The organism is Mycobacterium sp. Panama NTM2, assembly GCF_054355555.1.
Genome location: NZ_CM135953.1, coordinates 4607474 through 4663391 on the forward strand (window position 1 = coordinate 4607474; position 55918 = coordinate 4663391).

56 protein-coding genes and 2 pseudogenes (2 of these 58 cut by a window edge) are annotated in these 55918 nt (G+C 68.7%); 25 read left to right on the forward strand and 33 right to left on the reverse strand.

The annotated features are described in order from the left end of the window. From ACXYX3_RS22075 to ACXYX3_RS22090, 4 genes are all read left to right on the forward strand, one after another. Window positions 1-103, forward strand: partial view of a sulfurtransferase gene (locus ACXYX3_RS22075; protein WP_241203442.1) — the final stretch only. The gene continues 731 nt to the left of window position 1, outside the view; 103 of the gene's 834 nt are visible here — the last part of the coding sequence; its start codon lies beyond the left edge, outside the window; the stop codon is at window positions 101-103. 1 nt (window position 104) lies between these two features. Further along, window positions 105-407: a DUF1416 domain-containing protein gene (locus ACXYX3_RS22080; RefSeq protein ID WP_241203443.1), complete on the forward strand. Its 303-nt coding sequence runs from the start codon at window positions 105-107 to the stop codon at window positions 405-407. A 197-nt stretch (window positions 408-604) separates the two neighbouring features. Next, complete coding sequence (locus ACXYX3_RS22085; RefSeq protein WP_458609014.1) at window positions 605-925, forward strand: DUF732 domain-containing protein; 321 nt, start codon at window positions 605-607, stop codon at window positions 923-925. Window positions 926-1058: 133 nt separating this feature from the next. Further along, a complete protein-coding gene (locus ACXYX3_RS22090; protein ID WP_241203445.1) occupies window positions 1059-1688 on the forward strand; it encodes a heme-binding beta-barrel domain-containing protein in 630 nt (209 codons plus the stop codon). A 531-nt stretch (window positions 1689-2219) separates the two neighbouring features. Here ACXYX3_RS22090 and ACXYX3_RS22095 read toward each other — a convergent pair. Further along, window positions 2220-3098, reverse strand: coding sequence for an aminodeoxychorismate lyase (locus ACXYX3_RS22095; protein ID WP_458609015.1), 879 nt, complete (start codon window positions 3096-3098; stop codon window positions 2220-2222). 51 nt (window positions 3099-3149) lie between these two features. Between ACXYX3_RS22095 and ygfZ the strand changes: the two genes are divergently transcribed. Next, entirely contained in the window at window positions 3150-4235 is a 1086-nt protein-coding gene (ygfZ, locus tag ACXYX3_RS22100) for a CAF17-like 4Fe-4S cluster assembly/insertion protein YgfZ (protein ID WP_458609016.1), read from the forward strand. 141 nt (window positions 4236-4376) lie between these two features. Then, window positions 4377-4556 carry a DUF3073 domain-containing protein gene (locus ACXYX3_RS22105; RefSeq protein ID WP_335332929.1) on the forward strand — a complete coding sequence of 60 codons (180 nt, stop codon included), beginning with the start codon at window positions 4377-4379 and terminating at the stop codon, window positions 4554-4556. 25 nt (window positions 4557-4581) lie between these two features. Here ACXYX3_RS22105 and purM read toward each other — a convergent pair whose 3' ends face one another. Further along, window positions 4582-5655 carry a phosphoribosylformylglycinamidine cyclo-ligase gene (purM, locus tag ACXYX3_RS22110; protein ID WP_458609017.1) on the reverse strand — a complete coding sequence of 358 codons (1074 nt, stop codon included), beginning with the start codon at window positions 5653-5655 and terminating at the stop codon, window positions 4582-4584. Window positions 5656-5697: 42 nt separating this feature from the next. Next, window positions 5698-6315 (reverse strand): DUF2461 domain-containing protein, encoded by a 618-nt coding sequence (locus tag ACXYX3_RS22115; protein WP_458609018.1) that lies wholly within the window; start codon window positions 6313-6315, stop codon window positions 5698-5700. Window positions 6316-6350: 35 nt separating this feature from the next. Here ACXYX3_RS22115 and ACXYX3_RS22120 point away from each other — a divergent pair, with 35 nt between their 5' ends. Both ACXYX3_RS22120 and ACXYX3_RS22125 read left to right on the forward strand, forming a co-directional pair. After that, window positions 6351-6800: a cupin domain-containing protein gene (locus ACXYX3_RS22120; protein ID WP_458609019.1), complete on the forward strand. Its 450-nt coding sequence runs from the start codon at window positions 6351-6353 to the stop codon at window positions 6798-6800. Between the two features lie 76 nt (window positions 6801-6876). After that, the gene (locus ACXYX3_RS22125) at window positions 6877-7845 is read left to right on the forward strand and encodes an NAD(P)H-binding protein (protein WP_458609021.1); all 969 of its coding nucleotides are present in this window, start codon (window positions 6877-6879) and stop codon (window positions 7843-7845) included. 17 nt (window positions 7846-7862) lie between these two features. Here ACXYX3_RS22125 and purF read toward each other — a convergent pair whose 3' ends face one another. Together purF and ACXYX3_RS22135 are read right to left on the reverse strand one after the other, a co-directional pair. After that, window positions 7863-9416 (reverse strand): amidophosphoribosyltransferase, encoded by a 1554-nt coding sequence (purF, locus tag ACXYX3_RS22130; protein ID WP_458609023.1) that lies wholly within the window; start codon window positions 9414-9416, stop codon window positions 7863-7865. 122 nt (window positions 9417-9538) lie between these two features. Next, entirely contained in the window at window positions 9539-9931 is a 393-nt protein-coding gene (locus ACXYX3_RS22135) for a sterol carrier family protein (RefSeq protein ID WP_458609024.1), read from the reverse strand. Window positions 9932-9947: 16 nt separating this feature from the next. On the opposite strand from ACXYX3_RS22135, the gene ACXYX3_RS22140 reads away from it, so the two are divergent. Further along, a complete protein-coding gene (locus tag ACXYX3_RS22140; RefSeq protein ID WP_458609025.1) occupies window positions 9948-11144 on the forward strand; it encodes an MCE family protein in 1197 nt (398 codons plus the stop codon). Here ACXYX3_RS22140 and ACXYX3_RS22145 read toward each other — a convergent pair. Genes ACXYX3_RS22145 through ACXYX3_RS22170 form a run of 6 tightly spaced genes read right to left on the reverse strand, consistent with a single transcriptional unit; the run spans window position 11134 to window position 18618 of the window. Continuing rightward, window positions 11134-11757: an Rv0804 family intramembrane glutamic endopeptidase gene (locus ACXYX3_RS22145; protein ID WP_458609026.1), complete on the reverse strand. Its 624-nt coding sequence runs from the start codon at window positions 11755-11757 to the stop codon at window positions 11134-11136. The two genes, ACXYX3_RS22140 and ACXYX3_RS22145, sit on opposite strands and share 11 nt — an antisense overlap. Next, on the reverse strand, window positions 11757-13472 hold the full coding sequence (locus ACXYX3_RS22150) for an alpha/beta hydrolase (RefSeq protein WP_458609027.1): 1716 nt from the start codon (window positions 13470-13472) through the stop codon (window positions 11757-11759). Before ACXYX3_RS22150 ends, ACXYX3_RS22145 begins: the two co-directional genes overlap by 1 nt. Next, window positions 13469-15775: a phosphoribosylformylglycinamidine synthase subunit PurL gene (purL, locus tag ACXYX3_RS22155; RefSeq protein ID WP_458609028.1), complete on the reverse strand. Its 2307-nt coding sequence runs from the start codon at window positions 15773-15775 to the stop codon at window positions 13469-13471. Before purL ends, ACXYX3_RS22150 begins: the two co-directional genes overlap by 4 nt. 10 nt (window positions 15776-15785) lie before the next feature. Continuing rightward, complete coding sequence (locus tag ACXYX3_RS22160) at window positions 15786-16982, reverse strand: cation:proton antiporter (protein WP_241203458.1); 1197 nt, start codon at window positions 16980-16982, stop codon at window positions 15786-15788. Between the two features lie 19 nt (window positions 16983-17001). Beyond that, window positions 17002-17349, reverse strand: coding sequence for a VOC family protein (locus ACXYX3_RS22165; RefSeq protein ID WP_458609029.1), 348 nt, complete (start codon window positions 17347-17349; stop codon window positions 17002-17004). A 15-nt stretch (window positions 17350-17364) separates the two neighbouring features. After that, the gene (locus ACXYX3_RS22170; protein ID WP_458609030.1) at window positions 17365-18618 is read right to left on the reverse strand and encodes a M18 family aminopeptidase; all 1254 of its coding nucleotides are present in this window, start codon (window positions 18616-18618) and stop codon (window positions 17365-17367) included. Window positions 18619-18670: 52 nt separating this feature from the next. On the opposite strand from ACXYX3_RS22170, the gene ACXYX3_RS22175 reads away from it, so the two are divergent. Both ACXYX3_RS22175 and ACXYX3_RS22180 read left to right on the forward strand, forming a co-directional pair. Next, a complete protein-coding gene (locus ACXYX3_RS22175) occupies window positions 18671-19666 on the forward strand; it encodes a Dyp-type peroxidase (RefSeq protein ID WP_458609032.1) in 996 nt (331 codons plus the stop codon). Continuing rightward, window positions 19663-20460 carry a family 1 encapsulin nanocompartment shell protein gene (locus tag ACXYX3_RS22180; protein ID WP_241203462.1) on the forward strand — a complete coding sequence of 266 codons (798 nt, stop codon included), beginning with the start codon at window positions 19663-19665 and terminating at the stop codon, window positions 20458-20460. Before ACXYX3_RS22175 ends, ACXYX3_RS22180 begins: the two co-directional genes overlap by 4 nt. A 107-nt stretch (window positions 20461-20567) precedes the next feature. Here the strand turns inward: ACXYX3_RS22180 and ACXYX3_RS22185 are convergent, their stop codons facing one another. Genes ACXYX3_RS22185 through ACXYX3_RS22200 form a run of 4 tightly spaced genes read right to left on the reverse strand, consistent with a single transcriptional unit; the run spans window position 20568 to window position 23051 of the window. Next, on the reverse strand, window positions 20568-21446 hold the full coding sequence (locus ACXYX3_RS22185) for an ATP-grasp fold amidoligase family protein (protein WP_458609033.1): 879 nt from the start codon (window positions 21444-21446) through the stop codon (window positions 20568-20570). Window positions 21447-21451: 5 nt separating this feature from the next. Beyond that, a complete protein-coding gene (gene purQ / locus ACXYX3_RS22190) occupies window positions 21452-22123 on the reverse strand; it encodes a phosphoribosylformylglycinamidine synthase subunit PurQ (RefSeq protein ID WP_458609034.1) in 672 nt (223 codons plus the stop codon). After that, window positions 22120-22362, reverse strand: coding sequence for a phosphoribosylformylglycinamidine synthase subunit PurS (gene purS / locus ACXYX3_RS22195; RefSeq protein ID WP_241203468.1), 243 nt, complete (start codon window positions 22360-22362; stop codon window positions 22120-22122). Before purS ends, purQ begins: the two co-directional genes overlap by 4 nt. 35 nt (window positions 22363-22397) lie before the next feature. Further along, window positions 22398-23051, reverse strand: coding sequence for an ATPase (locus ACXYX3_RS22200; protein ID WP_458609035.1), 654 nt, complete (start codon window positions 23049-23051; stop codon window positions 22398-22400). Between the two features lie 41 nt (window positions 23052-23092). On the opposite strand from ACXYX3_RS22200, the gene ACXYX3_RS22205 reads away from it, so the two are divergent. Further along, window positions 23093-23764 carry an MBL fold metallo-hydrolase gene (locus ACXYX3_RS22205; protein WP_458609036.1) on the forward strand — a complete coding sequence of 224 codons (672 nt, stop codon included), beginning with the start codon at window positions 23093-23095 and terminating at the stop codon, window positions 23762-23764. Window positions 23765-23939: 175 nt separating this feature from the next. Further along, window positions 23940-24854, forward strand: a pseudogene (locus ACXYX3_RS22210) (YbfB/YjiJ family MFS transporter); the annotation flags it as partial. 42 nt (window positions 24855-24896) lie between these two features. Here ACXYX3_RS22210 and ACXYX3_RS22215 read toward each other — a convergent pair. Further along, complete coding sequence (locus ACXYX3_RS22215) at window positions 24897-25829, reverse strand: LysR family transcriptional regulator (protein WP_458609037.1); 933 nt, start codon at window positions 25827-25829, stop codon at window positions 24897-24899. A 93-nt stretch (window positions 25830-25922) separates the two neighbouring features. Here ACXYX3_RS22215 and ACXYX3_RS22220 point away from each other — a divergent pair, with 93 nt between their 5' ends. Next, on the forward strand, window positions 25923-26630 hold the full coding sequence (locus ACXYX3_RS22220) for an SDR family NAD(P)-dependent oxidoreductase (protein ID WP_458609038.1): 708 nt from the start codon (window positions 25923-25925) through the stop codon (window positions 26628-26630). Then, entirely contained in the window at window positions 26617-26985 is a 369-nt protein-coding gene (locus tag ACXYX3_RS22225) for a YybH family protein (RefSeq protein ID WP_458609039.1), read from the forward strand. The genes ACXYX3_RS22220 and ACXYX3_RS22225 overlap by 14 nt, the downstream gene beginning before the upstream one ends. A gap of 72 nt (window positions 26986-27057) precedes the next feature. Here ACXYX3_RS22225 and ACXYX3_RS22230 read toward each other — a convergent pair whose 3' ends face one another. The 5 genes from ACXYX3_RS22230 to ACXYX3_RS22250 all read right to left on the reverse strand — a co-directional run bounded on the left by ACXYX3_RS22230 (window position 27058) and on the right by ACXYX3_RS22250 (window position 33007). Then, a complete protein-coding gene (locus tag ACXYX3_RS22230; RefSeq protein WP_458609041.1) occupies window positions 27058-28698 on the reverse strand; it encodes an FAD-binding dehydrogenase in 1641 nt (546 codons plus the stop codon). Between the two features lie 26 nt (window positions 28699-28724). After that, window positions 28725-29429 carry a DUF2334 domain-containing protein gene (locus ACXYX3_RS22235; protein ID WP_241203475.1) on the reverse strand — a complete coding sequence of 235 codons (705 nt, stop codon included), beginning with the start codon at window positions 29427-29429 and terminating at the stop codon, window positions 28725-28727. A gap of 82 nt (window positions 29430-29511) precedes the next feature. After that, entirely contained in the window at window positions 29512-29997 is a 486-nt protein-coding gene (locus ACXYX3_RS22240) for a glutathione peroxidase (protein ID WP_458609043.1), read from the reverse strand. Then, complete coding sequence (locus ACXYX3_RS22245; RefSeq protein ID WP_458612183.1) at window positions 29994-32117, reverse strand: S9 family peptidase; 2124 nt, start codon at window positions 32115-32117, stop codon at window positions 29994-29996. Before ACXYX3_RS22245 ends, ACXYX3_RS22240 begins: the two co-directional genes overlap by 4 nt. Beyond that, a complete protein-coding gene (locus tag ACXYX3_RS22250) occupies window positions 32114-33007 on the reverse strand; it encodes a phosphoribosylaminoimidazolesuccinocarboxamide synthase (RefSeq protein ID WP_458609044.1) in 894 nt (297 codons plus the stop codon). The genes ACXYX3_RS22245 and ACXYX3_RS22250 overlap by 4 nt, the downstream gene beginning before the upstream one ends. Before the next feature lie 52 nt (window positions 33008-33059). Here ACXYX3_RS22250 and ACXYX3_RS22255 point away from each other — a divergent pair, with 52 nt between their 5' ends. Continuing rightward, complete coding sequence (locus ACXYX3_RS22255; protein WP_458609045.1) at window positions 33060-33692, forward strand: hypothetical protein; 633 nt, start codon at window positions 33060-33062, stop codon at window positions 33690-33692. Here the strand turns inward: ACXYX3_RS22255 and ACXYX3_RS22260 are convergent. Genes ACXYX3_RS22260 through purB form a run of 3 tightly spaced genes read right to left on the reverse strand, consistent with a single transcriptional unit; the run spans window position 33689 to window position 36860 of the window. Continuing rightward, the gene (locus ACXYX3_RS22260) at window positions 33689-34255 is read right to left on the reverse strand and encodes a DUF1707 SHOCT-like domain-containing protein (RefSeq protein ID WP_458609046.1); all 567 of its coding nucleotides are present in this window, start codon (window positions 34253-34255) and stop codon (window positions 33689-33691) included. The genes ACXYX3_RS22255 and ACXYX3_RS22260 overlap by 4 nt on opposite strands. Next, window positions 34252-35490, reverse strand: a complete 1239-nt coding sequence (locus tag ACXYX3_RS22265) for a cytochrome P450 (RefSeq protein WP_241203481.1) — start codon at window positions 35488-35490, stop codon at window positions 34252-34254. The genes ACXYX3_RS22260 and ACXYX3_RS22265 overlap by 4 nt, the downstream gene beginning before the upstream one ends. Beyond that, a complete protein-coding gene (gene purB / locus ACXYX3_RS22270; protein WP_458612184.1) occupies window positions 35487-36860 on the reverse strand; it encodes an adenylosuccinate lyase in 1374 nt (457 codons plus the stop codon). Before purB ends, ACXYX3_RS22265 begins: the two co-directional genes overlap by 4 nt. Window positions 36861-36949: 89 nt before the next feature. On the opposite strand from purB, the gene relZ reads away from it, so the two are divergent. Then, window positions 36950-38656, forward strand: coding sequence for a bifunctional ribonuclease/(p)ppGpp synthase (relZ, locus tag ACXYX3_RS22275; RefSeq protein WP_458609047.1), 1707 nt, complete (start codon window positions 36950-36952; stop codon window positions 38654-38656). Window position 38657: 1 nt separating this feature from the next. Here relZ and ACXYX3_RS22280 read toward each other — a convergent pair whose 3' ends face one another. The 4 genes from ACXYX3_RS22280 to ACXYX3_RS22295 all read right to left on the reverse strand — a co-directional run bounded on the left by ACXYX3_RS22280 (window position 38658) and on the right by ACXYX3_RS22295 (window position 42351). Further along, window positions 38658-39791: an aromatic ring-hydroxylating oxygenase subunit alpha gene (locus ACXYX3_RS22280; RefSeq protein WP_458609048.1), complete on the reverse strand. Its 1134-nt coding sequence runs from the start codon at window positions 39789-39791 to the stop codon at window positions 38658-38660. A 36-nt stretch (window positions 39792-39827) separates the two neighbouring features. Then, window positions 39828-41000 (reverse strand): NAD(P)/FAD-dependent oxidoreductase, encoded by a 1173-nt coding sequence (locus tag ACXYX3_RS22285; RefSeq protein WP_458609049.1) that lies wholly within the window; start codon window positions 40998-41000, stop codon window positions 39828-39830. A 2-nt stretch (window positions 41001-41002) separates the two neighbouring features. Continuing rightward, the gene (locus tag ACXYX3_RS22290; RefSeq protein WP_458609050.1) at window positions 41003-41356 is read right to left on the reverse strand and encodes a bifunctional 3-phenylpropionate/cinnamic acid dioxygenase ferredoxin subunit; all 354 of its coding nucleotides are present in this window, start codon (window positions 41354-41356) and stop codon (window positions 41003-41005) included. A gap of 215 nt (window positions 41357-41571) precedes the next feature. After that, complete coding sequence (locus tag ACXYX3_RS22295) at window positions 41572-42351, reverse strand: IclR family transcriptional regulator (RefSeq protein WP_458609051.1); 780 nt, start codon at window positions 42349-42351, stop codon at window positions 41572-41574. 194 nt (window positions 42352-42545) lie between these two features. Between ACXYX3_RS22295 and ACXYX3_RS22300 the strand changes: the two genes are divergently transcribed. Next, on the forward strand, window positions 42546-44999 hold the full coding sequence (locus ACXYX3_RS22300; protein WP_458609052.1) for a GcvT family protein: 2454 nt from the start codon (window positions 42546-42548) through the stop codon (window positions 44997-44999). Window positions 45000-45037: 38 nt separating this feature from the next. Here the strand turns inward: ACXYX3_RS22300 and ACXYX3_RS22305 are convergent, their stop codons facing one another. Together ACXYX3_RS22305 and ACXYX3_RS22310 are read right to left on the reverse strand one after the other, a co-directional pair. Then, the gene (locus ACXYX3_RS22305; RefSeq protein ID WP_458612185.1) at window positions 45038-45667 is read right to left on the reverse strand and encodes a GntR family transcriptional regulator; all 630 of its coding nucleotides are present in this window, start codon (window positions 45665-45667) and stop codon (window positions 45038-45040) included. Between the two features lie 99 nt (window positions 45668-45766). Next, a complete protein-coding gene (locus ACXYX3_RS22310) occupies window positions 45767-46438 on the reverse strand; it encodes a GntR family transcriptional regulator (RefSeq protein WP_458609053.1) in 672 nt (223 codons plus the stop codon). 214 nt (window positions 46439-46652) lie between these two features. Between ACXYX3_RS22310 and ACXYX3_RS22315 the strand changes: the two genes are divergently transcribed. The 6 genes and pseudogenes from ACXYX3_RS22315 to ACXYX3_RS22340 all read left to right on the forward strand — a co-directional run bounded on the left by ACXYX3_RS22315 (window position 46653) and on the right by ACXYX3_RS22340 (window position 52192). Next, window positions 46653-47891, forward strand: a complete 1239-nt coding sequence (locus tag ACXYX3_RS22315) for a sarcosine oxidase subunit beta family protein (RefSeq protein ID WP_458609054.1) — start codon at window positions 46653-46655, stop codon at window positions 47889-47891. Between the two features lie 17 nt (window positions 47892-47908). After that, on the forward strand, window positions 47909-48187 hold the full coding sequence (locus tag ACXYX3_RS22320) for a sarcosine oxidase subunit delta (RefSeq protein ID WP_458609055.1): 279 nt from the start codon (window positions 47909-47911) through the stop codon (window positions 48185-48187). Beyond that, window positions 48184-51036, forward strand: coding sequence for a 2Fe-2S iron-sulfur cluster-binding protein (locus tag ACXYX3_RS22325; RefSeq protein WP_458609056.1), 2853 nt, complete (start codon window positions 48184-48186; stop codon window positions 51034-51036). The genes ACXYX3_RS22320 and ACXYX3_RS22325 overlap by 4 nt, the downstream gene beginning before the upstream one ends. Continuing rightward, complete coding sequence (locus ACXYX3_RS22330; RefSeq protein ID WP_458609057.1) at window positions 51029-51622, forward strand: sarcosine oxidase subunit gamma; 594 nt, start codon at window positions 51029-51031, stop codon at window positions 51620-51622. The genes ACXYX3_RS22325 and ACXYX3_RS22330 overlap by 8 nt, the downstream gene beginning before the upstream one ends. Before the next feature lie 80 nt (window positions 51623-51702). Next, window positions 51703-51946 (forward strand): annotated as a pseudogene (locus tag ACXYX3_RS22335) (L-serine ammonia-lyase, iron-sulfur-dependent, subunit alpha); the annotation flags it as partial. Window positions 51947-51955: 9 nt separating this feature from the next. Then, a complete protein-coding gene (locus ACXYX3_RS22340; protein ID WP_241203502.1) occupies window positions 51956-52192 on the forward strand; it encodes a hypothetical protein in 237 nt (78 codons plus the stop codon). 1 nt (window position 52193) lies between these two features. Here the strand turns inward: ACXYX3_RS22340 and ACXYX3_RS22345 are convergent, their stop codons facing one another. Together ACXYX3_RS22345 and ACXYX3_RS22350 are read right to left on the reverse strand one after the other, a co-directional pair. Next, a complete protein-coding gene (locus ACXYX3_RS22345) occupies window positions 52194-53627 on the reverse strand; it encodes an APC family permease (RefSeq protein WP_458609058.1) in 1434 nt (477 codons plus the stop codon). A gap of 64 nt (window positions 53628-53691) precedes the next feature. Further along, window positions 53692-54300 carry a TetR/AcrR family transcriptional regulator gene (locus ACXYX3_RS22350; protein ID WP_458612186.1) on the reverse strand — a complete coding sequence of 203 codons (609 nt, stop codon included), beginning with the start codon at window positions 54298-54300 and terminating at the stop codon, window positions 53692-53694. 59 nt (window positions 54301-54359) lie between these two features. On the opposite strand from ACXYX3_RS22350, the gene ACXYX3_RS22355 reads away from it, so the two are divergent. Next, window positions 54360-55208 (forward strand): alpha/beta hydrolase, encoded by an 849-nt coding sequence (locus tag ACXYX3_RS22355; RefSeq protein ID WP_241203504.1) that lies wholly within the window; start codon window positions 54360-54362, stop codon window positions 55206-55208. Here the strand turns inward: ACXYX3_RS22355 and purD are convergent. Beyond that, window positions 55205-55918 carry the 3' portion of a phosphoribosylamine--glycine ligase gene (purD, locus tag ACXYX3_RS22360; protein ID WP_458609059.1) on the reverse strand. It continues 555 nt past the right edge of the window, so only the last 714 of its 1269 coding nucleotides appear in the window; its start codon lies beyond the right edge, outside the window — the gene reads right to left on this strand; the stop codon is at window positions 55205-55207. The genes ACXYX3_RS22355 and purD overlap by 4 nt on opposite strands.

Sequence of the window (55918 nt, forward strand, 5' to 3'; positions counted from 1 at the left end):
CGTGCTGCAGGAGCTGTTGGGACACAAGAACGTCAAGAACTACGACGGCAGTTGGACGGAATACGGCTCCCTGGTGGGCGCCCCGATCGAGTTGGGAAGTTGATATGTGCTCTGCACCGAAGCAAGGACTGACGTTGCCCGCGAGCGTCGACCTGGAGAAGGAAACGGTCATCACCGGCCGTGTCGTGGACGGCTCGGGTCAGGCGGTCGGCGGGGCGTTCGTGCGCCTGCTCGACAGCTCCGACGAGTTCACTGCCGAGGTCGTCGCGTCGGCCACCGGTGATTTCCGGTTCTTCGCTGCGCCGGGCACGTGGACGCTGCGCGCACTGTCGAAGGCCGGCAACGGCGACGCCACCGTGGCGCCGTCGGGGGCGGGAATCCATGAGGTCGACGTCAAGGTCGCGTAGGACATCGCGTAGGACATCGTGTAGGACATAGCTCGTAGCGCACGCGACGTCGAGGAGTCACGCCGTCACGTCCGGCGTGGCTCCTCGCCCGATCGCTTTGACATTGCTGTGAAATCGCTGCGCGTTGAGCTGCTGTCGGCGACGATAGGTGCACTGCCCGCGCGCCCGCGTGGACCACACCTTTCGAGGACCCGACCATGAAGATCACCATCGCCTTTGCTGCGGCTGCTGCGTTCGCCACGGTCGGGGTCGTCAGCGCGCCCGCTGCCCTCGCGGATCCCGAGGGTGATTTCCTCACGGTGATCGGCAAGGGTGGCATCACCTGGCCTTCGGACAAGACCCAGCAAGTGCTCGACACCGGCCGTGCGGTCTGCCAGGACTGGGAGAACGGCGCCACCTTCGAGCAGGAGGTCGCCGACCTGACCAGCGTCACCGACTGGTCGGACTACCAGGCCGGCTACTTCGTCGGCGCGGCCACCGGGGCCTTCTGCCCGGAGTGGGAGAGCAAGGTCAGCTGACTCCTGCGCCCCGATGGGCAGAAGCTAGACTCTCCTGCGTGGTGCTGTTCTACGAACTCCTGCTCGTCGCGGCCGTCGTGGTGATCACGTGGTTCGCGTTGTACGCGCTGTACCGGCTGATCACCGACGAGTCGTGACTTCTGGCGACGAGGCGGTCGCCGCTGCTGCCGAGCGCGCCCGGCGGACCGCCGCGCGCAACATTCCGGCCTTCGGGGATCTGCCCGTGCCCGCCGATACCGCCAACTTGCGCGAGGGCGCCGATCTCGACGATCGGCTGCTGGCGCTGCTGCCACTGGTCGGGGTCTGGCGCGGGGAGGGCGAGGGTCGCGGCTCGCACGGCGATTATCGCTTCGGCCAGCAGATCGTGGTTTCTCATGACGGGGCCGACTACCTCAATTGGGAGGCGCGCTCCTGGCGGCTGACCGACGAGGGCGACTACGACGGACCGACGTTGCGCGAGACGGGATTCTGGCGCTTCGTCAACGACCCCGGTGATCCCGGTGAGTCGCAGGCCATCGAGTTGCTGTTGGCGCATTCGGCCGGCTACGTGGAGTTGTTCTACGGTCGGCCACTCAATCAGTCCTCATGGGAATTGGTCACCGACGCGCTGGCGCGGAGCAAGTCGGGAATTCTGGTCGGCGGAGCGAAGCGTCTCTACGGGATCGTCGACGGCGGCGATCTCGCCTACGTGGAAGAGCGGGTCGACGCGGACGGCGGTCTGGTTCCGCACCTGTCCGCCCGCCTGGCTCGGTTCGTCGGTTAGTGCGGCGCGCAACGGCCGCGGTGGTGTGCGCGGCGAGTATGACCATGGCGTGCTCCGCGGCGTGCTCCTCTCCCGCCCAGCAGGAACCCCCGCCGTCGACCACGGCGTCTCCGAGCGTCGGGCACGGGTCGCTCGCGTACTGCCTGAGCCAGCACGGCATGCCGAAGGCGCCGGGGCCGGTGACAGGTCCTCCTGCCGGCGTCGATCCCGCGAAGTGGGAAGCAGCGATGCGGGACTGTTCGTCACTGGCGCCCGGGCCGGGCGCGCCGGCCCAGCCCTAGAACGGCCCGGCCCCAGAAACGGAGCAGCCCCCGAGCCGTCATCCTCGGTCGGACTCAACCAAGGGGCTCGGGGGCCGGGTGGCTGCGGGGAATTCGCCAGCGCGCGCAGTAGGCGTCAAGCGCTCCCCGGCGCTGCTAGCTCGCAGCCACCTCACATGTCCATAAGTCACTCAATTTGTCGGACCACCTCCTTCCCTGTGTACAGGCGAAGGTACTCGCGCTCTGGCTGCGCGACAAGGGAATTAATCTCTCAGCGATCACTGAGGATCGCCGCGTCGATCAGCGCGGCGATGTCGGCGGCCATCGGTGCCGGCGCCAGCGCAGTGCCGTCGAGGGTGTGCACGCGCGCGGCCAGCGTGATGCTCGACACCAGCCACACCCCCTGCGCGGTCATCAGGTCTGCGGGCCGCAGGGCCTGGTAGTCGCAGTCGAAGCCGGCGGTTCGCGCCGCCTCGAACAGCGCCCGCTGCGTCGTGCCGCGCAAGATCGGATACCAGGGCGGCGGCGTCAGCAGGCAGGGGCGCCCGTCGTCGGACGTCGTCGCGATGACGACCGTGGAGCGGGGACCTTCGAGGACGTATCCGTCGGTGCTGACGAACACGACGTCACCGGCGCCGTGCCGCTCGGCGTGCCGCAGCGCGGCCATGTTGACGGCGTAGGACAGCGTCTTGGCTCCCGCAACCAGCCACGGCAGGTTCTCGTCGGCGTTCGAGGCCAGTCCGCGGTCGAGCGTCAGCGCGGTGACGCCGGCGCGGCGCGCCTCGGCGACGCGAGGTGCCAGCGGGCCGATCGTGGCGTAAGACGTACCGCGGGGGTCGCTTTCGCGACCTCGGCTGTACACCAGGCGCAGCACGCCCTCGTCACCGCCGCCGGCGAGCCATCGGGTGACGGCCAATTCGATCGCCGATCGCCACGCCGGAAGGTCGGGTGCGGCCAGGTCCATCAGCTGCGCCGAATGCGCCAGCCGCGTCAGATGCGCCTCCAGTAGGCAAGGCCTGCTCGCGCGGATCAGCAGGGTCTCGAAGATCCCGTCGCCGCGCACGGCGGCGAGGTCGTCGGCGTGCAGCAGCGGCGCTGACGGATCGCAGACCACACCGTCGAGGGAGACCACCACACTGAGTCCGGCCATGGGGCATCAGCGTAGCGGCGCCGGAAAGCCGCAGGCTCGTAGAGTTGTGGCATGTCTGTGCACACCTCCGCTGTCCCAGCGCCCGAGAACGGGCCCGACGCCGGCGCGGTCTGGCATTACGGCGATCCGCTGGGCGAGCAGCGCGCGGCGGCGCGCGCGGCGATCGTGGTGGACCGGTCGCACCGCGCCGTGCTGCAGCTCACCGGAGCGGAGCGCAGGAGCTGGTTGCACACGATTTCCAGCCAGCACGTCAGTGATCTGCCCGACGGTGCGGTGACGGAGAATCTCAGCCTCGACGGCCAAGGGCGGGTCGAGGATCACTGGGTGCAGACACAGCTCGACGGCGTCACGATCCTCGACACCGAACCGTGGCGGGGCGAGCCGCTGCAGGCCTTCCTCCGCAGGATGGTGTTCTGGGCTGACGTCGTGGTGGACTCGTCGGACCTGGCGGTGTTGTCGCTGCTGGGTCCTGAGGTGTCCGGAGCGGCAGTGCTGGCGGCCCTGAGTGTGCCGGCGCTGCCGGTCCCGGGCACGGCCATCCCCCTGCCGGAGGGCGGGTTCCTACGCGTGTTGGCGGGCACCGCCGACGAGTTCGACCTCGTCGTACCGCGCGACCAGGCGGATTCCTATCTGAAGCGGTTGGAGGCCGCCGGGGTGCGGCGTGCAGGGGTCTGGGCGTACGAAGCGCACCGGGTGGCGGCGCTGCGGTCTCGTCTGGGCGTCGACACCGACGACCGGACGATCCCGCACGAGGTGGGCTGGATCGGCTCGGCGGTGCACCTGGACAAGGGCTGCTACCGGGGCCAGGAGACCGTCGCGCGGGTGCACAATCTCGGCAAGCCGCCGCGCATGCTGGTGCTCCTGCACCTCGACGGTGCCACCGATCGCCCGGCCACCGGCGACCCGGTGCTGGCAGGCGGGCGCGCCGTGGGCCGGGTGGGCACCGTCGTGGAGCACGTGGACGAGGGTCCGATCGCGCTGGCACTGCTCAAGCGGGGCCTGCCGGCGGACACCGAACTGGTGACCGGCGGCGAGGTGGCGGTGTCGGCGGCCATCGATCCTGACTCGCTACCGGCCGCCGATGTGGCAGGAGCAGGCCGATTGGCGGTCGACAGGCTGCGCGGCGCCGCGCGGTGACATACCCGCGACCCGAGCAAAACGGGGCCTGCCAGCGCCGCGGCGTTCGGCACGGTAAAGTGTCGGCAGGACAATAGACACACTCAGATCGGAGCCGCCTAGCAATTAGGCCGCTCCGTTATTGCGCGAGGGGGTTCCCCCATGGGCCGCGGCCGGGCAAAGGCAAAGCAGACCAAGGTTGCTCGTGAGCTCAAGTACAGCTCACCGCAGACCGATTTCGAGCGGCTTCAGCGCGAGCTGGCCGGTGGAGACGACGACCGCCTCGGCGGCGACGTGCCATCGGATGATCGCTGGGTAGACGAGGACGACTGGCGGCCGTAGCCGCCGGTACGTCCGGCTCCCCCGGTCAGAATCGGGGGTGTTGGCCCACGAGCACAGCTCGTGACGCGTCCTTGCTGCCCTTCTCGATGGTTCCGAGGGTCCAGCAGCTCAGGTGACGAGCAGTCAGGACGGCCAGCGCGCGATCGGTGTCCTCCGGCGCGACGACGGCCACCATCCCGACGCCCATGTTGAACGTCTTCTCCATCTCGACGCGTTCGATGCGGCCGCGCTGGGCGATCATGCCGAACACCGGCGCCGGGGTCCATGTGCCCCGATCCAGGTGGGCGACCAGGCCCGGCGGGATGACCCGTTCCAGGTTGCCGGCCAATCCGCCGCCGGTGACGTGGCAGAACGTGCGCACCTGCGTTTCGGCAGCCAGCGCCAGGCAGTCCTTGGCGTAGATGCGGGTGGGCTCGAGCAGCTCTTCGCCCAGGGTGCGGCCGAACTCTTCGACGTGGCCGGCCAGGTTCATGTGATCGATCTCCAGCAGCACGTGCCGGGCCAGGCTGTAGCCGTTGGAGTGCAGGCCGGTCGAGGCCATGGCGATCACGACGTCACCGGGGCGGACCCGGTCGGGGCCGAGCACGTCGTCGGCCTCGACGACACCGATACCCGTCGCGGAGATGTCGTAGTGGTCGGGTGCCATCAGCCCGGGGTGTTCGGCGGTCTCCCCGCCGAGGAGGGCGCACCCGGCTGCCACGCAGCCTTCTGCGATGCCGGCCACGAGTTCGGCGACGCGTTCGGGCACAGTGCGTCCGACGGCGATGTAGTCCTGCAGGAACAGCGGTTCGGCCCCGCACACCACCAGGTCGTCGACCACCATGGCGACCAGGTCGATGCCCACGGTGTCGTGTTTGTCCATCGCCTGGGCGACGGCGAGCTTCGTGCCCACCCCGTCGGTCGAGGACGCCAGCAGGGGTTCGCGGTAGCCGCCGCGGAGGGCGAACAGGCCCGCGAACCCACCGAGGCCGCCTCGGACCTCAGGTCGGGTCGCCTTTTTGGCGAGGGGTTTGAACAGTTCGACGGCGCGGTCGCCTGCTTCGATGTCGACCCCTGCCGACGCGTAGGAAATGCCGTGTTGTTCGGCGCGATCGGTCATCGGCCATAAGGCTACCGCTCGGCCACGACGGCCGGTACGGCGCTAGCCGACGTGGCGGTCGAGCCACTGCTCCAGCGGCACCGCCGCGCGCAGCGTCGTGACCACGCGGTCCTTGGCCTTCGAGGTGCCCAGCCAGGCGCCGACGGGCCAACTCTTGATCATGGCGATGCCTTTGTGCCGCAGCAGCTCGATGCGCGGGTGGTCCGCGGGATAGCCTCGCGGCGCCGTCTTGAGCACGTCGTGCGCCGTGATCTGGTAGCCGGCGCGGCGCAGGTGCGCGACGATGTCGGCCAGGTCGGCGCCGGAATCCTCGTCGGCCACGGCCGACCGGAAGCGCTGCAGGGCCGCCGAGTCGGGCATGTACAGCCCGCTGCCCGCAGACAGCCCCTCGGCGGAGAAGGACACGTAACCAGCGCCGATGCGGGCCGCGCAGGTGGTCTTGTACGGGCTCTTGTCGGTGCTGAACCGCACGTCGCGGTAGGGCCGGAACATCGTGCCGTGCCCGAATTCGTCGGTGAGCTCAGCCAGCAACTCCTCCGTCGGCGCCTTCACGTACCGCTCGTAGGTCTCCCGGTGGTCCTGCCAGTAGACCTTGGAGTTGTCCGCCTCGAGGCCCTCGTAGAACTCGACCCCCTCGATCGGCCATCCGCGAAACGCCATGGCGTCATTGTGACGCTGTGCGATGCTGCTTGCCCATGGGATGGATGCGGCACTGGGGCGCGACGATTGCGGCGCTGGCGGCACTGCTCGCCGCGCCGGGCGGGGCGGCGGCCACGCCGGGCACCGGGGTCGAGGCGGTCACCTTGTCGGACTCGACGGCCGGCGGCAGCCACTACGTCGCCAAGCTGCTGACCATCGCTCCGGGCGGCGCCACCGGCTGGCACTTCCATCCCGGCGACGTGTTCGGTGTGGTGCGGTCCGGCACGCTGACGCACTACCGCGCGGACTGCACGGTCGACGGGGTGTATCCGGCGGGATCGACGATCACCGAGGCGAGCGGGCCCGGCTACGTCCACGAGGGACGCAACGAGGGCACGGAACCGCTGGTGATGTGGGTGCTCTACGCGAATCCTGCCGATCCGCCCGATCGCCCGCTGGTGGTCGACGCCGCTGATCCGGGCTGCCGAATGCCCGGGGCTGCTTAAGCCGCCCGTTTGCGGGCAATCTAGCCCGGTATCGGCACCGAAGACCTCTCGAGTGTCGGCGACGAACGGAGTGCAGGTGTCGACTGAGCAGATCAAGTGCCTGGTGACGGGTGCGACCGGGTACATCGGCGGGCAGTTGGTGCCCGAGCTGCTCGGACGGGGACATGCGGTGCGGGCGATGGCACGCAAGCCGGCGAAGCTGGATTCCGCGCCGTGGCGCGACCAGATCGAGGTGGCCGCGGGTGATCTGACCAAGCCGGACTCGCTGGAGGCGGCGTTCGAGGGTGTGGACGTCGTCTACTACCTGGTGCATTCGATGGGCACGTCGAAGGATTTCGTCTCCGAGGAGGCTCGCTCCGCGCGCAATGTGGTGACCGCCGCCGAGAAGGCAGGGGTACGCCGCATCGTCTACTTGAGCGGTCTGCATCCCGAGGGCGTCGACCTGTCGCGCCACCTGGGGTCGCGCGTGGAGGTCGGCGAGATCCTGCTGGCCTCGTCGATCGAGACGGTGGTGCTGCAGGCAGGCATCGTGATCGGGTCGGGTTCCGCGTCCTTCGAGATGGTGCGTCATCTCACCGACCGGCTGCCCGTGATGACGACACCGAAGTGGGTGCACAACAAGATCCAGCCGATCTCGATCGACGACGCGCTGTACTACCTCGCGGAAGCGGCCAGTGCCGACGTTCCTGAGTCACGCACGTGGGATGTGGGCGGGCCCGACGTCATGGAGTACGGCGACGCGATGCAGACCTACGCCGACGTCGCGGGGCTGCGCCGCCGCGTGATGGTGGTCCTGCCGTTCCTGACGCCGACGATCGCCAGCCACTGGGTGGGTCTGGTGACGCCGATCAAGGCCGGGCTCGCGCGTCCGCTGGTGGAGTCGCTGGAATGCGACGCGATCTGCCACGAGCACGACATCGACGCGGTGATCCCCCCGCCGGCGGCAGGACTGACCTCGTACCGCGACTCCGTGGTGGCCGCCCTGAAGGAGGATCACACGGGACGCAGGCACCTGCTGCGGTTCAGCAAAGTCGCGCCGCAATAACTCTCGCGGCGTCGGCTCTACGGGCGGCGCAGCGCCGAGGCGTTGTCGTTCTCCGACGTCAGCGGAATGCCGGTACGTGCGGCGGTGGCCAGCATGTGCTCGATGACGTTCTTGCCCAACGCGGTCTCACCCGGCAGTTCGATCGGGTAGTTGCCGTCGAAGCAGGCCGAGCACAGGCGCGAGGCGGGTTGCTCGGTGGCCGAGATCATGCCCTGCTGCGAGATGTAGGCCAGCGTGTCGGCGCCGATGGCGTGGCGGACCGCGTCGAGCATCTCCTCGCCGGCGCCGTCGGCGTTGGCCGCATTGGCGATCAGCTCCGCCGGCGTGGCGAAGTCGATGCCGTAGAAGCACGGCCATTTCACCGGCGGGGAGGCGATGCGTACGTGAACCTCGACGGCACCGGCTTCGCGCAGCATCCGGATCAGGGCCCGCTGGGTGTTGCCCCGCACGATCGAGTCGTCGACGACGATCAGCCGCTTGCCACGGATGACGTCTTTGAGCGGGTTGAGCTTGAGCCGGATACCGAGCTGGCGGATGGTCTGCGACGGCTGGATGAAGGTACGGCCGACGTAGGCGTTCTTCATCAGGCCCTGGCCGTAGGGGATGCCGGATTCCTGCGCGTAGCCGACGGCGGCCGGGGTCCCGGACTCGGGCACACCGATCACGAGGTCGGCGTCCACGGCGCTCTCCCGGGCGAGCCGGCGGCCGATGTCGACGCGGGTGGCGTGCACCGAGCGGCCGACGAGCGTGCTGTCGGGCCGGGCCAGGTAGACGTACTCGAACACGCAGCCTTTGGGCGTCGGATTGGCGAATCGCGTGGACCGCACGCCATCGGCGTCGATGGCCAGCAGCTCACCGGGTTCGATGTCGCGGACGAACGAGGCGCCGACGATGTCGAGCGCGGCGGTTTCCGACGCGACCACCCAGCCGCGGTCGAGCCGGCCGAGCGAGAGCGGCCGCACGCCGTAGGGATCGCGGGCAGCGTAGAGGGTGTTCTCGTCCATGAAGGTCAGGCAGAAGGCGCCACGAACCGTCGGCAGCAGTTCCAGTGCGGCCTGCTCGAGCGAGGAATCCGCCGCGCCGTGTGCCAGCAGGGCGCCCAGGATGTCGGAGTCGGTGGTCGCCGCAGCCGCCCCGCGGTTGCTCATCAGGCCTTCGTCGCGTGCGCGGGCGCGTGCGCGGGCGGCCAGCTCGGCGGTGTTGACCAGGTTGCCGTTGTGTCCCAGGGCCACGCCGGTGCCTGCGGCGGTGTTACGGAACACCGGCTGGGCGTTCTCCCACGTGGTGGAGCCGGTGGTGGAGTACCGGCAATGTCCGACGGCGACGTGACCGGGCATCGCGGCGAGTGTCTGCTCGTCGAAGACCTGGCTGACCAGCCCGAGATCCTTGAAGACCAACACCTGGGAGCCGTCGGCCACAGCGATGCCCGCTGCTTCCTGGCCCCTGTGTTGCAGGGCATACAGGCCGTAGTACGTGAGTTTGGCCACTTCCTCGCCGGGTGCCCAGACTCCGAAGACTCCGCACTCTTCTCGAGGCTCGTTCTCATGCTGGGCGGGCTGCTCGGCGGTCACGATCGGCGCTGCTCCCTAGGGGCGGTGGGTGACGGTGGCCAGTCTACGGTCAACCGCTGTCAAACGCGGAATCTCGCCGCGCCGTAGTCGACAACCGCTGTGGCCGCGCGGCGATTCCCCGGTCACTGCGGCAACGCGAGCAACGGCAGCGCCGCGGCGATCTCCCGAGCCCGTGACCCGGACAGTTGAAGTGCGCCGGTGACGGCCGCGTCGTCGAGCGTGCGCAGACCGGTGGCCAGCAACAGCCAGGTGCGCGGGTCGGTTTCGACGATGTTGGGCGGGGTGCCGCGGGTGTGACGCGGGCCGGCGACGCACTGGACGGCGACGAACGGCGGCACCCTCACCTCGACAGAGGCACCGGGGGCGACCGACGCCAGCGTCCTGGCCGTCGCCCGCACCGCGTCGGCCACCTTAGGGCGCGGCGGGGTTTCGGCGTGCTCATCGCGCAGCCAGTCCGCCACCGCGGCGACGGCGGCGCGGGTCTTTTCCGGATCGAGCGCACGGCGAACGGCCATGATCTAGGTTCTCAAAGTGTCTTCAGCCCCGGACGCACCGCCCTACCGGCGGCTGGGCGCGCTGATGCTCGCGGTGCTCGCCGTTTTCGGCGCGGTCCTCTTCCTGCAGTTCCGGGGGGACTTCACCGCGTACTCGACGGTGACGCTGCTCTCGAACCGGGCCGGGCTCGTCGTCGAGCGCGGTGCCAAGGTCACGTTCAACGGCGTCGAGATCGGCCGGGTGGCGCAGATCGCGTCCGATACCGATGGAGGCGCCCGCCTGACATTGGACATCGATCCCGACGTGATGGGTGTCATCCCGGCCAACGCAAGCGCCGAGATCCGGGCGACGACGGTGTTCGGCAACAAGTACATCTCGTTGATGTCACCGGCACAGCCCGAGGCGCAACGGCTTTCCGACGGCAGCGTGCTGCGCGCCGACGCGGTGACGACGGAATTCAACACGCTGTTCGAGACGGTCACTGCGATCGCCGAGCAGGTCGACCCGGTCAAGCTCAATCAGACGCTGAGCGCGACCGCCGAGGCGTTGACCGGGCTGGGCGACCGGTTCGGTGCGTCGCTGGAGAACGGCAACCGCATCCTGGCCGAATTCGACGACCTGATGCCGCAGTGGCGGGCTGACGTGCGCTCTTTCAGGGAGCTGGCCGACATATACGCGGCTGCCGCACCGGATCTCCTGGACGGACTCGCCTCCGCGGTCACCACCGCGCGCACGCTGTCCGCCGGCACGGGCGACGTCGACGCCGCGTTGATGGCAGCGGTCGGCTTCGCCGATCCCGCGACGTCGGTGCTGGATCGTGGTGGCCCGTACCTGATTCGGGGTGCGGCCGATCTGCTGCCCACCTCACGGTTGCTCGACGACTACCGCGGCATGATGTTCTGCACGGTTCGCAACTACGCCGAGGTGGCCCCGGAGATCACCCGCGTGCTCGGCGGTGACAACGGATATTCGCTGCGCGCGGCGGGCACCATCACCGGCGCAGGGAATCCGTTCGTCTATCCGGACAACCTGCCGCGCGTCAATGCGCGGGGAGGTCCCGAGGGCAGGCCGGGATGCTGGCAGAAGATCACCCGGGACCTGTGGCCGAACCCCTATCTGGTGATGGACACCGGGTTCAATCTCGCGCCCTACAACCATCTCGAGCTCGGGCAGCCGTTGCTGACCGACTACGTATGGGGCAGACAAGTCGGCGAGTACACGATCAATCCGTGATCCGTCGCGACAACACCACGGCCGCAACGGCTCCGGCCTCGTTGACCGCGAGATGGGCCAGCATCGGCGCCGCCAGGCTTCCGGATCTGTCCCGAAGCCAGGAGAAGATCCAGCCGGCCGCCCCGGTGATCAGCACCGTCGCCGGCACCGAATCCTGCGCCGCGCGGGCATCGGGGACATGGGAAAGGCCGAACACCGCCGCGGTGAACCAGCGTCCGCGGGCGACACCGAATGCGCGCACGGCCGCGTGGCCCAGCGCGCCGCGAAAGGCCGCCTCCTCGGACCATACGGTGCCGAGCGGGATGTGCAGCAGGAGCCACCTCGCGGGCGACGAAGGGGGTGTACGGGTCGCAATCCCCGCGCGCACCGAGCCGAGCGTCGTCGACAGTGCCACTGCCGCAACGACAGTGGTGGCGGCGGCACTCCCCCACCGAAGACCCTGTGTCAGCGCGGGCGGGCGCAGACCGAGCGGGGCACCGGTCGACGCCGCGGCGGCGGCGCCCAGCAACAGATGCGGTGCGGGATACCAGCGTCGCGGAATCCGTGGGGCCACGACGCTCCAGCCGAGAAGCAGTGCGGCAAGCGACAATGCTTGGCCGCGTTCGCGGTTCACTATCCGTCCTCGGGCCCGGTGCGCTGCAGAGCCATCCTGATCCGTTCGGTGTCGGCAGGCGTCCACCCCGGCGGCGGTGCCACCGCGACCCACCCGTCGAGGATGTAGTCGCCGTAGTTGTGACCGTGCCCGCCGGGCACCGACGACGCGTTGGTCATGTCGGCGGCAACCTGCCAGAACGTGATGATGGGGTACCACCGCATGGAGGCCGTCCGGTCGCGCCCCGGCGGCTCGGCCAGCCAGTCGGGTCTGCTGAACAGGAGATCTTGCGACCACCAGACGATCGGGTCCGAAGGGTGTTGCAGGAACAGCACTCTGGTGCCCTCCCACGGTTCTGCGGCGTCGCGGGCGATCTGGGCCGCATCGCTGCCCATCGAGAACCGAACGGTGCGGCCGTTGTCATAGCGAGGGTGAACCTCCGGCGTTCCGGGGTCTCGCCGGACGGTGATCTCGTGCCAGAGCGAGCTGGCGTTGGGCGGCCCCACCCACAGCACCGACGAGAATCCCATCCGGGAGATGTCGGGCAGCCAGTCGAAGGCACCCTGGCCCGCCATCGAGCCCAGGCTCTCGCCGTAGAGGAGCAGTCGCGGGCGTCGCTGCGGCGGCAAGCTCGCCCAGCGGTCGTGGATGGCGTCGATCATCATGCGGCCGAACTCCACCGATTTGCGCTGATCGCCGATGAACGAAATCCAGCTCGGCAGATAGGAGTACTGCGATCCGACGATCGCGGTGTCACCGTTGTACATCATCTCCAGTGAGCGCGCGGCGACCGGATTGATCCACCCGGTACCGGTGGTGGGGGCGATCACCAGAACCTGGCGCTCGAAGGCGCCGCTGCGTTCCAGCTCGCTGAGCAGCACCGCCATCCTGGCCTCGTCGGTGTCGGCGGTCTCCAGCCCGACGTAGACGCGGACCGGCTCTTTGGCGGGTCTGCCGTTGATCGCGGTGAGTTCGGCCGCACTCGGCCCGGTGGCCACGAAGCTGCGCCCCTGGTACCCGAGCGTGTCCCACGGCGCGAATGACTCCGGGCTGCCCGATCGCTGCGGCACCCGCGGTTGGCTGATGCCAGCCATCGTGGTGTCATTCTGGGGCTGGAAGACCCGGTTGGCGCCGGCCAGGAACCCCCGCAGCAGCACACCGTTGACCAGCGTAAGCACCAGCACGACCACGATCGCGGTGCCGACGAAGAGCGCGAGTTCGTCGGAGATGCGCCATCGCCGGATCAGGTAGCGAGCCAACGTTCGGATCAGGTCGATGAGCACACGGGTGACCGCGACGCACACGCCGCCGATGACCGCGGCGAGCACCAGGGTCCGCAGATAACTCGCGGTGCTCGGTCCGGGCAGGCCCATCAACGCCGACACCTGGCGCTGCCAGCCGGCGGCCGGAATCACCATCAGCACGCAGGCCAGCAGTGACAGCACCACGGTTCCGGTCTTCAGCGCCGAGGACACCGCAAGCGACGGCGGCCACCAGGATCGGCCGGCGAGCACGAACCGGCGCGCCATGCGCGCGAGGAACACTCCGATGCCGTAACCGATAGCGGCATTGATCCCGCCGATCAGTCCCTGGAACAGCCAGTCCCTCGGCAGCAGTGACGGTGTCAGGGACAGACAGAAGAACAGCGCGGCGAACGCGATGCCGGTGAAGTCCAGCCGCAGCAGGCCCCACGCCCAGACATAGAGGGGATGTGGGGTGGACTCCGACGAGGTCACCCGAACAACCCGGGCAACACACCTTCCGACGTCTGGCGCAACTCCTGCAGGCTCACTGTGAACAGCCCCTGTACCTCGACAGAGGGCTCGCCACCCTCGGGCCCCTGGTCGACCACACCGACCCGGGTGGCCGGCAACCCGCGGGCCTCACACATCGCGGTGAATCGGCTCTCTTCGGTGCGTGGGACCGCCACCAGCACCCGGCCCGCCGACTCCGAGAACAGGAACACGAACGGGTCCGACCCGTCGGGAACGATGAGGCGGCAACCGGTTTCGCCGGTCAGGGCACCTTCGACGGCAGCCTGGATCAGCCCGCCCTCGGACAGATCGTGCGCCGCGGAGACGAGACCGTCGCGGGAGGCTGCGGTCAGCACCTCGGCCAGCAGACGTTCCCGCTCGAGGTCGACCCGGGGCGGCACGCCGCCGAGATGATCGGCGGTCACCTGCGCCCAGATGGAGCCGTCGAGTTCGTCGTGGGTGTCGCCGAGCAGGATCAGCGTCTCTCCCGGTTCGGTGCCGAACCCGGTGGGGATGCGCCGCTTCACATCGTCGATGACGCCCAGGATGCCGACGACCGGGGTCGGCAGGATCGGCGTGGTGCCGGTCTGGTTGTAGAAGCTGACGTTGCCGCCGGTGACCGGAATGCCCAGTACCGCAGCACCATCGGCGAGACCGCGGACGGCTTGCGAGAACTGCCACATCACGCCCGGGTCCTCGGGCGAGCCGAAGTTGAGGCAGTTGGTCACGGCGACGGGGGTGGCGCCGGTGACCGCGACGTTGCGATAGGCCTCGGCCAGCGCGAGCTGGGCACCGGTGTACGGGTCCAGCGCGGTGTAGCGGCCGGACGCATCGGTGGAGATCGCGATTCCGCGGCCGGTTTCCTCGTCGACGCGGAGCACTCCGCCGTCGGCGTTCTCGGCGAGTACGGTGTTGCCCCGCACGTAGCGGTCGTACTGCTCGGTGATGAATGCGCGACTGCACAGGTGCGGGCTGCCGACCATCGCGAGCAGTGTCGCGCGGAGCTCGTCGCCGGTGGACGGTCGGGGAAGCGCCGCCGAGGTGTCGGCGTTGAGCGCGTCCTGGGTGTCGGGGCGCTCCACCGGCCGCTCGTAGACGGGCCCCTCGTGGGCGACCGTTCGCGGCGGCACATCGACGACTGTCTCGCCGTGCCAAGTGATTTCGAGACGGTCGCCGTCGGTCACCTCGCCGATCACCGTGGCGAGCACGTCCCACTTGCGGCACACCGCGAGGAACGCGTCGACGTTCTCGGGGGCGACGACGGCGCACATGCGCTCCTGCGACTCGCTGGACAGGATCTCCGCCGGAGTCATGTTGGCCGCACGCAACGGCACCCGGTCCAGCTCGACGCGCATGCCGCCGTCGCCGGCCGACGCCAATTCCGATGTCGCACAGGACAATCCGGCACCGCCGAGATCCTGGATGCCCACCACGAGGTCCGCCGCGTACAGCTCGAGGCAGCACTCGATCAGCACCTTCTCGGTGAACGGGTCTCCGACCTGCACGCTGGGCAGCTTCTTGCGGCCCGCGCCTGACTCGTCGCCTCCGAACGTCTCCGACGCCAGCACCGACACGCCGCCGATGCCGTCGAGGCCGGTGCGCGCACCGAACAGGATGATCTTGTTCCCCGCGCCGGAGGCGAAGGCGAGCTTGAGATCCTCGGTGCGCAGCACGCCCACACACAATGCGTTGACCAACGGGTTGCCCGCGTAGCTGGCGTCGAAGACCGTCTCACCGCCGATGTTGGGCAGCCCGAGCGAGTTGCCGTAGCCGCCGACACCGCGCACCACGCCGTCGAGCACGCGCCGGGTGTCGGGGGCGTCGGCCGCACCGAAGCGCAGCTGGTCCATCACCGCGACCGGGCGGGCCCCCATCGCCATGATGTCGCGGACGATGCCGCCGACGCCGGTGGCTGCGCCCTGGTAGGGCTCGATGTAGGAGGGGTGGTTGTGAGACTCGACCTTGAACGTCGCCGCCCAGCCGTCGCCGATGTCGACCACGCCGGCGTTCTCCCCGATGCCCGCGAGCATCGCTTCGCGCATCTTCGCGGTGGTCGTCTCACCGAAGTACCGCAGATGCACCTTCGAGGACTTGTAGGAGCAGTGCTCACTCCACATGACCGAGTACATCGCGAGTTCCGCGTCGGTCGGTCGACGGCCGAGGATCTCGCGGATGCGCGCGTACTCGTCGTCCTTGAGGCCGAGCTCGCGGAACGGCTGCGGCTGATCGGGGGTGGAAGCGGCGTGGTCGACCGTGTCGACTTCGTGGGTGAGCCCGGACGTCACGCCGGACAGTCTAGTTCGCAGCGCGCGACCAGCGTGCCGCGGCAGACGGCGCGATCAGCCCGTGGATCACGACGCTGCCGAGCACCACGACCACCATGACCGCCAGCGCGTCGTGTTCCTCGGCCCCGTCGAGCACGTTGTAGGCCAGCAGCCCGAACACGATGGTCGACGTTCCGCGTGGACCCAACCAGGCCAGCATCATGCGTTCCCGCCACGAGAACGGCGATCTCAGCATCGCCACCGCGACCGGGAGCACGCGGACGAGGGTCAGCGCCAGCAGGCAGAAAACCACGGTCTGCCAGGACACTCCGCGCTCGACAGCGAGGACGGCGACCGCGCCGACGACGAACCACATGATCGCCGACAGCAGGAAGCCGATGTCGTCGACGAACTCCAGTTCCTCGTGCCAGGCCGGGGAGTGCCGCAGGTAGTGGAACGTGATTCCGCAGACGAACGCCGAGACGAATCCGTTGCCGTCGAACGCGAGGCTCAGACCGTAGGCCAGCATCGGGGCAGTGACCAAGATCATCCGCACGCTCTGACCCGTCATCCAGCCGCGCCGGGTGGCGCCGTTGATCGCGAGCGCGAGCAGCGCGCCCACCGCGCCGCCGAGGACGATCGCCGTCAGGGCCTCGGGCACCGCCGCGCCCAGCGCGCGCAGCGGCGTCTCGGTGCGGACGTCACTCCCCGCCAGCGTCAGCGCGAACAGGAACACGGGGGCGACGATGCCGTCGTTGTAGCCGGCTTCGACGTTGAGAACGTTGCGCACCCGTTCGGGCACCCGGGCGTCCCGCAGGATGGTCGCCGCGGGTGCGAAATCGGTCGGTACCACCGCGCACGCGATGACCAAGAGCACCGCGAAGGACAGCTCGGGCAGCATCCACGCGCCGAGCAGCACTGCCAGCCCAAGGCTCAACGGCATGGCGAGGAACAGCATGCGCAGCGCCGCGCGGGGCTCCCGGCCGAACAGTCCACCGCGGACGTCGGTGGCGTCGACGAACAGCAGGACCGCGAGGATGATCTCGGCGCCGTGCTGGGCGACGTCGGCGTTGAGCGCGACGGCCAGGGCGTCGGAGGTGGTGAAGCCGGCGGCCACGCCGGCGCATATCAGCACCATCGGTGCTGTCAGCCGGGCCCGTTCGAGCCGTCCCGCCCCGAGCGCCCACGCGGCGAACACCGCCGAAAAGGCGATCAACGAGATCAGCACACGGCGATCTTGCCAGCGGCTACCCGCCGACGATGCAGAACGCGTTGCCTTCCGGGTCGGCGAGCACCACCCAGTGGAATTTCTCTCCGATGCTGTGCCGCCCCGTTTCTCGCGCGCCCAACTCGACCAGGCGGGTCACTTCGGCCTCCTTGTCGCCCGCGTGGAGGTCGAGATGCACCTTGTTCTTGCCGGGCGTCGGATCGGGCACCCGCTGGAAGCCCAGCGCCGGGCCCGTCTCCCGGGCGACCATGACGAATTCGCCTGGCGCCTCGGGATTGACGCGTCCGCCGAGCGCCTCGGCCCACCAATCGGCGAGCGCATCGGGATCCGAACAATCGAAGGTGATCATCGCGACGTCGAGTGACATGGGGCCGACCTTAGGTCAGGCCGGTGACAAGAACGCCGCGAGCGCCGCCGAGTACGCCGCGACGTCTACGGCGCCCATCACCTCGCGCGCCGAATGCATCGCCAACTGGGCGGCGCCGACGTCGACGGTCGGAATGCCGGTGCGCGCGGCGGTCATCGGACCGATCGTCGAGCCGCACGGCAGATCGGCCCGGTGCTCGTAGCGCTGCAGCGGAACACCGGCCTGATCGCACGCGAGCGCGAACGCCGCCGCGGTCCGGCCGTCGGTGGCGTAGCGCAGGTTGGGCTGCACCTTCAGCACGGGGCCGGCGTTGACCTCGATCAGGTGTCCGGGCTCGTGCCGTTCGGGATAGTTGGGGTGCGTGGCGTGCGCCATGTCGCCGGAGGCCACCATCGACGTCGAGCAGCGGCGCAGGAAGTCTTCCCGACCGCCGCCCGAGGCCAGGGTGATGCGCTCGAGCACCGTCAACAGCAGATCGGACTGGGCGCCGTGGTCGGATTGCGAGCCCACCTCTTCGTGGTCGAACAGCACCAGGACCGGGGTCACCGTCGACGCCGGTGCCGCCAGTAACGCCTCCAGCCCGGCGTAGCAGGTCGCCTGGTTGTCCAGGCGCGGAGCGCTGACGAGTTCGCCGTCGACACCGGTGAGCCGCGAGGGCGTCAGGTCGTGGGTCATCAGGTCGAATCCGAGTACCCCGTCCGGGTCGACATCGGCGCGCTCGGCGACGTAGTCGAGGAACGAGCGCGGGCCGCCGATTCCCCACACGGCATTGACGTGTCGCTGCGGGTTGAGCTCGACGCCTTTGCGGTCCTCCGACAGATGGATGGCCAGCTGCGGGACGCGCAGGATCGGGTCGTCGATGCGGACCAGGACGTCCTCCGCGGTGGCGCCATCACGCACGGAGAGCCGGCCGCTGAGGCCCAGGTCGCGGTCGAGCCAGGAGTTCAGCCACGCCCCGCCGTAGGGCTGCAGCGCCACCACCTGCCAGCCCGCGACGGTCCGGTCCGGGTGCTGCTTGACCCGCAGATTCGGGCTGTCGGTGTGGGCGCCGACGATCCGGAAGGGCAGGTGAGATTCGCCGGTCGAGCGCCACGCGATCAGGGAGCCGGCGCGGATGACGAAGTGATCGCCGGTGCCCGTCCATGCGTCGCCCTCGGACAGCTCGGTGAACCCGGCGTCGCGCAGCCGCTCCGCGGCGGTGCGGCAGGCGTGGAACGGCGAAGGGGAGTCATCGATGAACTCACACAGACCCTGCGCATCAGCCGCCATGGTTCATCATCTTCGTCGATCGCCGGAATTGATCATGATTTAGGGTCAGACGGTGCCCGAGTTACTGCCGCAGCCGGTGCTCGCGCCGCTGACCCCGGCGGCGATCTTTCTCGTCGCGACCATCGACGACGGTGGAGAGCAGGCGGTTCACGACGCGCTGGGCGACATCGCCGGGTTGGTGCGCGCGATCGGGTTTCGCGACCCGAGCAAGCACCTGTCTGTGGTGACGTCGATCGGTTCTGCAGCGTGGGATCGGCTGTTCTCCGGTCCCAGGCCGGTCGAGCTGCACCCGTTCGTCGCACTCGACGGAGGTCGGCACAGGGCCCCGGCCACGCCGGGTGATCTGCTCTTCCACATCCGCGCGGAGACGATGGACGTCTGCTTCGAACTGGCGATGAAGATCGTCGGTGCGATGGGACCGATCACGGTCGTCGACGAGACCCACGGCTTCCGCTTCTTCGACAACCGCGACCTCCTCGGCTTCGTCGACGGCACCGAGAATCCCGACGGCCCGCTCGCCGACAGCGCCACCCGGATCGGTGACGAGGACCCCGAATTCGCGGGCGGCTGCTATGTGCACGTGCAGAAGTACCTGCACGACATGGCCGCCTGGAATGCGCTGTCCACCGAGGATCAGGAGCGGGTGATCGGGCGCACCAAACTCGACGACATCGAACTCGACGATGCGGTCAAGCCGGCCAACTCTCATGTGGCACTCAACGTGATCGAAGACGACGCCGGCACCGAACTCAAGATCGTGCGCCACAACATGCCATTCGGGCAGATCAGGCGCGGCGAGTTCGGCACCTACTTCATCGGGTATTCGCGTTCGGCCGCGGTCACCGAACGCATGCTGACCAACATGTTCATCGGTTCGCCGCCCGGCACCACCGATCACATCCTGGAATTCTCGACGGCGATCACAGGGTCGATGTTCTTCACCCCGGTCCAGGATTTTCTCGATGATCCACCCCCGCTTCCCGTTTCCATTCCGGAGCGCGCCACTGGCTCTCTGGCCATCGGCAGTCTGAAGGGACAACCGCAATGAACAACCTGTACCGGGAGCTGGCTCCGGTCACCGATGCCGCGTGGGGCGAGATCGAGAGCGAGGCGACGCGAACGTTCAAGCGCCACATCGCGGGACGCCGGGTGGTCGATGTCAGCGAGCCCGGGGGCGCGGTGACGGCAGCGGTCAGCACGGGGCACCTGGTCGACGTATCGGCGCCCGGCGACGGTGTGATCGCGCACCTGCGCGAGGCGCGTCCGCTGGTTCGCCTGCGAGTTCCGTTCAGCGTCAAGCGGATCGACATCGACGATGTCGAGCGTGGCTCGCAGGACTCGGATTGGGACCCGGTCAAGGAGGCGGCCCGTAAGTTGGCGTTCGCCGAGGACCGGGCGATCTTCGAGGGGTACGCGGCCGCGTCCATCGACGGTATCCGCACCTGCAGTTCCAACGCCGCGCTCGCGCTGCCCGAGGATCCGCGGGCCATTCCCGACGTCATCGCCCAGGCGTTGAGTGCGCTGCGGTTGGCCGGGGTCGACGGACCGTATGCGGTGCTGCTCTCGGCCGAGGTGTACACCCGCGTCGCCGAGACGACGGCGCACGGCTATCCGATCCTCGAGCACATCAACCGCTTGGTCGACGGTGACATCATCTGGGCGCCCGCCATTGACGGCGCATTTGTGTTGTCTACGCGCGGAGGAGATTTCGATCTGCAGCTGGGCACCGACGTCGCGATCGGCTACCTGGCTCACGATGCCGAGACCGTGCAGCTGTATCTGGAGGAGACGCTGACGTTCCTCTGCTACACGGCGGAGGCCTCGGTCGCCCTGACCCCTTGACCCGTCCGGCGAGCCGGGGGCACCTCCCGTCCGGCGAGCGCGCGTGTCTGCACGCAACACGCCGGGAGGATGTGGCATCTCGCGCACGTTCGTGGGCGGCGAAGGCGCTAGTACCGACGCGGAACCGTCCACGGGCGCCCGAACTCGAGGTTGAACGACTCAGGCTCGAAGGGACTGTCTCCGCCCGCAGGAAAGCTCGTCAGCTCCCCAAAGACAACTCGCCCGTCGACGTCGTACACATCGACTCTGACGAAATCCGTTTCCGCACCGAGCTTCTCCGCGACTTCGATCATCTCGGTCAACCGATCCGGCTTCGCTGGCTCGCGATCCGCGCACGGCGCGCTCCCCCGCAGCGCCAGGTGTTCCCAACCCGCCGTGAAGAAATCCTGTGTGCGCGAACCGAACCGGCCCTGGTCCACCTGTATGAACCAGCACGTGCCATGGAACACGAAGAACTTGTAGTCGTCCGGGACGGAATCACTACCGAGCTTCTCCTCGACGATCACCCGTCGGGGAACCCGCCCGTACACCCACTCCCGGTTCGGCCCCTGACCGTAGAGCTGAGCCAACCAGCCCGTCACGATACGGATCACATCGGACCGCGGCGCAGAGTCGGGCCGCACATGCGAATAGACCCAGCTGCCAGGCTCGACCGGCAGACGAGCCTCACGCGGCGCGCGATCGGAGACGACGATCGCCGCCCCGCTGCCGTGCGTCGGCTTGACGACGTACGCGGCCGGCAAATCGACCTCGGCCAGCCCTGCGGGATCGTCGAGGATCGCGTACACCCGCGGGAGGTAGCGGTCCCCCACCACGTCGGCGACATAGCCACGCACTGCGGCTTTGTCGGCGAATGTCACGACCAGCGGCCGGTGGTCCCGCAGCATCTTGTACCGGACCTTGTCGCGGAACGTGTGTGGGTTCCGCGTCCGCCATAAACGCAGCGCGCGCACGAGAACGCTGCGTTCGCGCCAGCGGACGGGCACCGCCGTCAGGACACCAGGATGGCGTCCAGCGCCGAGTAGAAGATCCCGAGTCCGTCGTCGGACGGACCGGTCAGCGCCTCGGTCGCGTGCTCGGGGTGCGGCATCAGGCCGACGACGCGCCCGTTTGCCGAGCTGATGCCCGCGATGTCGCGCATCGAGCCGTTGATGTTCTCCCGATACCGGAAGACCACCCGACCCTCTCCTTCGAGTTCATCGAGCACCTGCTCGCTCGCGACGTAGCGCCCCTCGCCCGACTTCAACGGCACCAGGATGTCGGCGCCCTGTTCGTAGCGGGTCGACCACGCCGACGAGTTGGACGCGACCTCGAGCCACACGTCGCGGCAGACGAAGTGCAGCCCGACGTTCCGGGTCAGCGCGCCCGGCAGCAGCCCCGCTTCGCACAGCACCTGGAACCCGTTGCAGATGCCCAGCACCGGCATCCCTCGCTCGGCCGCGGCCACCACCTCACCCATTACGGGCGCGAAGCGCGCGATCGCGCCGCACCGCAGGTAGTCGCCGTAGGAGAAACCACCGGGCACGATGACGGCGTCGACGCCTTTGAGGTCGGCGTCGGCGTGCCAGAGATTGACGGCTTCGCCGCCGGCCAGGCGCACCGCCCGCGCAGCGTCGATGTCGTCGAGCGTCCCGGGGAATGTGATCACGCCCACACGCGTCATGAGCCATCCTCCCGGGTGACGGTCCAGTCCTCGATCACGGTGTTGGCGAGCAGAGATTCAGCGATCGCGGCGAGCTTCTCGTCGTCGATCGCATCGTCGACCTCGAGCTCGAACCGCTTGCCCTGCCGCACATCTGAGATGCCGTCGAAGCCGAGCCGACCCAGCGCACCGACGATCGCCTGCCCCTGCGGGTCGAGGATCTCGGTCTTCGGCATGACGTGAACCACCACTTTTGCCACGCGGACACTCTACCTGCGGCGACGGCAGCCCCGCCTCACCGGCACGAGCCCAGGTAGGCGGCACACAACGGCGCCGCCAGCGCATCGAAGATCCGCGCGTCGGGCACCGCGCGCCACTCGACCCGCGTGGGCAGCGTGGTCCACAGGGCAGCCTCGACGATGGTGCTGCTGGCCGGGTCCGCCAGCAGATAGGTCCGCATCACCCGGCTGCCCGCTTCGCTGATCACGGCCGCGATCCGATCGGCCTCGTTGGTGGTCAGTGATGGCGACACACCGTCCCCGCAGGACGCCAGGGCGATGCGCGCCTTCTCCAGGACCTCGAGCGCGGTCTGTCCGCCGGTGACGACGTCCCCGCGCCAATGGATGACCTGCACCTGCAGGTTCCATTGGCCGTCCGGGTTGGGCACCGTGGCGCGCGCGGCGACCGCATAGCGGCGCGGATCCGTTGACGACTCGGGGGTGACGCACCATGACTCGAACTCGAAACGGGGTGCCGGTGCCGTGACCGCGAGGCCGGCCAACGACGGCCACCGATAGATCGACGCCAGCGGCAGCGAACTCGACTCGACCCACGCGGCATCGGGGATCGCGTCGCAGGTGGGCGGACAGAATCCGGGCACCGCATTCGCCTCACCGGAGGCCAGGAAGACCCCCGAGAACGCCAACGCCAGTGTGAGCATCCACCGCATCCGCACTACCCCCGCTCCCCTGTGCGGGCCAGACTATAGGCATGCAGCTCACACACTTCGGCCATTCCTGCCTGTTGGCGAGCTTTTCTGCCAGTGCTCGACCCGGTGATCAACCCGGCGGTGAGACCACGATCCTGTTCGATCCGGGCAATTTCTCCCACGGCTTCGAGGGCATCACAGGTCTGTCGGCGATCCTGATCACCCATCAGCATCCCGATCACGCCGATCCCGAGCGGTTGCCGGCGCTGGTCGACGCGAACCCGCAGGCTTTGCTCTACGCCGATCCGCAGACCGCGGCCCAGCTCGGCGAGCCGTGGCGGGCTGTACACGTGGGGGATTCGCTGTCGATCGGGCACCTGACGGTGCGCGGGGTAGGCGGTCAACACGCTGTCATCCATCCGGAAATCCCTGTGATCGACAACATTTCGTATCTGATCGGCGATGGCGGCCATGCCGCGCGGCTGATGCATCCCGGTGATGCGCTGTTCGTTCCGGACGAGCCGGTCGACGTGCTCGCCACCCCGGCAGCCGCGCCGTGGATGAAGATCTCCGAGGCCGTCGACTACCTGCGTGCGGTGAACCCGACGCGCGCGGTGCCGATCCATCAGGCGGTCGTCGATCCGGTTGCGCGGCCCATCTACTACGGCCGACTCGACGAGATGACGAGCGCCGACTTCCAGGTTCTCGAGCCGGAGAACGGCACCGAGTTCTAGGTGTAGGAGTTAATGCCTGTCAGCTGAGAGGAATTCGATCCTGGCAGGCACACCGCGCAACGCTCAGGCTCGAGTCATGCGACGACACCTGCGCAGCGGCGTGCTGCCCACCGCCGGCGCACTGGCCGCTGCCATGGGCCTGGGCCGGTTCGTCTACACCCCGATCCTGCCGCTGATGACGGGTCAGGCCGGCCTGACCGCGCAGGCCGCCGGACACCTGGCGACGGCCAATTACGTCGGCTACCTGGCCGGCGCGATGGCCACGACGTTCTCGGCCCGGTTGGCCCACTCCGCGTTGGCGTGCCGCACGTCGCTGATCGCCATCGTGGTCAGCCTGGCCGCGATGCCGACGACGACGCACGCGGCAGTGTGGCTGACTGCCCGCACCGTCGCCGGGTTCGCGAGCGCGGTGGTCTTCGTGGTGGCCGTCAACACGCTGCTGGAGCGCCTGCCGGAGAAGGCGGGATGGGGTTTCGGCGGGGTCGGTGCCGGTATCGCGACGTCCGCCGCGCTTGTCCTCGCGCTGCCCGCCGACGACTGGCGCACCGCCTGGTGGGCGGCGGCGACCTTGGCCACCGTCTTGGGCGCGACGGGCTGGTCATTGCATCCGCGGCGGACGCCGACGACGACGCACGCGGAGACACATCGGGCCGGTGGGCCGCGTTTCCTGCTGTTGTTCACCGCGTACACCTTGGAAGGCGTCGGCTACATCATCGCCGGAACGTTCCTCGTCGCCGCGGTGACCGAGCACTCCCCCGGCGCCTTGGGCGCCGGGGTCTGGCTGGTCGTCGGCGTGGCTGTGGTGCCGTCCGCGGCGCTGTGGGCGCGGCTGGGAGCCCGACACGGCCAGCCGGCGACGCTCACCGTCGCACTCGCGCTGCAGGCCGCCGGGATCGCGTTGGCCTGTCAGGGCAGCAGCGCCGCCAGCCTCGTGGGTGCCCTGTTGTTCGGTGGCACGTTCATCGGGGTCAGTACCTTGGCGGTCGCCGAGGGCCGATTGCTCGGCGTCCGTTCGGCGGTGGCACTGCTGACCGTCGGCTACTCCGTCGGACAGATCGCCGGACCGTTGCTGGTGGCCCCGCTGACCACCGGTGGGTACCGGCCTGCGCTCGTGATGTCCGCTTTCACCGTCTCAGCGGCTGCGTTGGCCGCCGCCGCGGTGTGGATCATCAGCAGGAACCCACGTTCCCGGGTCGTCGACCGTCAGATCACGGGTGTCGCTGCTGAATTCGTCGACGATGGCGCGCACCGCCGGTCGATCGTCGTCCGCACGCCAGACCAGTGACCACGTCCACAGCGGCGTCGGTTCGATCACTTCCCGCCGCACCAGATCTCGCGGTTCGGGATCACGCTGGCCTCTCGGGTTGATCAGCACGGGACGCCTCAGCCGTCGCACGTGTTCGACGAACGCAGGGCCGGTGACTCCGCCGTCGTCGGTGCGGACGACGCTCGCGCCGGTACTCGCGGCGAGCTCCTCGGCGTACCGGTTCCACGACGACCAACTCGCGGCGTCCGTGTCGACCAGGACGACGACGTCGGCGGCCGTCACCGCCGACTCGTCGCCGCCCGGCCCCAGGGCGTGCAGGCGATCGATGCCGATGAGTCGCGCCTGAAGGGCCAGTGCGTCGAGGTCGCGTGCCTGCACCCAGCAGATCGCCAGGTCGAGCGCTCCGCTGGCCACGCGCTCGGCTTGGGTGTGCGAGGGCATCACCCAGGTGTCGACGCGGAGTTGCGCGACGCCCGCGGCGCGTTCGGCCCAGTCGGTCGGACACCAGTTGACGCAACCGATCCGAATCGGCTCTGATGCCGCCAAACCCGTTGCGCGCCTGCGTAATGCATCCGCCTGATCGATCAGCGCCTTGGCCTCGGACACCAGTGCGGCACCGGCCGGGGTCAGAGCGACGGATCGGCGGTCACGGTCGAAGAGCTGGACCTTGAGGTCCCGTTCGAGCGCCTTGATCTGTTGCGACAGCGAGGGTCCTGCGATCCGCAGCCGTTCCGCAGCGCGGCCGAAATTCAGCTCGTCGGCCACGGCGACGAAGTAGCGCAACTGACGCAGCTCCACGTTCCGCAGCGTGATAGGCAGGACCTCTCAACAGCGAGGAATCCGGTCCCGCCGAGCGGACATGCGACGCCAGGCACTCACGTTGAGCAGGACATGAACAGCACATCTGAAGTAGCAATCATCACCGGGGCATCGCAGGGCATCGGGGCGGCGCTCGTCGCAGGCTACCGTCGCCTGGGCTATGGCGTCGTCGCCACCTCGCGCAGCATCGCCCCCAGTGACGACCCGATGATCGTCACCGTCGCCGGCGACATCGCCCAACCGGGCGTCGGTGCCGCCTTAATCGCCGCCGCACACGAACGCTTCGGCCGCGTGGACACCGTCGTCAACAACGCCGGCATCTTCATCGCCAAACCGTTCACCGAGTACACCGACGAAGACTACGAAGCTGTGACCGGGGTGAACACCCGCGGCTTCTTCGAGGTCACCCGTGCCGCCATCCCGGCGATGCTCGAGCGCGGCGGACACATCGTGAACATCTCCACCAGCCTGGTCGGTCAGGCCGACAAGAAGGTGCCGTCGGCGTTGGCCTCGCTGACCAAGGGCGGACTCGATGCCGCCACCCGCTCTCTCGCCATCGAGTTTGCCGACAGGGGAATTCGAGTCAACGCCGTCGCGCTGGGCACCATCGACACCCCGATGCACGACCCGGCCACGCACCCGTTCTTGGCCGCGTTGCACCCGGTGGGTCGCCTCGGCACCCTCGACGACGTCGTCGATGCCGTGCTGTATTTGGAGAAGGCAGGCTTCGTCACCGGGGAGATCCTGCACGTCGACGGAGGTCAAAGTGCCGGACACTAGCCGCGAGATCCTGGTATCCGTACTCGACCAGTGGAAGGCCGGCATCGACGCGCATGACCCCGAGCGGGTGGCCGCTGTGTTCGCCGACGACGCCGTCTTCCAAGGACTGGCGCCCTACACGGTGGGACGCGACGGGGTGCGCCGCTACTACGGCGGCCAGCCCCACGGTATGACGGTCGACTACCGCATCGACGAGATCCGCCGGCCCGCCGAGCACGTGGTCGTCGGGTACGGCGCCGCCGATTTCCACCGGGCCGACCGCACGGTGGTCTCGCTGCGCCTCGGCGTGGTGCTCGCCCGAGCCCACGACGGCTGGTCGATCCAGCAATACCAGGTCAGCGCGCCACCGGTCTGACCGCGAGAAGTCGCGAACTCGAGTGACACGCCAGAGAAAGCACTCGAGTTCGCGACTGCTCGCGCAGAAAAACTAGCCCACGTCGCGGGCTGCGGCCCGGCCCGCCGCGCGACCGGAGAACACGCACCCGCCGAGGAACGTTCCCTCCAACGAGCGGTACCCGTGCACGCCACCGCCGCCGAAACCCGCGGCTTCGCCGGCGGCATACAGCCCGGCCACCGGCGTGCCGTCGGCGCCCAGCGCTCGGGAGTCGAGGTCGGTCTGCAAGCCGCCCAACGATTTTCGCGTCAGGATGTGTAGCTTCACGGCGATCAGCGGGCCGGCCTTGGGGTCGGTGAGCCGGTGTGGTGCGACGACGCGGCTCACGCGGTCGGCGAGATAGCCACGCGCGCCGCGGATCGCGGTGATCTGGCTGTCCTTGGTGAACCGGTTGGCCACCTCCCGGTCGCGCGCGGTCACCTCCGCTTCGACCGTCGCGTAGTCCAATGGCTGCACATCGGGTACAGCGTTCATCTTCGCGACGAGCTCACGCAGTGAGTCGGCGGTGACGAAGTCGACGCCCTTGTCGACGAAGGCGTGCACCGGTGCGGGTCCCTTGCGGCCACGTTCGAGGACCAGGCGCACACTGCGGCCCGTCAGGTCCGGGTTCTGTTCCTGCCCGGACAGGCCGAACTCCTTGTCGACGATCCGCTTGTTCAGCACGAACCACGTGTAGTCCTGGCCGGTCCGGCAGATGTACTCCAGCGTGCCGAGGGTGTCGAAGCCCGGGTAGAGCGGAACGGGCAGCCGCCGCCCGCTGGCGTCGAGCCACAGCGACGACGGGCCGGGCAGGATGCGGATGCCGTGCCGCGGCCAGATCGAGTCGTAATTCGTGATGCCCTCGGTGTAGTGCCACATCCGGTCGCTGTTGATCATGTGCGCCCCGGCTGCCGCGGCGATCCCGAGCATCCGCCCGTCGACGTGCTCGGGCACGCCGCTGAGGAGCTGCTCGGGCACCCGGCCCATCCGCTGCGGCCAGTTCGCCCGCACGAGGTCGTGGTTGCCGCCGATGCCGCCGCTGGCGACGATGACCGCTTGTGCGCGAAAATCGAACTCGCCGATGGAGTTTCGAGACGACGGTGCGCCGCGTGCCGCGGACGACGGCTCCAGCACCGCCCCGCGCACCCCGACGACGGCGCCGTTCTCGACGACCACCTCGTCGACGCGGTGGCGGTGCGCGAAGCGCACCAGCGGGCCGGTCAGTCGGCGCGCGAAGATCTCGACCAGGCCGGGCCCGGTGCCCCAGGTGATGTGGAACCGCGGCACGGAGTTGCCGTGCCCGCGGGCGCCGTAGCCGCCGCGCTCGGCCCAGCCGACGAGCGGAAAGACCTTGAGCCCGCGGTCACCGAGCCAGCTGCGCTTCTCGCCGGCCGCGAAGTCGACGTACGCATGCGCCCACTGCCGGGGCCAGTGGTCCTCGGGGCGGTCGAACCCGGCGGTGCCGAGCCAGTCCTGCAGGGCCAGCTCGTGACTGTCCCGGATGCCGAGACGCCGCTGCTCGGGGCTGTCGACGAAGAACAGCCCGCCGAAAGACCAGAAGGCCTGCCCTCCGACGTTGGCGGCGTTCTCCTGGTCGACGATGAGCACGCGTCGGCCCCGCTCGACCAGCTCACATGCGGCCACCAGGCCGGCCAGGCCGGCACCGACCACGATGACGTCAGCATCATCTGCCATGCGGCCAATGTAGCGAGCGGAACCCCTCAGGCGGCGTCGGACAACGCAGCCGGGTGCCGCCAGGCGTAGACGGTGGGCTCACACCCGTGCATCAGCGCCAGGTCGGCGGCGTCCAGCATCGCCTGTCGCGGGCCGGGCCGGCGCAGGTGCCGCGCCGCGACGGCCACCCGCACGATGCCGTCGCGGCGTGCGGTGCGCTCCGCGGCGAGCACGACGGTTCGGCACCACCACGGTTCGCTCAGGAATCCCTCACCGATGCCGAGGACGCGCCCCCGCACCGTCGTACCGCGGACCAGGTCGGTGATCCCGCCCAGTCCGGCCATCACGCGAAAGCCGTTGCGCGGCAGTGCCGTGACCGCGCCGTCGGAGACGTTCCAGCCGGGTGCGGCGAACAGCCGGGTGCGCAGACCGAGGTGTTCGAGGATCCGGTCGGCGGCCATCAGGCGCAGGTTGGCCTCGTGTGCGGGCAGCGTCGCGAACTCTCCGCGACGCGTCTTGGTGGCAGCCTCGTCGAAACCGTGCAGCACGATCGCATCGCCGGCGTCGCGCCGCTGCGCGAGCCACGAGACGGTGCCGGGGTCGCGGTCGAGCCGGTATCCGCCCTTGAGCCGGGGCGCCACCAGGAACGATGCCGGCACGCCGCGCCGCGCCAGCTGCCCGTGGAACGCCGCCACGTCGTCGATCGTGCGGTCGCTGACTCCGGAGATCGAGACGATCAGTTGTCCTGCCACTTCCGCAGTGTCGCAACGCCAGGTGTCGCGATGGACAACGCCGCCACTCGTGTGGCTGAACTGTGTGCGCTGCCCCGCGAAGCTACTCCAGCACGTCTTCGATCGCGGCGATCACCTCGGGCGCATCGGGTACCGTGCGCGGCCGGAACCGGGCGACCACCTCGCCGCCGGGCGCGAGCAGGAACTTCTCGAAGTTCCACTGCACGTCACCGGCCTCGCCGCTGCCGTCCGCGGTCTGGGTCAGCGTCGCGTACAGCGGGTGCCGGTCGGGCCCGTTGACATCGGTCTTGGCCAGCAGCGGAAACGTCACCCCATAGGTGGTCGAGCAGAAGGTCTGGATCTCCTCGGCGGTGCCGGGTTCCTGCCCCATGAACTGGTTGCAGGGCACCCCGATCACCGTCAGCCCGCGATCCCGGTAGTCCTTCGCGAGCTGCTCCAAGGCGCTGTACTGCGGCGTGAGCCCGCATTTGGACGCCACATTCACCACGAGCGCCGCGCCGTCGGCCAACTCCCCCAGTGTGGTGGCCTGTCCGTCCAGGGTGGTCAGGGGCATGTCGGTGAGCGTCATGAGGCAGACGCTACGTCTGCGCCGGCCAGCCCCGCCACATCGAGCAGCCAGGCGTACTGGAACGCCGTCTCTTTCCAGCGTTCGTAGCGTCCGCTGATGCCGCCGTGGCCGGCGTTCATCTCGGTCTTCAAGAGCACTCGGACACCGTCGCGCTCGGGTTCGTGCTGAGCGTGCCGCAGCGCGGCCACCCATTTGGCGGGTTCGACGTAGTAGACGCGGGTGTCGTTGAGCGAGGTCATCGCCAGGATCGCGGGATAGCGCTTGGCCTCGACGTTCTCGTACGGCGAATACGACTTCATGTAGTGGTACACATCGGCGTCGTCGAGCGGGTTGCCCCACTCGTCCCACTCGGTGACCGTCAGCGGCAGTGACGGGTCGAGGATCGTGGTGAGGGGATCGACGAAGGGCACGGCGGCCAGGATGCCGGCGAACAGCTCGGGCGCCATGTTGGCGACCGCACCCATCAGCAGGCCCCCCGCGCTACCGCCGTAGGCCACCATCGTGTCGGCGGTCGTGACGCCGGTGTCGACGAGATGCCTTCCTGCGGCGATGAAGTCGGTGAACGTGTTGCGCTTCTCGAGCAGCTTGCCGTGCTCGTACCAGAGCCGGCCGAGCTCTCCGCCGCCGCGCACGTGCGCCACCGCGTACACCATGCCGCGATCGAGCAGGGAGAGCCGCGCGATCGAGAAGCGCGGGTCTTCGCAGGACTCGTAGGCGCCGTAGCCGTAGAGCAACAGCGGTGCAGGCGCGGTGACGCCGACCCGGTGGATGATCGACAACGGCACGCGCGCACCGTCTTCGGCGATCGCCCAGTCCCGGCGTTCGACGTAGTCCTCGGCCCGGTAGTCGCCGAGCACCGGCTGTTCGCGCAACAGCACGCGCTCGCCGGTGGCCAGGTCGAGGTCGTAGACCCGCACGGGTGTGACGAACGAGGTCGCGCCGATGCGCAGCCGCGGTGCGGCCCAGTTCGGGTTGGCGGACAACCCGACCGACATCAGCTCCGAGTCGAAGGTGACATCGCGGGCCTCGCCGTAACCGGTTCCACGCAGGGGCCACAGCTGAATTCGCGGCAACGCCTCGCTGCGGTAGCTCACGACGAGCAGCTCGGCGAACGCGTCGACAGCATCCAACCGCACGTCGTCGCGGTGCTCGATCAGGGTGCGGGTCGCCGATGGATCGGCCACCGGCGCTTCGACGAGCGTGAAGTTCTCGGCACCGTCGTTGTGCATGATGAGGAAGCGGTCCTCGTCGGCGACGACGGCGTGTTCGACGGAGTACTCCACTCCGTCGCGGCGCGGCCACACCACGGTGAATTGCGCGTCCGCATCGGCGGCGTCGGCGTAACGCATCTCCGAGGTGATCGCGCTGCCGGCCGCGATCAGCACGTACTTGTTGCTCCGCGTGCGCCCGCAGGCGACCCAGAATCTCTCGTCGGGCTCGTGGTAGACCTTCTTGGCCGGCAGGCCGGCGCCCAGCCGGTGCCGCCACACGGTGTCGGGTCGCCAGGCGTCGTCGACGGTGGTGTAGTAGATGGTCTTGTTGTCGGCGGCCCAGGTGGCGCCGGCGCCGATCCCGGCGATCTCGTCGTCATACCGTTCGCCGGTCCGTAAATCCTTGAACCGCAACGTGTACCGCTCGTCCCCGACGACGTCGACGGAGTAGGCGAGCACGGTGCCGTCCACGCTGACGCTGGCAGCGCCGAGGGAGAAGAAGTCGTGCCCCTCGGCTTCGACGTTCTCGTCGAGCAGGACCTGCTCACCGGGGATGTCGGTGTCTTCGGTCAGCTGCGGCGGTGTCCAGTCGTCAGGGTCGGCGACGGGGCACCGGCAATGCACGCCGTACTGCTTTCCGGCGAAGCTGCGTCCGTAGTACCACCAGTCCCCGCGCCGTGTCGGCACCGACAGATCGGTTTCTTTGGTACGGGCCTTGATCTCGTCGAAGATCGACTGCCGCAGCGGAGCGAGGTCGGCGGTGATGTGCTCGGTGAAGGCGTTCTCGGCCTCGAGGTGGTCGATCACCTCGGCGCTGTCCTTCTCCCGCAACCACTCATAGGGGTCGACGAACACGTCACCGTGGTGAGCACGCCGATGCTCGACACGTTTGGCCACCGGCGGCTTCACCGCTGTCCTCCGATCCACTCCGCGAACTTCAGACCCGAAATACGTTCGTAGGCTTCGATGTAGCGCGCACGCGTCGCCTCGACGATGTCGGCGGGCAACGGTGGCGGCGGTTGATCGCCGTGACGGTCCCAGCCCGAGTCGGGGCCGGTCAACCAGTTGCGGACGAACTGCTTGTCGAAGCTGTTCTGCACGGAGCCCTCGGTGTGGTCGTCGGCATTCCAGTACCGCGACGAGTCGGGGGTGAACACCTCGTCGGCGAGCGTCAGTTGCCCGTCGGCGTCGACACCGAATTCGAACTTGGTGTCGGCGACGATGATGCCCCGGCTCAGCGCGTGGTCGGCGCCGCGGCGGTAGGTCTGCAACGTCAGGTCGCGTAACTCCTCGGCTCGGGCGGAGCCGATCAGGCCGACGACGTCGTCGTAACTGATGTTGACGTCGTGATCCCCCAGCTCCGCCTTGGTCGCCGGGGTGAACAGCGGCTCGGCGAAGCGGCTCGCCTCCACCAGACCCTCGGGCAGCTCGATTCCGCAGACGCTGCCGCTGTTCTGGTAGTCGATCAGGCCCGAGCCGGTCAGGTATCCGCGAGCCACGGCTTCGACGGGCAGCATGTCGAGTCGGTGCACCACCAGCGCGCGGCCGAGCACCTCGTCGGGGATGCGGGGATCGTCGGGTGGGCCGGCGAGGTGGTTGGGCACCGGCAGGAGATCGAAGAAGAACACGCTCATCGCGGTGAGGATGCGGCCCTTGTCCGGAATCTCACTGTCGAGGATGTAGTCGTAGGCCGAGATCCGGTCGGTGGCGACGAAGAGCAGGTGTCCCTCATCCACCCGATAGAGCTCACGAACCTTGCCGCTGGCCAGGTGCTGGTAGTCGGACAGAGCGGGACGCATCGGGCCAGCCTATCGGTCCGTCAGGAGCGCCCCGTGTGCTGTGATCGATCGCATGAGATCGCGATGGGTTCCCTATGCCACGACGCCCGCGCGGCTGCTGCGTCAGCTGTTCAGCGACGTCGTCGTCATCGGCTGGACCGCCGTCTGGGTCATCATCGGTCTGGCGGTGCACGCGGCCGTCGCGGTGATCGCCGACTTCGGCTACCAGGTCGAGAGCGGCGCCAACGGTGTGGCCGGCAACCTCGACTCGGCCGGCAACAGCGCCGACAACGTGCCGCTGATCGGGGACGCGCTGGCCAAGCCGCTCAGCGCAGCCGGCGATGCGGCCCGCGAGATCGCCGGGGCCGGTCAGTCCCTGGGCGGGACGGCCAGCTGGTTGGCGTGGTTGTTGGCGCTGGCAGTGGCCGCGCCCCCGATCCTCGCGCTGATGATGCCGTGGCTGTTCCTGCGCGTGCGGTTCGCGCGGCGCAAATGGACGGCGGTGACGCTGGCGTCCACCCTCGCCGGAGAGGAGCTGTTGGCGCTGCGGGCGCTGGCCAACCGTCCGCTACCCAAGCTCGCCGCGGTCACCGCCGACCCCGTCGGGGCGTGGCGCAGCCAGGATCGGATGGCGATTCGCGGGCTGGCCGCTCTCGAGTTGCGGGCGACCGGGATCAGAGCGACGAATCTGCGCCGGCCGAGTTAGCGCAGGAAGCGCCGCAGCGTCGCCCCGAACGGGTGCCGCACGGTGAGAGACCCGAACCGCACCCGTCCGGTCACGACGACGTGCAACCGCTGCGACGGCGCACCGGTCCCCACCCGGACCGACGTCGAGCCGCCGACGGTGCTGACCCGGTTGCAGTCCGCGGTCGCGCCGTCGGGCAGCACCAGTTCGACGGAGCCGAAGTAGTCGTCGACCTCGACGTGCACCACCGGCCCCGGGAGCACCGCCGACGTGAAATCCAGGGTGGTCGAACACATCCTGGTGACCAGTCGCATGCGCGGGGGCACCGTCCACGGCCCCTTGCGGGTGATGCTGGACAGCCAGCTGCGTACCTCGTGGGCGGGCGGCGTCGCGGGCTCGCGGCCGAACGGCAGGTCAGCGATCACCACGTCGAGGTCGCGACGGGTGCGCGCCGCGAACACCGCATCGAGGCGCTCGCTGTACTCGTCGAGGCTCAGCATGCCGTGACCGACGGCCCGCTCGAGCAGTCCACGTACCGCGGCGCGGTCGGCATCGGAGACCCGGAGGTCGGGGTACTCGCTCATGACAGCTCCACCATCAGGTGCCGCAGTCCGGTGTGCCGGTTGCTTCTCGTCCATTCCACCGGCGCGGCCAGCCGCATCGCCGAGAACCGGCTGAGCAGTTCGGAGAAGATCACCCGCAATTCCAGCCGAGCCAGGTTGGCGCCCAGGCAGTAGTGCACACCGTGCCCGAAACCCAGATGCGGGTTGGGCTTTCGGGCGACGTCGAACCGGTCGGGATCGACGAACACCGCCGCGTCGCGGTTGGCCGAACCCTCCCACACCAGGACCTTCTGCCCGGCGTCGATGCGCCGGCCGGCCAGGGTGGTCGGCCGGGTGGCGGTGCGCCGCTTCGACGGGGACGGCGAGGTCCACCGGACCATCTCCTCGATCGCGGTCGGCAGAAGCGACGGCTCGGCCCGCAGCGCGGTGTGGGCGTCGGGATTGTCGATCAGAGCCAGCAGTCCGCCGGCGATGGCGTTGCGGGTGGTCTCCGCCCCTGCACTGAAGAGCAGGCTGAAGAACAGATAGCTCTCCAGCTCGGACAGCTCCGGATCGTCGGAGTTGACCACCACCGAGAGCATGTCGTCGCTCGGCGCGGCTTTCTTGGCGGCGATCAATTCCTGGCCGTAGGCGAACATCCGGGAGCCGGCCTCCTCGACGGAGAGCCGGGAGATGGTGGCCCGGCGGGCGTCGCCGAAATCGAAGCTCGGTTCGATGGCTTCGAACAGCCAATGCCGCTCGGACTCGGGCACTCCCAGCAGGATGCAGATCATCTGCATCGGGATCTCGGCGGCAATCTCGGTGACGACGTCCACCGGCTCGCCCGGCCGCACGGCATCGAGAAGGCGGCGGGCCCGCATCCGCAGGTCGTCTTCGACACGCGAGATCATCCGGGGCGTCAGACCGGAGCTGACGAGACGGCGCACCGCCGCGTGGCGCGGGTCGTCCATCATGTTGAGCAGCTGACCGGCGATCGGCAGATCCTGCAGCAGCGTGCCACCGAACGGGCGACCGCCGCCGGTCACCGAGGAGTAGGTGTCCGGATCACGAAGCACGGCAAGGGTTTCGGCGTGGGTCGCCACCGACCAGAAGCCCTCCCCGTCGGGCGTGTTCTCGGTCGGTTCGTGCCAGTACACCGGGGCGTGCTCACGGTGGCGCGCGAACAGGTGGTGGGGAAAGCCCGCGGCGAAGTTGTCGAGATCGGTGAAGTCGATCCCGGTCCACCCAGAAGTCGAAGCGTCCGCGGTCGCCGTCACAGAATCGCGCCCGAGGTGTAATCGGCCGCGCCCGGGTACCGCGCGACCAGATCGTCGACGGCCGCGATCACGCGGTCCACCTGGTCCGCGGCTGCACCGGTGAAGGCGGCCTTGTCGGCCAGCACGCCGTCGAGCGCCGCACGGTCCAGGGGAAGGCGCGGATCGGCGGCCAGCCGATCCAGCAGATCGGGTTCGGCGCCGCGCTCGCGCATCGCCAGCGCCACCGCGACCGCGTGCTCCTTGATCACCTCGTGCGCGGTCTCGCGGCCCACCCCGGCGCGGACCGCGGCGATCAGGATGCGCGTCGTCGCCAGGAACGGCAGATAGCGGTCGAGCTCCCGCTGGATCACCGCGGGGTAGGCACCGAACTCGTCGAGCACGGTCAGGAACGTCTCGGTCTGCCCGTCGATGGCGAAGAACGCATCCGGCAGTGCGACCCGACGCACCACCGAGCAGAACACGTCGCCCTCATTCCACTGCGCACCCGCCAATTCCGCTGCCATGGAGGCGTATCCGCGCAACACCACCTGCAACCCGTTGACCCGCTCGCAGCTGCGCGTGTTCATCTTGTGTGGCATCGCCGATGACCCCACCTGGCCGGGGGCGAACCCCTCGGTGACCAGTTCGTGGCCGGCCATCAACCGGATGGTGTGCGCGAACGACGACGGTCCCGCGCCGAGTTGGACGAGCGCGGACACCACGTCGTGGTCCAGCGATCGCGGATACACCTGCCCGACACTGGTCAAGATGTCGGTGAAGCCGAGGAACTGGGCGACGCGGGTCTCCAGGTCGGCCAGCCGCGCGGTGTCGCCGTCGAACAGGTCGAGCATGTCCTGGGCGGTGCCCATCGGCCCCTTGATGCCGCGCAACGGGTAGCGGGCGATGAGTTCCTCGATGCGGCGCAGCGCGACCAGGGTCTCCTCTGCCGCTGAGGCGAATCGCTTGCCCAGCGTGGTGGCCTGGGCCGCGACGTTGTGGCTGCGGCCCGCCATCACGAGGTCGCGATAGAGTGCGGCCCGCTCGGCCAACCGAGCGGCGACGGCGATGCCGCGCGCATGCACGAGTTGCAACGAGCGCCGGATCTGCATCTGCTCGACGTTCTCGGTGAGGTCGCGGCTGGTCATGCCCTTGTGCACGTGCTCGTGGCCGGCGAGGGCGTTGAACTCCTCGATCCGGGCCTTGACGTCGTGGCGCAGCACGCGTTCCCGCGCCGCGATGGAGTCGAGGTCGACGTTCTCGAGCACCTTCTCGTAATCGTCGACGACGCCGGCGGGTACCTCCACGCCGAGTTCGCTCTGCGCCCGCAGCACCGCCAGCCACAGCCGGCGTTCGGCCACGATCTTGGCTTCCGGCGACCAGATCGCCACCATCTCCTCGCTGGCGTAGCGATGGGCCAGGACATCGGGAATGGACGCGCGGTTGCTCACGGCCCAACAGCCTATCGGGCACAGTAGGGGCCATGTATTTCGTCGGTCTGGACCTGGCATGGGGCCAGCGCAAACCCACCGGTGTCGCCGTCGTCGACGACGGCGGCCGGCTGGTGGCGGCGTCGGCGGCCACCGATGACGCCAGCATCCGTTCGATGGTGGCGCCCTACGTCGACGGCGACTGTGTGGTGGGTATCGACGCACCGATCGTCGTGCGCAACCCGACTGGTCAGCGGCCGGCCGAGCGGGCGCTCAACGCCGATTTCGCGAAATTCCAGGCCGGCGCGCATCCGTCGAACACGGGCAAGCCGGAGTTCGCCGACGGCACCCGGGCCGGGCGGCTGGCCGACGCCCTCGGCCTGGACATCGATCCGCAGTCCGACGGGCCGCGCCGCGCGCTCGAGGTGTATCCCCATGCGGCCACGGTGGCGTTGTTCCGGCTGGGTCGCACGCTGAAGTACAAGGCCAAGCCGGGCCGCTCGGTGGCGCAGCTGCAAGCCGAACTGCTGCGGTTGATGGATCTGGTCGAAGGGCTTGCGACCGCGGAGCCCTCGCTGCGGGTGGCCGACTCACCCGACTGGGTGCGGCTGCGCGCGATGGCCGAAAGTGCCGAGCGGAAAAGCGAATTGCGCCGAGTGGAAGATCCGGTCGACGCGGTGGTCTGCGCCTTCGTGGCGATGTTCGCTGCCCGCCGACCGGACGCGGTGACCTGTTACGGCGACGCCGAGACCGGGTGCATCGTGACACCGACGTTGCCGTCGGACCTGGTGCCCGCCCCGCCGGAGCCGACACCTGGTGTGGTGCACGAGGCGATCGCGACCTACACCCGGCGGCGCACCGCGCTGATGGCGTCCACCGAGCGCTACCTGACGATGGTCACGGCGCTGCTGGACGACGCCGGGATCGATTATCTGAGCGTGACCGCCCGGACCAAGTCGGTGGCATCTTTTGCCGCCAAGGCCGACCGGCACGTCGACGGCCACCGGTTGTATGCCGATCCTCTCTCGGAGATCACCGATCAGATCGGCTTGCGGGTGATCACGTATCTGCGCGACGACGTCGCCGCGGTCGCCCGGCTGCTCGGGCAGGAGATGCAGCTGCTCGACGATCGGGACATGGGGGTGGAAACCGCGAGCGAGGGCCGCTGGGGCTACGCCAGCAGGCATCTCCTGCTGGCGGCCGAGGGCGAGCAACAGCCGGCGTCGGTGCAGGTGCGCACGATCCTGCAGCACGCGTGGGCGGAGTTCGAGCACGACGTCCGCTACAAGGGTTCGATCCCCGAGGAGGACGCCCCCGATTTGGACCGGCGGTTCACCCTCGCCGCGGGTCTGCTCGAGCTCGCGGACCGGGAGTTCTCCGCGATCCGGGAGCGGTTGCGCTCGACCACCCCGGCCGAACGGCCGCGCGCCGCCGGTGAGGCGGGTATTCCGACGCCGGTCTTGGCCACCTACCTGGCCAACCGGTTCCCCGACGCAGGGTGGTCGCGCACCGACCACTACGGGTGGATGGCCGGTCTGCTGCTCGATCTCGACATCGACTCGATCGACGAGGTGGACTCGGTGTTGGCCGGCGTCGACACCGATGCGGTGAACGCCGCCATGGACTACCGCTTCCCGCCGGGGGCAGTGCGACGCCTCGACGATGCGCTGTTGAAGCTCTACGGCCGCCGCTACATCGATCTTCCCGGCAATGCACACCGAATCCGGCTGCTGGAGAACAGGTCCGAACGGCTCAGCTGACTCACACGGCGAGCATGCCGCGTAGCCAGTCGTGGAAGGCGCCGATGTGGTGCTCGCTGGGAACGAGCACACCGCCATTGCGGTAGACCCGCGAACTCATTGCGGGCTGGCACCTTTCGGCAGCCTCGAAGTCTTGGCTGTTCACCCGGTGGAAAAGTTCCACCGAGTGGCTGACGTCGCGGCCGGACTCGACCACCTCCGGTACGTAAAGCCAGTCACACTCCACCACGGTGTGGTCGGCGGCGAGCGGGAACATCCGGTGCACGATCACGTGGTCGGGCACCAGGTTGACGAACACCTGCGGGCGCACCGTGATCGCGTAGTAGCGGCGGTCCTGTTCGGCGGTGACGCCCGGGAGGTGATCGAGACCCTCGGAGCCGTCGATCGTGAAACCTCGTACGCTATGGCCGAATTCGGCACCGTGCCCCACGTAGTACTGCGCTGCGTACCCGTCGGCGAACTCGGGCAGCACCTCGGTCAACTCCGGATGGATGGTGGCGCAGTGGTAGCACTCCATGAAGTTCTCGACGATGAGCTTCCAGTTCGCCTTGACGTCGTAGACGATGCGGCGGCCCACGCTGAGCTCTTCGATGCCGTAGCGCTCGATCGACTCGAGATCACCCAGCCGATCGACGATCTCCTGCATGACCGTGCCCTCGAACGACGGCGGCTCGTCGGCCAGGCACACCCACACGTATCCCAGCCACTCTCGCACCGCGACCGTGCGCAGCCCGTACTCGACCCTGTCGATGTCCGGCATCTTCGTCAGGTTCGGAGCGGCGATGAGCTTGCCGTCGAGATCGTAGGTCCATGCGTGATAAGGACATTGGAACGCGCGGCGCACTTCACCGCTGCCCTCGGTGCACAGCTGCGCCCCGCGGTGGCGACAGATGTTGAAGAACGCGTTGACCGCGCCGGTGCGCGACCTGGTCACGAGGACGCTCTCGCCGCCCACCTGCACGGTCTTGAAGGTACCCGGCTTGTCGAGATCGGCGGAGCGCACCGCGCAGAACCACATCGTCTCGAAGATTTTCTGCTGCTCGAGGGCGAACACCTCGGGGTCTGTGTAGTAGTGGCCCGCCAGCGTGGAGATGAGACTCTCGGGCAGATGAGGGGCCGCTTCGAACGTGGTCATGAGACTCCTGGGAAAGGGCTGGGGTGGGGAAGAGAGTCAGACGGCAACCGGAGCTGCCGCGAGCTGGCGGCGCCACCGGGTGAACAGCTTGGGCTGGTCGACGCCGAGAACGGCGACGAGCCGACCGTCACGTCGGTAGGTGGCGAGGAAGCTGCCGCTCTCGCAGCTGCCTTCCTCGATCGTGATCTCGTCGTCGGGAAGCGCGTTGCCGGCGAACTGGATCCGCGAGCCGTACTGGTCGGACCAGAAGTACGGCGCCTTCGGCGCAGGACCGCAATACAGCCCACCCGAGAGGAGGGTGGCGACGGCGATCGCGGGCCGTTCGACGGCGCCGGTCCAGTGCTCCACGCGGCGCGTGACGCCGGTCGACGCGTCGTGCCAGGCCGCGCAGTCACCCACTGCGACCACAGTGGGAATGTTCGTCTGGCCGCTCGGACCGCAGATGACTCCGTTGCCGAGTTCCAGGCCGCTGCCCTGCAACCACTCGATGTTCGGCACTCCGCCGATGCCGACGACCACGACGTCGGCGGGCAAGTGGCGGCCGTCGGTCAGATCGACCCCGGTGACCCGGTCGGTCGAACCGCACGCCACGCCCGCCACCCCGACTCCACAGATCAGCGTCGTGCCGTGCGACGTGTGGGCCTGTGCGACGACTGCGCCCAGTCGCGCGCCGAGCTGCACCTGAAGCGGTGTCGGTGCAGCCTCGACGATCGTCACGTGCATACCGAGGGCACGCGCAGTGGAGGCGACCTCGGCGCCGATGAAGCCTGCGCCGATCACGACCATCTGTCCGCCCGGGCACAGCTCTGCGCGCAGCGCGATCGCGTCGTCGATGGTGCGGATGACGTGGACTCCCGCCATCGTCTCGCAGCCGGGCCAGTGCCTGGCCCGAGATCCGGTGGCGATCACGAAGCCGTCAGCGTGCACGCGCCGACCGTCGGCGAGTTCTACGGTGTTGGAAGTGGTGTCGAGTGCGGTGGCCGCCGAGCCGAGCAGCCATTCTGCTGCGAGGTCATCGGAGTCCTCGAGGCACAGATCGTGCTCGGTCATGACGCCGGCGAGGAAGGCCTTGGACAGCGGGGGGCGGTCATAGGGCCGCCGGCTCTCGTCGCCGATGACGGTGATGCGACCCGAAAAACCCTGTGCGCGAAGCGCCCTGACGGCCGACAAGCCGGCGAGCGATGCCCCGATGACGGCGATGTGTTCCATGGCTACCTCTGGGCGAGACGCGCGCGGGTGCCGGGAGGGAGGTTGGGTGTGTCGGTGCTCAGATCGACGCGGATCATGCCGTCGTCGACGACGACGGTGTGGGTACGGACGGGCAATTTGGCAGGAGGTGCGTCGACAGCGCCGGTGCGCAGGTCGAAGCGTGAGGCGTGCAGCGGGCATTCGACTTCGCAGCCTTCGAGCCAGCCATCGGCCAGCGACGCGTCCTGGTGTGAGCACGTGTCGTCGATGGCGAACACCTCGCCACCGTCGGTGTGGAAGACGGCGATCGGCGGATCGACGGCGACGCGGATCGATTCACCCGGGGGCAGGTCGGCAAGCGGGCAGACGTCGATCATGTGTTGCCTTCCTGTTACCAACAGATGACGCGCATTAAGGAACGCAATTCGTAATACGCAACAGTGTGTGAGCCGTCACAAACGTTGTCAACCGGAGGAGCGGCGTGGCTCGCTGTGACTTTCCTGACTCTTCGCGGGGTGCCGAAAGCACTGGTCACTGCATGATTTGCTCGGCGAGACCCTCCGTGCCGAGAAGGAGGTCCGTTCCAGTGCTGTCAGCCCTGGTGACCCATGCGTTCGGAGACGGCGTCCGCCGCAGCGACGACAGCGGGGACGATCTCGCGGGCGCGGTCGGCATCGAGGCGGTAGACGGGTCCCGACACACTCAGCGCCGCGATGACGATGCCGGCGTGATCCCTGATCGGCGCCGCCACCGCGGTCAGTCCGGGCTCCATCTCCTCGGTGGAGATCACGTGACCGTCGGCGGCGATCGCCATCAGTTGACGGTCGAGTTCGTCCACCGAGGTGATCGTGCGGTCGGTGTAGCGGGTCAGCCCCGCCTCCGCGAGCACGTCGCGGCGCGCGTCCGGGGACATGTAGGCCAACAGGATTTTGCCGCTGGAGGTCGCGTGGAGCGGGGTCAGCTCACCGACCCAGTTGTGGCTTCCGACCGATCGCGGACCACGGGCCTGATCGACGTTGACCACGTAGTGCGACCGAAGCACCGCGATGTTGACCGTCTCACCCAGCTCGGCTGCGAGACGCTCGCAGATCTCTCGGCCTTGCTGCGTGACGTCGAGTTGCCCGGACACTGCGTTGGACAGGCGCAGCAGGCCGAACCCGAGGCGGTACTTGCCGCGCTCGTAGGCTTGCTCGACGAGCTCATGGTCTTCCAGTGCAGACAACAGCCGCGACACCGTGGACTTGTGCACGCCGATCTCACTGGCGAGTTCGGTCACGCCGACCTCGCCGAGGCGGGCCAGGATCTCGAGAACGGATACCGCCCGATCGACTGACTGCACACCCCCGCCCGAGTCGGAGCTCCCGTTGCTCACCGCAGCGACCTTACCGCGATGGCTTTGCCAAAGACCGCCACCCCTGAGCGCACGCATTCTGATGAAGATGGGGCGAAATCCATCAGAAAGCGTGCGTTCAGCGCGTCTGCGCGTAGCTGTTGACCGTCGATCAACGGCACCTTAGCCTTGGTATATCAGTTGTTGATCAACACGAACAAGGAGCGGCCACGCACATGGGATCCCCTCGCGTCGTGATCATCGGTGCCGGCATCGTCGGCACCAACCTCGCCGACGAGCTGACCGCTCGCGGCTGGGACCGGGTCACGGTCCTCGACCAGGGGCCGCTGCCGCTGACGGGCGGGTCCTCCTCGCACGCACCGGGTCTGGTGTTCCAGACCAACGCCTCGAAGACGATGACGACGTTCGCGTCCTACACCGTGGAGAAATTCCTGACGCTCGACGTCGACGGCGCGTGGTGTTTCAACCAGGTCGGCGGCCTCGAGGTCGCGACGACTGAGGAGCGGCTCGCCGAGCTGCACCGCCGGCACGGCTTCGCCACCTCATGGGGAGTGGCCGCGCGGGTCATCGATCCGCAGGAGTGCGTCAAGCTCCACCCGCTCCTCGACCCCCGCCGCATCCTCGGCGGGCTGCATGTGGAGACCGATGGACTGGCCAAGGCGTCGCGGGTCGTCGTCGCGCTGAGCCGGCGCGCGCAGAGTCGCGGCGCCGAGTTCCGAGGATCCACGCGGGTGGTCGGGATCGAACACAGCGGAGGAAAGGTCACCGGCGTCGCGACGACGGCCGGGACAGTGCCCGCCGACATCGTGGTGTCCTGCGCCGGATTCTGGGGTGCTGAGCTGGGCGCGCTCGTCGGCATGGCCGTGCCGCTGCTCCCCCTGGCACACCAGTACGTCAAGACCCATCGGATTCCCGAGCTGGCGGGACGTAACACCGAGGCGTCGGAGGCCGGGTATCCGATCCTGCGTCACCAGGACCAGGACCTGTACTTCCGTGAACACGTCGACCGCCTCGGCATCGGATCGTATGCCCACCGACCCATGCCGGTCGATCTGCGCGAGCTGCCCGGCCGCGAGATCACCTCGGAGACAATGCCTTCCATGCTCGAGTTCACCGACGAGGACTTCGCGCCCGCCTGGGAGCAGAGCAAGCTGCTGCTGCCCTGCCTTCAGACGGCAACCGTCGAGTCGGGCTTCAACGGCATCTTCTCGTTCACCCCCGACGGCGCACCGCTGATCGGCGAGTCGCCCGACGTCGCGGGCTTCTGGATCGCCGAGGCGGTCTGGGTGACGCACTCTGCCGGTGTCGCGCGCGCGGTGGCCCAGCTACTCGTCGACGGCCGGTCCGACGTCGCGCTGAACGGCTGCGACGTGCACCGCTTCGAAGATGTCCAGCTCGATCCCGATTACGTCAGCGAGACCTCGCAGCAGAACTTCGTCGAGGTCTACGACATCCTGCATCCGTTGCAGCCCAGGGAATCTCCGCGCGGACTGCGCGTCAGCCCGTTCCACGCACGACAGCAGGACCTGGGTGCGGTGTTCCTCGAGGCCGGCGGCTGGGAGCGGCCGCACTGGTTCGAGACCAACGCCGACCTCGTGGCGACGCTGCCCGCGGAATGGCAACCGCCGCAGCGGGATTCTTGGGCGGCGATGTTCCACTCGCCGATTGCCGCCGCGGAGGCGTGGCGCACCAGGACCGCGGTCGCGCTCTACGACATGACCCCGTTGAAGCGGCTGGAGGTCACCGGACCCGGCGCCCTGGCGCTGCTGGAGCGGCTCACCACCGGGAAGATGGACAAGTCCGTCGGCTCGGTGACCTACACGCTCATGCTCGACGGGGCGGGCGGTGTGCGCAGCGACGTCACGGTCGCCCGGCTCTCACCCGACACCTTTCAGGTCGGCGTCAACGGCAACCTCGACCTCGACTACGTCCGTCGGCAGGCCGACGACAGCGTGGTCGTGCGGGACATCACCGGCGGTACCTGTTGCATCGGCGTCTGGGGGCCGAGGGCACGCGACCTGGTGTCGGCGCTGAGCCGCGACGACTTCTCCAACGAGGGCTTCAAGTACTTCCGGTGCAAGCAGGTGCGCATCGCCGGGGTACCGGTGACCGCGATGCGCCTCTCCTACGTCGGCGAACTCGGCTGGGAGCTCTACACCACCGCCGAGCACGGCCTGCGGCTGTGGGATGCGTTGTGGGCCAAGGGCCGGCGCCACGGCGTGATCGCGGCGGGCCGCGCCGCGTTCAACAGCCTGCGGATGGAGAAGGGGTACCGATCCTGGGGCAACGACATGACCACCGAGCACAACCCGTACGAGGCGGGCCTCGGTTTCGCCGTGCGCCCGCAGAAGGACGGTTATGTCGGCCACGACGCTCTTGCCGGCGTCTCCGACGACACGGTCGAACGTCGACTGGTCTGCCTGACCGTCGATGACGGCCGCTCCGTCGTCCTCGGTTCGGAACCGGTGCTGCTTGACGGCGAGCCGGCCGGCTATGTAACCAGTGCGGCGTTCGGCCACACAGTCGGCGTTCCGATCGCCTACGCATGGCTGCCCGCGTCGGTGGCCGTCGGCACTGCGGTGGAGATCGCGTACTTCGACCGGCGGGTGGCGGCCACCGTCGCGGCCGAACCGCTCGTCGATCCCGAGATGATCAGAATCCGCTCGTGACAACCACATTCACGCCGAGGCCCTAGACGACCGGTACATCAAACGACGGAGCGCACTGCTTCTTCGAACCCGGTGACGTGGGCCAGCGCGATGGCGGCAGCCGCGTCCCCGTCGCCCTCGGCGATGGTCCGCAGCAGCGCGGTGTGTTCACCGACGTGGTGCGCGACCACCGTGAGCCGATCGAGGAACAGGCAGAAGATCCGGGTCGCCAGGTTGTCGTACCGGATCAGGACGTCTTCCAGATGCGGGTTGCCGGCGGCGCGGTAGATGGCGCGGTGCACCCGCAGATCCCAGCGCATGAGTTCGTGACGGTCGATGGTGTCGATTTCCAGAGCCTCGGTCTGGTCGGCCAGTTGCAGCAGGTGGGTGCGCATCGCCGCCGATGCGTTCTCCGTCGCGGTGCGGGCCGCCACCGGCTCGAGATTGACGCGAATCTGCGAGATATGGCGCAGGTCCGCGACATCGACACCCGTGGCGAACGTGCCGCGGCGCGGGAAGGAGATGACGAGACGGTCGGCTTCGAGGCGCTTGAGAGCTTCTCGCACCGGCGTGCGGCCCAACCCCAGGCCTGCGGCCAGGTCGCTTTCCACGATCGCCTCGTTGGGCCGGATGTCCAGCATGATCAGCTTGTCCTGAATGATCAGATAGGCCTGATCGGCCAGCGACATCGTGGCGAGGTCGATCTCACCGAGCGATTCCACACCGACAACCGTCACCGACACGTCCTTCCTCAGGAGTGCCGATGATATATCAGTGTGTCGACACCTCTACAGCAACGCGCGGATGGCCTGTTCGAAGCCCTTGACGTGCGACAGCGTCAGACTCGACGCGGTTTCACCGTCTCCGGAGACGATCGCGTCCAGCAGCGCGATGTGTTCGCGGACGTGGGTGATGACGTCGGGGAGCCGGTCGAGGAACAGGCACCAGATCCGGGTGGCGTGGGCGTCGAGGCTCACCAGAATCCCCTCCAGGTGCGGGTTTTGCGACGCGCGGTAGATCTCGCGGTGCACTCGGACGTCGTGCCGCAACACCTCCCGCGGATGATCGGAGTCCGCGATCCGCGCGATGCCCTCGGCGAGATCGGCGAGCCGGCGTCGGGACTCGACGGTTGCCACCCGGGCTGCGCGCGCGGCGGCCATGGGTTCCAACTGACGCCGGATCTCGGAGATGTCGGCCAGGTCGGTCATGTCGACTGCGGTCGCGAACGTTCCTCGGCGCGGGTAGGCGATCACCAGCCGCTCCCGTTCGAGTCGTTTAAGCGCCTCGCGCACGGGCGTGCGACCGACACCGAGTTCGGCGCCCAGGCGGTCGTCGTTGATCGGCTCGCCGGGCTTGATGTCGAGCATCACCAGACGTTCCCGCACCGCCTCGTACGCCCGATCGGCCGTGTTCTCAGCACCGGCATCGGCGTCGGGAACGGTCAAGTCCGTGAGGGTCATCGCCGCTCCTTCATTCACCGTTCGCACTGTTGACGTGATCGCGAACTGATCCTACTGTAGGCGACGGTTGATATATTAGTCACGTATCAAGCGATCCCGAAGGGCGATCAATGACTGTCGACACCGCCGACGCCGACCTTCTAGCATTGCGCACCCGGGTCGACATACTCGCCCGCCGCTACCCGCTCTACCCCGAACCGACGGAGACTGTGCTGTGACAACGCACGCCGCCCCGCCGGGAGCGCACCTGCCCGATCACCCCGAATTCCTCTGGCGCACACCCGAACCGAAGAAGACCTATGACGTCGTCATCGTCGGCGGCGGCGGGCACGGCCTGGCGACCGCGCACTATCTGGCCAAGAACCACGGCATCACCAACGTCGCGGTGCTCGAACGCGGCTGGCTGGCCGGCGGCAACATGGCGCGCAACACTACGCTGATCCGCTCCAACTACCTGTGGGACGAGAGTGCCCGCATCTACGAGCACGCGCTCAAACTGTGGGAGACGCTCGAAGACGACCTGGATTACCCGATCCTGTTCAGTCAGCGCGGTGTGCTCAACCTCGCCCACAGCCTGCAGGATGTCCGCGACAGCGTGCGCCGCGTCGAGGCCAACAAGCTCAACGGTATCGACGCCCAGTGGGTGGACCCCGACGAGGTCAAGAAGTTGTGCCCGATCGTGAACATCTCCCACGAGATTCGCTATCCGGTGCTCGGGGCGACGTACCAACCTCGGGCCGGGATCGCCAAACACGATTACGTCGCTTGGGGTTTCGCGCGGCGCGCCGATCAGGCCGGGATCGACATCATCCAGAACTGCGAGGTCATCGGCTTCGAGACCGACGGCGACCGGGTGACCGCCGTGCGCACCACGCAGGGCACCATCGGAGCGGGCCGTGTCGCGCTGTGCGCGGCCGGGCACACCTCGACGCTGACCGACATGCTCGGCATCCGCACGCCGCTGCAGAGCCATCCCCTGCAGGCCCTGGTCTCCGAGCTGCTGGAGCCGGTACACCCGACGATCGTGATGTCGAACGCGGTGCACGTCTACGTCTCCCAGGCCCACAAGGGTGAACTCGTGATGGGCGCCGGCATCGACTCCTACAACGGGTACGGCCAGCGCGGCGCCTTCCACGTCATCGAGCGTCAGATGGCCGCGGCCGTCGAACTGTTCCCCGTGTTCGCGCGGGCCCACCTGTTGCGCACCTGGGCAGGCATCGTCGACGTCTGCCCGGACGCCTCCCCCATCGTCGGGCGCACGCCGTTCGAGAATCTTTATCTCAACGCCGGCTGGGGCACAGGGGGTTTCAAGGCGACGCCCGGAATCGGGTGGTGTCTGGCCGACACGCTGGCCACCGGCGAACAGCACGACTTCATCGCACCGTTCAGCCTGGACCGGTTCGTCACCGGCGCGCTGGTCGACGAACACGGCGCCGCGGGCGTCGCACACTGAGCTAAGGAGCATTCACCGTGCAGCTCATCGAATGCCCGTGGTGCGGGCCCCGCGAGGAGACCGAGTTCCACTACGGCGGGCAGGCGCACATCGCCTACCCCGAGGATCCCCACGCACTCACCGACGAACAGTGGGCGCACTTCGTGTTCTTCCGCGACAACCCCAAGGGCCTGTTCGCCGAGAGATGGTCCCACAGCCACGGATGCCGGCGCTGGTTCAACGCCGTTCGCGACACCGCCACCTACCGATTCCAGCGGACCTACCGGCTGGACGAGACGAAGCCGACGATTCTATGAATGCAGCGTTCCGCACCGAAACGGGTGGCCGCGTCGACCGCGACACCGCTTTGACGTTCACGTTTAACGACCGGGAGTACACCGGACACCGCGGTGACACGCTTGCCTCGGCGCTGCTCGCCCATGGTGTGCACCAGGTGGCCACGAGCATCAAACTGGGCCGCCCGCGCGGCTTCACCGCCGCCTGGGCGGAGGACACCGGCGGTCTCGTCCAGATCGAGCACCCCTTCCCCGAGCCGATGCTGCTCGCGACCACCGTCGAACTGTTCGATGGTCTTGTCGCTCGCGGACTTCCGGGGCAGGGCCGGCTCGCGGATGTCCCCGACACCGCCACCTACGACAGCACCCATGTCCACACCGATTTTCTCGTCGTCGGCGCCGGGCCGGCGGGCCTCGCGGCGGCACTGACCGCGGCCCGGGCCGGGGCGCGGGTCGTGCTCATCGACGAGCAGAGCGAGGCCGGTGGCGCGCTGCTCGGTTCGACCGATCAGGTCGCGGGCGAGCCCGCGCTGGACTGGGTCGCCAAGGCCGTGACCGAGCTCGCCGGCCATCCCGATGTGCTGCATCTGCAGCGCACCACTGCGTTCGGGCACTACGACGACGGCTTCGTGCTCGCGCTGCAGCGGCGCACCGATCACCTCGGTGCCGAGGCACCTGCCGGCGTCAGCAGGCAGCGGGTGTGGCGGATTCGCGCGCGCCATGTTCTGGTCGCCGCCGGAGCACACGAACGCCCGGTGGTGTTCGCCGACAACGACCGTCCGGGCATCATGCTCGCCGCGGCCGCACGGACGTTCCTGCACCGCTTCGGAGTGCGTGTCGGTGAGCGGGCAGTTGTCTTCACCACGAACGACAGCGCCTACCGGTCGGCGTTCGACCTGCACGATGCGGGCGTGGGAGTCGCCGCCGTCGTGGAGGCGCGCGGCGAGGTGAGTACGGCGCTGCGCGACCGCTGCGCGGAGCGGGGCATTGCGCTCCACACCGGCGCGGTCGTCACCGGCACGCGCGGCGCGGCCCGCGTGACCCACGCCGTCATCAAGCTGCCCGGCGGCGGAACCACCGTGATTCCCTGCGACGTGCTGCTCGTCAGCGGCGGGTGGAATCCCGCGGTGCACCTGTTCAGCCAGGCGCGGGGCACGCTGCGCTACGACGACACACTCGGCGCGTTCGTGCCGGGCGAGAGCCTGGACGGCATCAGCGTCGCCGGTGCGGCCGACGGAGTGTTCGACCTTCCCGGATGCCTGCGCAGCGGACGGGAGGCCGCCGCGGCGGCCGTCACCGCCCTAGGATTCACCCCGTCAGCGAATTCCTTTGGTGCCGAACACGACCCGACTGAGCAGCAGGCCTCCGGCGCTGTCCTGTGGTACGTGCCCGACTCGACGTCGGCGACGCGGCAGTTCGTCGACGTCCAGCGCGATGCCACGGTCGCCGATCTGGTCCGTGCGGTCGGTGCGGGGATGCGCTGTATGGAGCACATCAAGCGCTACACGACCATCGGCACCGCACACGATCAGGGCAAGACCTCGGGTGTGGTGGCCTCTGGCATCGTGTCCGCACTGCTCGGCACTCCGGTCGAGACGCTCGGCGTCACGACGTTCCGGCCGCCGTACACGCCGGTCGCCTTCGCGGCGCTGGCCGGCCGGGACCGCGGCCCCCTCTACGACCCGGAGCGGGTGACCGCGGTACACGATTGGCACGTCGAGGCCGAGGCAGTGTTCGAAGACGTCGGCATGTGGAAGCGGCCGCGGTACTACCCGCAGCCCGGCGAGAGCATGGAGGCCGCGGTCCTACGCGAATGTGCCGCTGTACGAACAGGAGTCGGGATTCTCGACGGCTCGACGCTGGGCAAGATCGACGTGCAGGGCCCCGACGCCGGTGAGTTCCTGGACCTGCTCTACACGAACATGATGAGCACGCTGAAGGTCGGCACGGTCCGCTACGGCGTGATGTGCGGCGTCGACGGCATGGTCATCGACGACGGCACGGTGATGCGCCTGGCCGAGGACCGGTACATGGCTTTCACCACCACCGGCGGCGCGGCACGCATCCTCGACTGGATGGAGGAGTGGCTGCAGACCGAATGGCCGCACCTGCGGGTCCGGCTGACATCGGTCACCGAACAGTGGCACACCTTCCCCGTCGTGGGCCCGAAGTCCCGCGACGTGGTCGGTGCGGTGTTCGGCGACCTCGATGTCAGCAACGACGCTTTTCCGTTCATGGCGTGGCGGGACACTTCGATCGACGGTGTGCACGTGCGCGTGGCCCGGGTCAGCTTCTCCGGTGAGCTCGCCTACGAGGTCAACGTCATGGGCTGGTACGCAACGGCGTTGTGGGAGCGCCTGATCGAGGCAGGCGGCCAATACGGAATTACGCCCTACGGCACCGAGACGATGCACGTGCTTCGGGCCGAGAAGGGCTATCCGATCATCGGGCAGGACACCGACGGCACGATCACCCCGCAGGATCTCGGCATGGGGTGGGCGGTGTCGAAGAAGAAGCCGGACTTCATCGGCAAGCGATCGTTCACCCGCCGAGAGAACCTCAGCCCGCTCCGTAAGCAGTTCGTCGGGCTGCTGCCCACCGATGCGGACACGGTGCTGCCCGAGGGCGCGCAGATCATCGAGTTCGCCGAGGACGGCGTGCTGCCCGCGCCGCCGGTGCCGATGCTCGGGCATGTGACGTCGAGCTATCGCAGTGCCGAGCTCGGGCGCCCGTTCGCACTGGCTCTTATCAAGGGTGGCCGAGACCGCATCGGCCACACCCTGCACGTCCCGGTCGACGGCACCCTGGTGCCTGTCGATGTCACCGGTGCTGTGCTCGTCGATCCCGAAGGAGCTCGCCGCGATGGCTGACACCCTGACTCGCCGCAGTCCATTGCACTCCCACCAGTCGCGGCTTGCCGCGTTGCCGGCCTCGGCGTCCGCGACCGAGGAACCGTTCTTCGCGATGGTGGACCTGTGGGTCGTTCCGGCCGGTACCGGTGCCGCTGCCGCGGCGGATGTCCTCGGTGTCGAAGCGTTGCCGACGGCGCCGTCGACCGTCGTCGACGGGCCTGATGCGTCGGTGATCTGGCTCGGCCCGCAGGAGTGGCTCGCCGTGTCGTCCACCCGTGACGGCGAGCAGATGGAGGCTGCTCTGCGCGACGCGACAGCCGCGCATGGCGTTGCGGGAGTCGATGTTTCGGCTCAGCGCACGTCGATGCGCCTGCGCGGCGCCCACGCCCGGGCGGTTCTCGCGAAGGGCTGCTCACTGGATCTGCACCCCCGGGTGTTCGGGCCCGGCGATGCCGCGCAGACGATGCTCGGCCACGCCGGCGTGGTGCTCATGCCGATGAGCGACGACGGTACCGACTACCGCGTCATCGTGCGGTCCTCGTTCGCCCGGTACCTCGCCGACTGGCTCATCGACGCAGCCGAGGAGTTCTCGATCGACTGGTGACCCCGTACCCGCCCAGACCGACGATCGAGCGGGAGAGAATCCGTGGAACACGCCACTTCGTCGATCACGCGTCGCGCGGTAGCCGTCTTCTCGGCGGCATACCGGAACGGGTGGAGAACGCAGCGGAGATCGCCATGGAGCACAGCCTGGGCCTCACCTGTGATCCCATCGGAGGCCTCGTGCGGTGACGGGTCCCACCACGTGACGCTCGATCAGGTGATCGAGACGATGCGCACCACCGGAGCCGACATGCTCGCCAAATACAAGGAGACGTCCACCGGCGGCCTCGCCGTGAACGTCGGGGTCAACTACATCGAGTGCTGAGGTGAGGCCGTGATTCTGGACTGGTATGACCGCCGCATTCTGGCGTTCGTCGTGAGTCAGCCGTCGGATCGTCCCCTGCCCGAGCAGGAATGCCGGAGCTGGTTCGGCATCAGCCCCGGCGCCGTCATGCGACGCTTCGGTGCCGTCGTCGACGTGTATTCGTCGGCACATCCGCCGCTGACACGAGACGATCAGGATCTGCTCGACCGGGCCGCTGCGCGCCGGACGTCGCTCGCCGGAGTCTGACTCAGTCGTCCGGCCCGGCGCCCAGGTGCGTCGGATCGGTGATGTGGGCGTCGCGGATACCGAGCTGGCGGTTGATCAGCTGGGTGATGAAGAACAGCACCACCCCGAGCGCGACCAGCGCGCCGGCCACGAGGTACTGCTGAGCGGGGCGACCGGACAGCGGCGTCACCAGATACAGCGAGACGAGGAAGCCGATGACCGGCAGGATCGTCGGGGTCGTGAAGTGCCCGCCCGTCTCGCGCACGTCGCGGCGGAGCACCAGCACCGCCACGTTGACCACCGCGAACACCGCGAGCAGCAGGAGGCTGGTGGTGCCGCCGAGCACGGAGATCGCGTTGCTGCTGGCGAAGGCGCTGACGTAGGTGATCAGACCGAACGCGATCAGCGTGGTGAAGACGATGGCCACCCACGGTGAGCGGCGCGTGGGATGCACGGTCCCGAGCACCTGCGGCAGCACGTGCTGACGGGCCATGCCGTAGATCAGCCGGCTCGCCATCAGCATGTTGATCAGCGCGGTGTTCGAGACCGCGAACATCGTGATGAACGGCAGGATCGAGTCGATCGGCAACGCGGGCGCGCCCGCCTTGACGACCTCGACCAGCGGGGTGTCACTGGCCTCCAGCTTGCCGATCGGCACCAGCGCCACCGCGACGATCGAGACGAGGATGTAGACGACCCCGGCGATCGAGAGCCCGGACAGCAGGATCTTCGGGAATGTCTTGACCGGGTCCTTGGTCTCCTCGGCCATGTTGACCGAGTCCTCGAAGCCGACCATCGCGAAGAAGGCCAGTGAGGTCGCCGCGGTGATCGCCAGGAAGGTGTTCTTCTCCTCGCCCGTCTCGAATGCGACGACGCGGGAGAAGTCGATGTCCCCGCCACGCGTGAAGGCCCACATTCCGACGAAGATCACCAGGACCAGGCCGGTGATCTCGACGATCGTCAGGACGACGTTGAGCTTGACGCTCTCGCCCACCCCCCGATAGTTGATGGCGGCCAGCGCCGCCATGAACCCCAGCGCCAGCAGGGCCACCGCGAGCTTGGACGCGTCGACGTCGATCCCGGTGAAGAAGTTCGCCGCGAACGCTCTGGAAGCCGTTGAGGCCGAGGTGATTCCGGAACACATGACCACGAAGGCGACCAGGAACGTGACGAAGTGGATGCCGAATGCCTTGTGCGCATAGAGCGCAGCACCTGCGGCCTGCGGGTACTTGGTCACCAACTCCAGATAGCTGAACGCGGTGATCGTCGCGACGCCGAAGGCGACGAGGAACGGAACCCATGCTGCGCCACCGACTTCGGCGGCAACGTCGCCGACGAGCGCATACACGCCGGTGCCCAGGATGTCCCCGACCACGAACAGCAGAAGCAGGCCCGGTCCCATCACCCGCTTCAACTCGGGCTGCTTGGTCTGCTGACCGGTCGCCGACTCCGCCATGCGCCTCCCCCTACCTGTTGGTCGATCCACCCATCTTCGGTCACCGCGCCCGCGGGCGCAGAGGCTAAGTGTAGGGAGCCAGCACGTCGATCACGTCGATCAACGTGGCCCGGGCCGTGGCGCGTGGCCCGTCGCCGTCGCCGACGAGTGCGGCCACCACGGCGCCGTCGACCGCGCACACCAGCGCGGTCAGCAGCTCGGGGTGCACGGCGCGGCCACACCGTTCGACGACCGCGATCACCGCGTCGGTGCGGTGTTTGAGGATTCTGCGCTGGATGTCACGCAGGTTGGGCTGGCGCGCGCAGGCGATCAGCCGCTCGTAGCGGGAGATCAGGTGTTCGGTCACCCGTTCGCGGCTGTCCCCAACGAGCAGATCGACCAGGATGTCGGCGGTCGCTTCCGGACCTCGCCGCCGCCGCGACAGATCCGCCACGCGGTTCTGGAGCTCCTGGGTCTCGAGCACGCCGACGTATTCGACCGCGTGGGCGATCAGGTCATCCAGCGAAGAAAAGTAGTACGTCGTCGAGGCCAGTGGCAGCCCGGCCCGCCGCGCGACTGCGCGATGCCGCACCGCGTCGAACCCGCCTTCGCACAGCAGGTCGGCAGCGGCGCTGACCAGCGCATACCGCCGACGTTCTCCCTTCGGAGTGACTGCTGCCGTCACGTCTAGCATCGTGCCAGCCACGGGGGTACGGCATCGGGCTTTCGGCAATTCGCTGCGGCGCCGATGGCATGATGACGCGCATGTCGAGGATCAGCCGCCGCGCGATGCTCGGGCTCGGGTACCGGGCCGGACTCGTGACCGCAGCAGGGGTGACCGCCGTGTCCGCGTTGACCCGGGCGGCGGCGGTCGCCGCGCCGCCCGCAGCGGCGCCGACGTACGCCGCAGGCACGTTCACGTCTGCGGCGCGCGGTGGCGCGCCGACCAACTGGATCATCGCCCGGCCGCCCGGCCAGACGGCGCCGCTGCGTCCGGTGATCCTGCTGCACGGCAAGGACAGCAGCGCTGCCACGGTCATGTCGATGGGCGCCGAACAGTTCCTCGCCGATGCGGTCGCTGCCGGTGTACCCCCGTTCGCTCTCGCCGCCGTCGACGGTGGCAACGGGTACTGGCACCGGCGCGCCTCCGGTGATGATCCGGGCGCGATGGTGCTCGACGAGTTCCTGCCGCTTCTCGCAGAGCAGGGACTCGACACGTCACGAGTCGGATTCCTCGGGTGGTCGATGGGCGGCTACGGCGCCATGCTGCTGGGCGCCCGGCTGGGCGCGGCGCGCACGGCGGCGATCTGTGCGGTCAGCCCGGCTCTGTGGACCGCACCGGGGGCCGCGGCCCCGGGCGCGTTCGACGGTGCGGCGGACTACGAGGCCAACAGCGTCTGGGGCCTGCCGGGGCTCACCGGCATCCCGTTGCGCATCGACATCGGCGACGACGACCCGTTCGCCGCGGCGACCCGGCAGTTCATCGGCCAGTTGCCCACCCCGCCGGCCGGCGGGTTCTCCCCGGGCGGGCACAACGCCGCGTTCTGGTCGTCGCAGCTCAGTTCGGAGCTGACCTGGATGGCCCCGCTGCTGACGGCTTAGAGACTGATGTCGCCCTGCGCGGCGGCCAGCCCGATGTCGGTGCGAAAGTGGCTACCCGGCAGTCGAATAGCGTCGATGGTCGCGTAGGCCGAGGCGCGTGCGGCCGCGAGGTCGGCACCGGTGCCCACCACCGAGAGCACCCGTCCGCCGGATGACACCAGCGCACCGTCGTCGCGGCGCGCGGTGCCTGCGTGCAGGACCCCGTCGGCGTCGGCACCGGTGATGACGTCACCGACCCGAGGCCGGCCCGGGTAGTTCTCGGCGGCGACGACGACGGTCACGGCGGCGCCGTCGCGCCACCGCGGCGCCGGCGCGGCAGCCAGTTCGCCGGTGGCGGCGGCCATCAGCAACGCCGCGAGCGGCGAGTCGAGCAGGGCGAGCACCGCCTGGGTCTCGGGATCGCCGAAGCGGCAGTTGAACTCGACGACGGCGGGACCCTTCGACGTGATCGCCAAGCCGGCGTAGAGCAGCCCGGAGAACGCACTGCCGCGCCGAACCAGTTCCACGGCAACGGGTCTGACGATCTCGTCGACGATGCGCGTGGTCATGTCGGCGGGCAGCCACGGCAGCGGGGTGTAGGCACCCATCCCGCCGGTGTTGGGGCCGGTGTCCCCGTCACCGACTCGCTTGGAGTCCTGCGCAGGCAGCAGCGGCACCACGGTTTCGCCGTCGACGAGGCAGAACAGCGACACCTCCGGGCCGTCGAGGAA

What these genes read in the sequence shown, in the direction of transcription:
- ACXYX3_RS22115 (WP_458609018.1), bottom strand. Translation starts at nt 6,315, where the DNA reads ATGGCGTTTCGCGGATGGCCGATCGAGGGGGTCGAGTTCTACGAGGGC.
- ACXYX3_RS22200 (WP_458609035.1), bottom strand. Translation starts at nt 23,051, where the DNA reads ATGCGGTGGATGCTCACACTGGCGTTGGCGTTCTCGGGGGTCTTCCTG.
- ACXYX3_RS22255 (WP_458609045.1), top strand. Translation starts at nt 33,060, where the DNA reads ATGAGATCGCGATGGGTTCCCTATGCCACGACGCCCGCGCGGCTGCTG.
- ACXYX3_RS22300 (WP_458609052.1), top strand. Translation starts at nt 42,546, where the DNA reads ATGGGATCCCCTCGCGTCGTGATCATCGGTGCCGGCATCGTCGGCACC.
- ACXYX3_RS22285 (WP_458609049.1), bottom strand. Translation starts at nt 41,000, where the DNA reads ATGGAACACATCGCCGTCATCGGGGCATCGCTCGCCGGCTTGTCGGCC.
- ACXYX3_RS22330 (WP_458609057.1), top strand. Translation starts at nt 51,029, where the DNA reads ATGGCTGACACCCTGACTCGCCGCAGTCCATTGCACTCCCACCAGTCG.
- purB (WP_458612184.1), bottom strand. Translation starts at nt 36,860, where the DNA reads ATGGTGGCGATCTGGTCGCCGGAAGCCAAGATCGTGGCCGAACGCCGG.
- ACXYX3_RS22170 (WP_458609030.1), bottom strand. Translation starts at nt 18,618, where the DNA reads ATGGCGGCTGATGCGCAGGGTCTGTGTGAGTTCATCGATGACTCCCCT.
- ACXYX3_RS22310 (WP_458609053.1), bottom strand. Translation starts at nt 46,438, where the DNA reads ATGACCCTCACGGACTTGACCGTTCCCGACGCCGATGCCGGTGCTGAG.
- ACXYX3_RS22260 (WP_458609046.1), bottom strand. Translation starts at nt 34,255, where the DNA reads ATGAGCGAGTACCCCGACCTCCGGGTCTCCGATGCCGACCGCGCCGCG.
- ACXYX3_RS22095 (WP_458609015.1), bottom strand. Translation starts at nt 3,098, where the DNA reads ATGGCCGGACTCAGTGTGGTGGTCTCCCTCGACGGTGTGGTCTGCGAT.
- purM (WP_458609017.1), bottom strand. Translation starts at nt 5,655, where the DNA reads ATGACCGATCGCGCCGAACAACACGGCATTTCCTACGCGTCGGCAGGG.
- ACXYX3_RS22345 (WP_458609058.1), bottom strand. Translation starts at nt 53,627, where the DNA reads ATGGCGGAGTCGGCGACCGGTCAGCAGACCAAGCAGCCCGAGTTGAAG.
- ACXYX3_RS22355 (WP_241203504.1), top strand. Translation starts at nt 54,360, where the DNA reads ATGATGACGCGCATGTCGAGGATCAGCCGCCGCGCGATGCTCGGGCTC.
- ACXYX3_RS22230 (WP_458609041.1), bottom strand. Translation starts at nt 28,698, where the DNA reads ATGGCAGATGATGCTGACGTCATCGTGGTCGGTGCCGGCCTGGCCGGC.
- ACXYX3_RS22180 (WP_241203462.1), top strand. Translation starts at nt 19,663, where the DNA reads ATGAACAACCTGTACCGGGAGCTGGCTCCGGTCACCGATGCCGCGTGG.
- ACXYX3_RS22305 (WP_458612185.1), bottom strand. Translation starts at nt 45,667, where the DNA reads ATGTCGCTGGCCGATCAGGCCTATCTGATCATTCAGGACAAGCTGATC.
- purQ (WP_458609034.1), bottom strand. Translation starts at nt 22,123, where the DNA reads ATGACGCGTGTGGGCGTGATCACATTCCCCGGGACGCTCGACGACATC.
- ACXYX3_RS22085 (WP_458609014.1), top strand. Translation starts at nt 605, where the DNA reads ATGAAGATCACCATCGCCTTTGCTGCGGCTGCTGCGTTCGCCACGGTC.
- ACXYX3_RS22205 (WP_458609036.1), top strand. Translation starts at nt 23,093, where the DNA reads ATGCAGCTCACACACTTCGGCCATTCCTGCCTGTTGGCGAGCTTTTCT.
- ACXYX3_RS22325 (WP_458609056.1), top strand. Translation starts at nt 48,184, where the DNA reads ATGAATGCAGCGTTCCGCACCGAAACGGGTGGCCGCGTCGACCGCGAC.
- ACXYX3_RS22280 (WP_458609048.1), bottom strand. Translation starts at nt 39,791, where the DNA reads ATGACCACGTTCGAAGCGGCCCCTCATCTGCCCGAGAGTCTCATCTCC.
- ACXYX3_RS22240 (WP_458609043.1), bottom strand. Translation starts at nt 29,997, where the DNA reads ATGACGCTCACCGACATGCCCCTGACCACCCTGGACGGACAGGCCACC.
- ACXYX3_RS22220 (WP_458609038.1), top strand. Translation starts at nt 25,923, where the DNA reads ATGAACAGCACATCTGAAGTAGCAATCATCACCGGGGCATCGCAGGGC.
- ACXYX3_RS22135 (WP_458609024.1), bottom strand. Translation starts at nt 9,931, where the DNA reads ATGGCCGTTCGCCGTGCGCTCGATCCGGAAAAGACCCGCGCCGCCGTC.
- ACXYX3_RS22165 (WP_458609029.1), bottom strand. Translation starts at nt 17,349, where the DNA reads ATGTCACTCGACGTCGCGATGATCACCTTCGATTGTTCGGATCCCGAT.
- ygfZ (WP_458609016.1), top strand. Translation starts at nt 3,150, where the DNA reads ATGTCTGTGCACACCTCCGCTGTCCCAGCGCCCGAGAACGGGCCCGAC.
- ACXYX3_RS22120 (WP_458609019.1), top strand. Translation starts at nt 6,351, where the DNA reads ATGGGATGGATGCGGCACTGGGGCGCGACGATTGCGGCGCTGGCGGCA.
- ACXYX3_RS22350 (WP_458612186.1), bottom strand. Translation starts at nt 54,300, where the DNA reads ATGCTAGACGTGACGGCAGCAGTCACTCCGAAGGGAGAACGTCGGCGG.
- ACXYX3_RS22080 (WP_241203443.1), top strand. Translation starts at nt 105, where the DNA reads ATGTGCTCTGCACCGAAGCAAGGACTGACGTTGCCCGCGAGCGTCGAC.
- ACXYX3_RS22290 (WP_458609050.1), bottom strand. Translation starts at nt 41,356, where the DNA reads ATGATCGACGTCTGCCCGCTTGCCGACCTGCCCCCGGGTGAATCGATC.
- ACXYX3_RS22105 (WP_335332929.1), top strand. Translation starts at nt 4,377, where the DNA reads ATGGGCCGCGGCCGGGCAAAGGCAAAGCAGACCAAGGTTGCTCGTGAG.
- ACXYX3_RS22250 (WP_458609044.1), bottom strand. Translation starts at nt 33,007, where the DNA reads ATGCGTCCCGCTCTGTCCGACTACCAGCACCTGGCCAGCGGCAAGGTT.
- relZ (WP_458609047.1), top strand. Translation starts at nt 36,950, where the DNA reads ATGTATTTCGTCGGTCTGGACCTGGCATGGGGCCAGCGCAAACCCACC.